Annotated in this window: 51 protein-coding genes (2 of these 51 cut by a window edge); 20 read left to right on the forward strand and 31 right to left on the reverse strand. The window is 33.7% G+C overall.

Annotation, left to right across the window (positions count from 1 at the left end; translation table 11 throughout):
• The 8 genes from ABTV69_RS22095 to ABTV69_RS22130 all read right to left on the reverse strand — a co-directional run.
• Positions 1-140, reverse strand: the 5' portion of a protein-coding gene (locus ABTV69_RS22095) for a retropepsin-like aspartic protease (RefSeq protein ID WP_433832723.1). The gene continues 1,336 nt to the left of window position 1, outside the view; only the first 140 of its 1,476 coding nucleotides appear in the window; it begins with the start codon at positions 138-140; its stop codon lies off the left edge, out of view.
• Positions 137-1,015: a thioredoxin family protein gene (locus ABTV69_RS22100; RefSeq protein ID WP_433832725.1), complete on the reverse strand. Its 879-nt coding sequence runs from the start codon at positions 1,013-1,015 to the stop codon at positions 137-139. Before ABTV69_RS22100 ends, ABTV69_RS22095 begins: the two co-directional genes overlap by 4 nt.
• 74 nt (positions 1,016-1,089) lie before the next feature.
• A complete protein-coding gene (locus ABTV69_RS22105; RefSeq protein ID WP_433832727.1) occupies positions 1,090-2,580 on the reverse strand; it encodes a PKD-like family lipoprotein in 1,491 nt (496 codons plus the stop codon).
• A gap of 29 nt (positions 2,581-2,609) precedes the next feature.
• Complete coding sequence (locus ABTV69_RS22110) at positions 2,610-3,374, reverse strand: DUF4843 domain-containing protein (RefSeq protein ID WP_433832729.1); 765 nt, start codon at positions 3,372-3,374, stop codon at positions 2,610-2,612.
• An 11-nt stretch (positions 3,375-3,385) separates the two neighbouring features.
• A complete protein-coding gene (locus tag ABTV69_RS22115; protein ID WP_433832731.1) occupies positions 3,386-4,834 on the reverse strand; it encodes a RagB/SusD family nutrient uptake outer membrane protein in 1,449 nt (482 codons plus the stop codon).
• 10 nt (positions 4,835-4,844) lie between these two features.
• Positions 4,845-8,165, reverse strand: coding sequence for a SusC/RagA family TonB-linked outer membrane protein (locus ABTV69_RS22120; RefSeq protein ID WP_433832733.1), 3,321 nt, complete (start codon positions 8,163-8,165; stop codon positions 4,845-4,847).
• 173 nt (positions 8,166-8,338) lie between these two features.
• A complete protein-coding gene (locus tag ABTV69_RS22125) occupies positions 8,339-9,487 on the reverse strand; it encodes a FecR family protein (protein ID WP_433832735.1) in 1,149 nt (382 codons plus the stop codon).
• A 156-nt stretch (positions 9,488-9,643) separates the two neighbouring features.
• Positions 9,644-10,237 carry an RNA polymerase sigma factor gene (locus ABTV69_RS22130; RefSeq protein WP_433832737.1) on the reverse strand — a complete coding sequence of 198 codons (594 nt, stop codon included), beginning with the start codon at positions 10,235-10,237 and terminating at the stop codon, positions 9,644-9,646.
• A gap of 434 nt (positions 10,238-10,671) precedes the next feature.
• Between ABTV69_RS22130 and ABTV69_RS22135 the strand changes: the two genes are divergently transcribed.
• Positions 10,672-11,064, forward strand: coding sequence for a DUF4345 domain-containing protein (locus ABTV69_RS22135; RefSeq protein ID WP_433832739.1), 393 nt, complete (start codon positions 10,672-10,674; stop codon positions 11,062-11,064).
• On the opposite strand, the gene ABTV69_RS22140 is transcribed toward ABTV69_RS22135, so the two are convergent.
• Entirely contained in the window at positions 11,065-11,640 is a 576-nt protein-coding gene (locus ABTV69_RS22140) for a Crp/Fnr family transcriptional regulator (RefSeq protein ID WP_433832741.1), read from the reverse strand.
• A 166-nt stretch (positions 11,641-11,806) separates the two neighbouring features.
• On the opposite strand from ABTV69_RS22140, the gene ABTV69_RS22145 reads away from it, so the two are divergent.
• A complete protein-coding gene (locus ABTV69_RS22145; RefSeq protein WP_433832743.1) occupies positions 11,807-13,216 on the forward strand; it encodes a PLP-dependent aminotransferase family protein in 1,410 nt (469 codons plus the stop codon).
• 115 nt (positions 13,217-13,331) lie between these two features.
• On the opposite strand, the gene ABTV69_RS22150 is transcribed toward ABTV69_RS22145, so the two are convergent.
• The gene (locus ABTV69_RS22150; protein ID WP_433832745.1) at positions 13,332-13,595 is read right to left on the reverse strand and encodes a DUF2024 family protein; all 264 of its coding nucleotides are present in this window, start codon (positions 13,593-13,595) and stop codon (positions 13,332-13,334) included.
• A gap of 492 nt (positions 13,596-14,087) precedes the next feature.
• On the opposite strand from ABTV69_RS22150, the gene ABTV69_RS22155 reads away from it, so the two are divergent.
• Both ABTV69_RS22155 and ABTV69_RS22160 read left to right on the forward strand, forming a co-directional pair.
• Positions 14,088-14,819 (forward strand): YggS family pyridoxal phosphate-dependent enzyme, encoded by a 732-nt coding sequence (locus ABTV69_RS22155; RefSeq protein WP_433832747.1) that lies wholly within the window; start codon positions 14,088-14,090, stop codon positions 14,817-14,819.
• A gap of 30 nt (positions 14,820-14,849) precedes the next feature.
• A complete protein-coding gene (locus ABTV69_RS22160) occupies positions 14,850-15,554 on the forward strand; it encodes an AAA family ATPase (protein WP_433832749.1) in 705 nt (234 codons plus the stop codon).
• A 259-nt stretch (positions 15,555-15,813) separates the two neighbouring features.
• Here ABTV69_RS22160 and ABTV69_RS22165 read toward each other — a convergent pair whose 3' ends face one another.
• Positions 15,814-17,259, reverse strand: a complete 1,446-nt coding sequence (locus ABTV69_RS22165) for a glycosyltransferase (protein ID WP_433832751.1) — start codon at positions 17,257-17,259, stop codon at positions 15,814-15,816.
• 502 nt (positions 17,260-17,761) lie between these two features.
• On the opposite strand from ABTV69_RS22165, the gene ABTV69_RS22170 reads away from it, so the two are divergent.
• Both ABTV69_RS22170 and ABTV69_RS22175 read left to right on the forward strand, forming a co-directional pair.
• Complete coding sequence (locus ABTV69_RS22170) at positions 17,762-18,208, forward strand: response regulator (RefSeq protein WP_433832753.1); 447 nt, start codon at positions 17,762-17,764, stop codon at positions 18,206-18,208.
• 11 nt (positions 18,209-18,219) lie between these two features.
• Positions 18,220-22,239, forward strand: a complete 4,020-nt coding sequence (locus ABTV69_RS22175) for a PAS domain S-box protein (protein ID WP_433832755.1) — start codon at positions 18,220-18,222, stop codon at positions 22,237-22,239.
• A gap of 192 nt (positions 22,240-22,431) precedes the next feature.
• On the opposite strand, the gene ABTV69_RS22180 is transcribed toward ABTV69_RS22175, so the two are convergent.
• Both ABTV69_RS22180 and ABTV69_RS22185 read right to left on the reverse strand, forming a co-directional pair.
• Positions 22,432-22,848, reverse strand: a complete 417-nt coding sequence (locus ABTV69_RS22180; protein WP_433832757.1) for a lipocalin family protein — start codon at positions 22,846-22,848, stop codon at positions 22,432-22,434.
• A 126-nt stretch (positions 22,849-22,974) separates the two neighbouring features.
• Complete coding sequence (locus ABTV69_RS22185) at positions 22,975-23,907, reverse strand: hypothetical protein (RefSeq protein ID WP_433832759.1); 933 nt, start codon at positions 23,905-23,907, stop codon at positions 22,975-22,977.
• A 316-nt stretch (positions 23,908-24,223) separates the two neighbouring features.
• On the opposite strand from ABTV69_RS22185, the gene ABTV69_RS22190 reads away from it, so the two are divergent.
• The 7 genes from ABTV69_RS22190 (at position 24,224) to ABTV69_RS22220 (ending at position 30,301) form a co-directional block, all read left to right on the forward strand.
• A complete protein-coding gene (locus ABTV69_RS22190) occupies positions 24,224-24,415 on the forward strand; it encodes a hypothetical protein (RefSeq protein ID WP_433832761.1) in 192 nt (63 codons plus the stop codon).
• A 54-nt stretch (positions 24,416-24,469) separates the two neighbouring features.
• Positions 24,470-26,164 carry a tetratricopeptide repeat-containing sensor histidine kinase gene (locus ABTV69_RS22195; protein ID WP_433832763.1) on the forward strand — a complete coding sequence of 565 codons (1,695 nt, stop codon included), beginning with the start codon at positions 24,470-24,472 and terminating at the stop codon, positions 26,162-26,164.
• Between the two features lie 6 nt (positions 26,165-26,170).
• Positions 26,171-26,839 (forward strand): response regulator, encoded by a 669-nt coding sequence (locus ABTV69_RS22200; RefSeq protein WP_433832765.1) that lies wholly within the window; start codon positions 26,171-26,173, stop codon positions 26,837-26,839.
• A gap of 132 nt (positions 26,840-26,971) precedes the next feature.
• Positions 26,972-28,039, forward strand: a complete 1,068-nt coding sequence (locus tag ABTV69_RS22205; protein WP_433832767.1) for a type I restriction endonuclease — start codon at positions 26,972-26,974, stop codon at positions 28,037-28,039.
• Between the two features lie 65 nt (positions 28,040-28,104).
• The gene (locus ABTV69_RS22210; protein ID WP_433832769.1) at positions 28,105-28,518 is read left to right on the forward strand and encodes a hypothetical protein; all 414 of its coding nucleotides are present in this window, start codon (positions 28,105-28,107) and stop codon (positions 28,516-28,518) included.
• A gap of 10 nt (positions 28,519-28,528) precedes the next feature.
• A complete protein-coding gene (locus ABTV69_RS22215) occupies positions 28,529-28,738 on the forward strand; it encodes a hypothetical protein (RefSeq protein WP_433832771.1) in 210 nt (69 codons plus the stop codon).
• Positions 28,739-28,948: 210 nt separating this feature from the next.
• Positions 28,949-30,301, forward strand: coding sequence for a GH1 family beta-glucosidase (locus tag ABTV69_RS22220; protein WP_433832773.1), 1,353 nt, complete (start codon positions 28,949-28,951; stop codon positions 30,299-30,301).
• A gap of 236 nt (positions 30,302-30,537) precedes the next feature.
• Here the strand turns inward: ABTV69_RS22220 and ABTV69_RS22225 are convergent, their stop codons facing one another.
• Together ABTV69_RS22225 and ABTV69_RS22230 are read right to left on the reverse strand one after the other, a co-directional pair.
• Positions 30,538-30,903, reverse strand: a complete 366-nt coding sequence (locus ABTV69_RS22225; RefSeq protein WP_433832775.1) for a hypothetical protein — start codon at positions 30,901-30,903, stop codon at positions 30,538-30,540.
• Positions 30,904-31,268: 365 nt separating this feature from the next.
• Positions 31,269-31,898: a hypothetical protein gene (locus tag ABTV69_RS22230; RefSeq protein ID WP_433832777.1), complete on the reverse strand. Its 630-nt coding sequence runs from the start codon at positions 31,896-31,898 to the stop codon at positions 31,269-31,271.
• A gap of 564 nt (positions 31,899-32,462) precedes the next feature.
• Here ABTV69_RS22230 and ABTV69_RS22235 point away from each other — a divergent pair.
• Both ABTV69_RS22235 and ABTV69_RS22240 read left to right on the forward strand, forming a co-directional pair.
• Positions 32,463-32,669: a hypothetical protein gene (locus ABTV69_RS22235; protein WP_433832779.1), complete on the forward strand. Its 207-nt coding sequence runs from the start codon at positions 32,463-32,465 to the stop codon at positions 32,667-32,669.
• A 703-nt stretch (positions 32,670-33,372) separates the two neighbouring features.
• Positions 33,373-34,851: a tetratricopeptide repeat-containing sensor histidine kinase gene (locus ABTV69_RS22240; RefSeq protein WP_433832781.1), complete on the forward strand. Its 1,479-nt coding sequence runs from the start codon at positions 33,373-33,375 to the stop codon at positions 34,849-34,851.
• A 276-nt stretch (positions 34,852-35,127) separates the two neighbouring features.
• On the opposite strand, the gene ABTV69_RS22245 is transcribed toward ABTV69_RS22240, so the two are convergent.
• Positions 35,128-35,661 carry a 5' nucleotidase, NT5C type gene (locus ABTV69_RS22245; RefSeq protein ID WP_433832783.1) on the reverse strand — a complete coding sequence of 178 codons (534 nt, stop codon included), beginning with the start codon at positions 35,659-35,661 and terminating at the stop codon, positions 35,128-35,130.
• A gap of 99 nt (positions 35,662-35,760) precedes the next feature.
• Between ABTV69_RS22245 and ABTV69_RS22250 the strand changes: the two genes are divergently transcribed.
• Entirely contained in the window at positions 35,761-36,507 is a 747-nt protein-coding gene (locus ABTV69_RS22250) for a DeoR/GlpR family DNA-binding transcription regulator (protein ID WP_433832785.1), read from the forward strand.
• A gap of 67 nt (positions 36,508-36,574) precedes the next feature.
• On the opposite strand, the gene ABTV69_RS22255 is transcribed toward ABTV69_RS22250, so the two are convergent.
• The 5 genes from ABTV69_RS22255 to ABTV69_RS22275 form a co-directional block, all read right to left on the reverse strand.
• Positions 36,575-38,026 carry a TolC family protein gene (locus tag ABTV69_RS22255; protein WP_433832787.1) on the reverse strand — a complete coding sequence of 484 codons (1,452 nt, stop codon included), beginning with the start codon at positions 38,024-38,026 and terminating at the stop codon, positions 36,575-36,577.
• Positions 38,019-41,186 (reverse strand): efflux RND transporter permease subunit, encoded by a 3,168-nt coding sequence (locus tag ABTV69_RS22260; RefSeq protein WP_433832789.1) that lies wholly within the window; start codon positions 41,184-41,186, stop codon positions 38,019-38,021. The genes ABTV69_RS22255 and ABTV69_RS22260 overlap by 8 nt, the downstream gene beginning before the upstream one ends.
• Positions 41,187-41,279: 93 nt before the next feature.
• A complete protein-coding gene (locus ABTV69_RS22265) occupies positions 41,280-42,362 on the reverse strand; it encodes an efflux RND transporter periplasmic adaptor subunit (protein ID WP_433832791.1) in 1,083 nt (360 codons plus the stop codon).
• A 175-nt stretch (positions 42,363-42,537) separates the two neighbouring features.
• On the reverse strand, positions 42,538-42,918 hold the full coding sequence (locus tag ABTV69_RS22270; protein ID WP_433832793.1) for a hypothetical protein: 381 nt from the start codon (positions 42,916-42,918) through the stop codon (positions 42,538-42,540).
• Between the two features lie 168 nt (positions 42,919-43,086).
• On the reverse strand, positions 43,087-43,494 hold the full coding sequence (locus ABTV69_RS22275) for a GNAT family N-acetyltransferase (RefSeq protein WP_433832795.1): 408 nt from the start codon (positions 43,492-43,494) through the stop codon (positions 43,087-43,089).
• A 175-nt stretch (positions 43,495-43,669) separates the two neighbouring features.
• On the opposite strand from ABTV69_RS22275, the gene ABTV69_RS22280 reads away from it, so the two are divergent.
• On the forward strand, positions 43,670-44,233 hold the full coding sequence (locus ABTV69_RS22280) for an outer membrane beta-barrel protein (protein WP_433832797.1): 564 nt from the start codon (positions 43,670-43,672) through the stop codon (positions 44,231-44,233).
• Between the two features lie 50 nt (positions 44,234-44,283).
• Here the strand turns inward: ABTV69_RS22280 and ABTV69_RS22285 are convergent, their stop codons facing one another.
• The 4 genes from ABTV69_RS22285 to ABTV69_RS22300 all read right to left on the reverse strand — a co-directional run bounded on the left by ABTV69_RS22285 (position 44,284) and on the right by ABTV69_RS22300 (position 49,102).
• Positions 44,284-44,898 (reverse strand): hypothetical protein, encoded by a 615-nt coding sequence (locus ABTV69_RS22285; protein WP_433832799.1) that lies wholly within the window; start codon positions 44,896-44,898, stop codon positions 44,284-44,286.
• A 157-nt stretch (positions 44,899-45,055) separates the two neighbouring features.
• The gene (locus ABTV69_RS22290) at positions 45,056-46,933 is read right to left on the reverse strand and encodes a M1 family metallopeptidase (RefSeq protein ID WP_433832801.1); all 1,878 of its coding nucleotides are present in this window, start codon (positions 46,931-46,933) and stop codon (positions 45,056-45,058) included.
• Positions 46,934-47,133: 200 nt separating this feature from the next.
• Positions 47,134-48,714: an NADP-dependent glyceraldehyde-3-phosphate dehydrogenase gene (locus tag ABTV69_RS22295; RefSeq protein ID WP_433832803.1), complete on the reverse strand. Its 1,581-nt coding sequence runs from the start codon at positions 48,712-48,714 to the stop codon at positions 47,134-47,136.
• 76 nt (positions 48,715-48,790) lie between these two features.
• Complete coding sequence (locus ABTV69_RS22300) at positions 48,791-49,102, reverse strand: rhodanese-like domain-containing protein (protein ID WP_095929060.1); 312 nt, start codon at positions 49,100-49,102, stop codon at positions 48,791-48,793.
• 360 nt (positions 49,103-49,462) lie between these two features.
• Here ABTV69_RS22300 and ABTV69_RS22305 point away from each other — a divergent pair, with 360 nt between their 5' ends.
• Both ABTV69_RS22305 and ABTV69_RS22310 read left to right on the forward strand, forming a co-directional pair.
• Entirely contained in the window at positions 49,463-50,092 is a 630-nt protein-coding gene (locus tag ABTV69_RS22305; protein ID WP_433832805.1) for a Crp/Fnr family transcriptional regulator, read from the forward strand.
• 224 nt (positions 50,093-50,316) lie between these two features.
• Positions 50,317-51,102 (forward strand): sulfite exporter TauE/SafE family protein, encoded by a 786-nt coding sequence (locus ABTV69_RS22310; RefSeq protein WP_433832807.1) that lies wholly within the window; start codon positions 50,317-50,319, stop codon positions 51,100-51,102.
• Between the two features lie 85 nt (positions 51,103-51,187).
• Here ABTV69_RS22310 and ABTV69_RS22315 read toward each other — a convergent pair whose 3' ends face one another.
• The 6 genes from ABTV69_RS22315 to ABTV69_RS22340 all read right to left on the reverse strand — a co-directional run bounded on the left by ABTV69_RS22315 (position 51,188) and on the right by ABTV69_RS22340 (position 56,684).
• A complete protein-coding gene (locus tag ABTV69_RS22315; protein WP_433832809.1) occupies positions 51,188-51,574 on the reverse strand; it encodes a helix-turn-helix transcriptional regulator in 387 nt (128 codons plus the stop codon).
• Between the two features lie 401 nt (positions 51,575-51,975).
• Positions 51,976-52,218, reverse strand: coding sequence for a hypothetical protein (locus ABTV69_RS22320; RefSeq protein WP_433832811.1), 243 nt, complete (start codon positions 52,216-52,218; stop codon positions 51,976-51,978).
• A 371-nt stretch (positions 52,219-52,589) separates the two neighbouring features.
• Positions 52,590-53,069: a hypothetical protein gene (locus tag ABTV69_RS22325; RefSeq protein WP_433832813.1), complete on the reverse strand. Its 480-nt coding sequence runs from the start codon at positions 53,067-53,069 to the stop codon at positions 52,590-52,592.
• Between the two features lie 258 nt (positions 53,070-53,327).
• Positions 53,328-54,404: a cytochrome d ubiquinol oxidase subunit II gene (gene cydB / locus ABTV69_RS22330; protein ID WP_433832815.1), complete on the reverse strand. Its 1,077-nt coding sequence runs from the start codon at positions 54,402-54,404 to the stop codon at positions 53,328-53,330.
• 2 nt (positions 54,405-54,406) lie between these two features.
• The gene (locus ABTV69_RS22335) at positions 54,407-55,753 is read right to left on the reverse strand and encodes a cytochrome ubiquinol oxidase subunit I (RefSeq protein ID WP_433832817.1); all 1,347 of its coding nucleotides are present in this window, start codon (positions 55,751-55,753) and stop codon (positions 54,407-54,409) included.
• Between the two features lie 337 nt (positions 55,754-56,090).
• Entirely contained in the window at positions 56,091-56,684 is a 594-nt protein-coding gene (locus tag ABTV69_RS22340; protein ID WP_433832819.1) for an HD domain-containing protein, read from the reverse strand.
• A 261-nt stretch (positions 56,685-56,945) separates the two neighbouring features.
• On the opposite strand from ABTV69_RS22340, the gene ABTV69_RS22345 reads away from it, so the two are divergent.
• Positions 56,946-57,671, forward strand: partial view of an MBL fold metallo-hydrolase gene (locus ABTV69_RS22345; protein WP_433832821.1) — the 5' portion only. The gene runs 690 nt beyond the window's last position; only the first 726 of its 1,416 coding nucleotides appear in the window; the start codon lies at positions 56,946-56,948; its stop codon lies off the right edge, out of view.

Below are 57,671 nucleotides of genomic sequence, written 5' to 3' on the forward strand. Positions count from 1 at the left end.
GCCAAAAGATTTTTTATGCTATTGTAATCCTTTTGTTGAAAAGCTTGTTCAAATGCTTTGATTGTCTGCGTCGTATTTTTTATCTGCGCGTTTAGCAAAGAGATAAAAAACAGCTGCGACAAGATCATTACTTTTTTCATTTTACTACTTTTTCAGTATTTGGATTTTTGGTCACCACTTTTTCTACATCAAAATCTTTCAATAAAATGCCTTCGTATTTTGTGTATTCTTCTGGTGTGAACAATTCTTTCGAATCATTTAAAAGCTCTTTGAATCCTTTTAAATCATTCTTTTTTTCAAACTCTATTTTCTTTCGCTGTAAAATGGTAAATACATGGCCTGTTACACTTGCTCTTCCGTAATCCTGAGCCAATTTTTTACTTGAAAAAAGAAATGCATCATCGTATTGTTTGCCGACTCTTAAGCCAGTAATAATTACAAAAGAAACCTCATCAGTAACTTCTTTAGATTTCAAATACGTATCGATTACATCAAAAGGCACATTTCTTTTGCCTGCCATATAAGCCTGCACATAAAAATCTGGATAATCTTTTTCGTTAATCTGTGGACTGTACTTTTTAAATTTTCCTTTTTTGGCAGCATCTTTAGCATTTTGCAGCAAAACTGTAAACTGCTCAACGCTCTGAAATCCTGCAGCAATATCGATCACTTTACCTTCGGCATTCATAAATAAAAAGGTTGGAAATCCGGTAACGCCGTATTTCATGCACAACTTTTTACCGATTTCTTCTTTTAGAATATCCGATTTGAAAGTGACAAAATCGGCATCCAAAACAGCTTTTACTTTCGGGTCTGGAAATACTTCTTTGTCCATTTGTGCACACGGCGCACAGCCCGTAAAATACAAATCGACAAAAATTAATTTTTTCTCCGTCTGCGCTTGTTTTTTGGCTTGTTCCCAGCTTTCTTCGGTAGATTGAGTCTGTGCTTTTAAGGCAATAGAAGGACAGGCAAGCAGCAAAATTGCACTTGCGATTTTAATAAAACGTTTCATAAAATGTGGTTTTTAGAAACCGAATGAAGAATAAGGTTTGTTCTTCATTCGGTATTTTAGTTTTTAAGTTTTAATTATCTAACTCGATAAGTAACGTCAACAATTTTGCATAAGCCCGAATAACTGCTTTCCAAAATTAAATCTCCGTTTACAGGGGGCACGGTGTACAATTCTAACTTTCCTGTTGTGCTGTAAGACCCCACAATAAGCTTATTGATGATTTCTTTTTTTCCTCTTTTGCTAAATCCTAGATAGGTAATTTCTTCACTGCCTTTGTCTAACATCAATTTTGCAGATTGTGTTCCGCTATCATATTCGTACACTTTATTGCCAACGGTGTAAAATAAATATCCTGCATCTGGACTTACGGCAAATTTTGTTGCTTTGTCTAAATCTGGAGCATTCAGCATTTCTTTATAATAAGTTTGTACAATACTTGCATTAAAACGAAGCAGATAAAATTTACCTGTTGAAATATTCTTTAATACGGCAAAGCTTTCGTTCAAATTGAAATTTGATGTCGTCATAAAAACCAATTCGCAGTTGGTACTATTCCAATCTAATACTGTTGGAGAGGCTGTAACCGGAGGCATTGCCGAGCAAATTCCTTTCGAAGTACTATAACGCAGAAAACGTTTTTTTTCAACATCAAAAAAGACAGGAGTTCCTGCTGATGAACCTTCTGCGATAAAAGGAGCTGCATAGAAAGTTTTAGTTTCGAGATCCACTTTATTTTGCGGCAACCCATATCTAATTTGAAGTGCTCTATTATAATAATAAATATCACCATCTTTATACAGTAAATTTTCTGATCCAATAGGGCATTTCATAAAATCTACTGCAAAATTTGTTGGAAAACTTCCTCCAACAGTTTCGTATGATATATTCATGGTCTGATTCCATTCAAAAGAATCTGGTTCCAATCTTGCTGTTCCAGACTCCGAAGCTGTTACATAAATTCCATATATGACACTTCCTGGCAAAGGCCCACTAAAAGTTTCTACATCTACAGCTTTTCCTTTTAATTTCAATGTGGATCCAGCTGCATCTAACACATCATTGATAACACGCGGTTGCGGAATACCTGGAATGATAGACACCATATCCAGTCGGGCTTTACCATCTACATCTCCTACAACCAGCCAGCCTTCATAAATGGAAGACACAACATTTAAGGTAATAATAGGCTGCTGCCAGTTTATACCGGTTACTTTATCTTTAATGAAATAATACAACTCATATTTAGCTGGCGGTAATTTTAAAATACCATCCAAGTTTTTAGTTGTAGCAATAGTTGTTCTAGCTTCTCCTACCAATTTTAAAGGATTTACCGCAACCCATTTATATTCATATCGGTCAGCATCTGCTCCATCATCTAAAGTTGGGTTTAATTCTGGTGCAATCTTAAAATAATCACCCGTATAAACTGTATATTCTTTTTCTATTCCTGTTACATTAAATTCATTTATATTCTCATAATTGTAATTTCCTTCATCACTTACACAACCGTATGCTAAAAAGAGAAGTGCTATTACGGCTGTCTGTATTTTTATATTTTTAAACATCGCTTTATATTTTTTAATTAAAGAATGGTTTATGGAAATAGCATTTCTTTTCCGTCTTCCTCATAAATAGTATTGCCATCGGCTTTCTGATCTGCGAGATAACGTTTCATAAAACTTGCATAGTAAAGCGTCTCAGGAATCGAAAGTCCTGGAGAACCTTGCGGCTGATTAAACATTTCCGGTTCAAGATTCATAAGCTCGCACATTAAAAAGAATTTTTTTGCGGTAAATACACCAAATACAGCCTGCCATCCAATTGGTGTTGATAATTTGTCATTAAATGACAATTTAAAACGAACATAGCTTCTAGTTTTCCCAGTCAAAACATTCGTTACCTTCGATTGCATATTAGTAGTAAAAAATTCATTTTCCTCCAGATTTACTACCAATGTCAAATTTCCATTTTTCATATCAGGAGTTCTAAGCACTTTTATAAAAACAGTATCTAATTCTTTTCCTGCGTGCATTATGATATTTTCTGAAAATGTAAAATGAGTACCTAAAACTGCGGTACTAGTTGGATCAACTGTAAGTTTAACAGCATGATCTACATCGCTTACCTTTCCTTGTACACGTATCGCAAGAGGATAAATTTTTTCTGTAATTGTCGCTTTATCCAAACCAAAACTAAATCCGGTGCTGTCTATAAGTGGTCCGTTTTTATATTCTGGAAACATCGCGCGTGAGAAATAAATGTTATCTGTATCTGAATATGTTTCAATTTCTTCTTTATCACATGATGTCAATCCTAACAGCGATAGAAAAGCGATACCTAAAATCAATATTTTTTTCATAATTACTTTTTTTAGTTTTGAAAATTAACTTCATTGTCTGGCAATGGTACCACATATTTAACTGCATTCATGGTAACATTTCCTGAAGTTGCGGAACCATTTGGAATTGCTGTAGAATTCGTTCTTTTATAGTAAAAGAACAATTGCCCTTCGCCAATAAATTCTTTTCTATACTCTTTTGTAATTTCTGTCGCTAAAACTGCAGTAGCAGCCAAATTGGTCAAACCTCTATTGAATCGAAGCGTATTTAAAAATGCAATACCATCAGCTGGAACTGGTGCAGTTTCTGCCGCAATAAGATAGAGTTCAGAAAGTTTAAACATCGGAATCTGAAAACGGAAAAGTTTAGTTTTGTCCGTTACGTCTTCGTATTTAAAAAAGGTCTTCTGCGTTTTTCCTCCCGAAATTGGAATTTTCCAACTTGGCAAGCTTCTATAATCGTTATCATTAGACTCAAAAACGGCATTTATTCTGCTCAACATCGGAGCATAGATATTAAAATCATCTAAACTAGAATCAAAAAGTGCTTTTTGCTCGAGATATAAAGTCTGATCGCTAAGCGCAAAAAAGTTTTCTGAAGAAAAAATACGATCTGGATTAGAAGTATTGGTTGCATCTAAAAATGGAGTCCAAAAAATAACAGGTTGTGCTTTTAAAAAATTGATCACTTCAGTTGCCATAGCAAAAGCTCCCGTTTTGTCTCCAGCATATAGAAGAACTCTAGCTTTTAAGCATTTTACAGCTAATAAATTCATTCTTTGTCCACGGTTTGCAGCATAATACGGATTAGAATCAAATGCTTCAGAAGCTGTATATCTTCCATTCGTCACTATTGGATCGTTTGCCAAAAGCACTATTGCAGCATCCAAATCGGATATGATTTTTGTGATAACCTCTTGAGCTGGCAAAAGCGGTTTATTTACTGTTACCGCAGCATCGTAGTAAGGTATTGACGGATCTGCTGGTGCTACTTTGTAAATCGGCCCGTACAATCTTAGCATATCAAAATGTATCATTGCACGAATGGCAATTGCTTCTCCTTTTAAAATAGCTGCTTTTTCAGCCGAAATAACCTCTGTGTGTTCCTCAATACTTTCTAAAAATTTGTTTGCAGACAAAACTGTTGTAAAAGCACTTTGCCAAATTCCGGCAAAAGTGTTTTTTGGAAGTGTTTCTTCATACGAGTAAGTCGATATTTTATTTTTAACATGTGACCCAGACATATTATACTGCTGTCCTAAAATTTCAACAGCATCCATAGTCAGCTGTCTGCCATAAAGATTGTTTGTCGCAAGCTGAAGATAAAGTCCGTTATGCACATTTTGCACACCCGCTTCTGAACTGTAAGCTTGATCTTCTAAAATTTTATCTTGTGGCACAACATCCAAAAAGTCACTGCAGCTTATTACGGTTAAAGATGCAAGCAAAAGGAATGTAATTTTATATAAATACTTGTTCATAATCTCTTTTTTAAAATGATAAATTAAGATTCAAAGAATATATTCTTGAGAAAGGATAATCGATACCACGTTCTGCTTTAATAGTAGACACTCGGAAGAATTCATTTGCGATAGCATTAAATCCTAATGCCGTCAAACCTGCTCTTTTTAACCAAGCTCTATCTGTAACACGGTAACCTAAACGAATAGATTCTCCCGAGATATAATCGTCTTTTTGGATAAAACGTGATGAAATTGGTGTATTGTTGGTTAAGCCAATCGCTTTAAACTGCGCCATTTGACCTGGCGTTGTCCAACGGTCTGTAAAAGCTCTGACATCTTGATTATCAAAAATATTGTCTCTCGAAATATTTTCTACTTTGTTGTACAAGGCAGAGTTAAATCTTTCTGCACCAAAACTGTAACGTACAAATAATCCAAAACTAAATCCTTTGTAATTTAAGTTTGTAGAAATTACTCCTGTAGCCGTTTCTCTAGAGTTCCCCATTACAACCTCATCTTTTTTATCTAAATCAAAAGTAGTTTGGCCATTTTTCTTTAAGAAAATTTCTCTACCTGTTGCAGGATCAATCCCTAATGAAGGTACAGCCCAAAGATCGTTGCTGCTTGCTCCGTCATAATATCTTGTTAAGCTGGTTGTTTTTTGCGCTTCAGAATTTAAAGAAGCTAATGCATTACCAAAACCGCCTAGTTCATTGTCGCCAGTTGTTCCCATTAAACCGATTCCCCAAACAAAATTTCGGCTCAAATCGTAGATAAAGTTGTAGTTCATTTTTAACTCTAATCCTTGTGTTGTCAAGTAACCAACATTTAAAGGATAGCCATTAAGTCCTGTTGAAGCCGCAAGGTCAATCGCTACAATTTGTGGAGACGTTTTACGCTTATAAGCTCCTAAAGTCATTGTTAATCTGTTTCTAAACATAGCCAAATCTAAACCTAACGACAAATCTTTGGTTCTTTGTGCTTCTAAATTTGGGTTTGCAATTTGAGAAACTCCCAATCCAGCACCAAAAACGTTTGTATTTGCGTTATAAGCATATACATCATAAGAAGCAAAACCTACCAAATTCTGATTTCCGGTTTGACCGATATTGGCACGTATTTTAAAAATATTGACAATATCTTCGTTCATTTTAAACTCATTGTTTAAGTTCCATCCAAAACCAACTCCCCAATAAGGCGAATATTTTTTGTTTGTTCCGAAGTTTGTTGCTCCAGAAATAGTTTGAGTAAAATCGAATAAGAATCTTCGGTCGTAAGCGTAGTTAATCTGATTGGTTAAATCGACGCTTCTTATCAATTCGGTAAAAACAATTGGTTTTCCATTTGGTTCATATCCAAAAGCAAATGCAGGATTTCCGCCAACGCCAAAAGGAAACCCTCTTAAAGTTGTTGTGTACGAGTTGTTTTTTGTTTCTAAAGCCTGAGCTCTTATGGTATAGTTAAAGGAATGTACACTTTTGAAAACATTAGAGTAAGTTGCGCCAATATTAGCATTCCACTTATCTACAATAGCTTCGTAACTGCTATATGATCCTTTTTCTGTTGAAATGTTATTTACATAACGTGTATCATCTGGAGAAATAAAAACCGTATTGTGGTTATCCAATCTAGAAACTGATAAAGCTCCGGTTGCTTTAATATGCGGATTTATATCGTAATTAATAGCAAAGTTATTGGTGAAATTAAAATCTTTTCCTTTATCAAAACTTCCTAAAAAGACATTGTAAAGCGGATTTGCAGGATGATTTACAATAGTTTGCAAGCTAGTTAAAGGCAATGAGCTTCCGTCCATATAACGCGTAATAACTCCATTCTCATTATATTTTGGATAATACGGACTTGCTTTTGCCCAAATTTCAAACGATCCATAAGGAGATTCCTGATTCGTTCCTCCGGAAACAAAAAACTGATTGTTAAGGCTTAACTTATTTTTTCTATATGTTAAAGTAGTATTATAACCCCAAGTATCATGTTCTGAGCCTTTCATGGTTCCTGTCAGCGTTTTATAGTTTCCAGCAATGTTGAATCTGAACTCGTCAGAACCACCGCCAAAATTCAAACTGTGTCCAGAGGTAATTCCCATTTGAATTGGCTCGTTTAACCAATACGTATCTACACCGCTTCGCACTGCTGCCAAACGTCTGTTATATTCTTTATCCCAAGTAAATGGAGTTGTTTCAGCAGATCCATCCTTAACAATAAATGCACCAGAAAGTCTCTCGAATTCTAATTTTTGCGCCGCATTCATTAAATGATACACACTTAAATCGGCTAATTCGTAAGAGGAATTATACACATAATTAAACTGCAATTTTCCTGGTAAAGGTTTATTGGTTTCAATAACCACAACACCATTTGCAGAACGTGAACCGTACAAGGCAGTCGAAGCCGCATCTTTCAATAAAGTAATGCTTGCAATTCTATTAATATCTAAATCGACAACTTGCTGTAAAGTAGTTGGAAATCCGTCCAAAATAAACAAAGGCTGATTGGGGTCGTCTCTAAATTGGCTGTCAACTTGATTGGCAGTTAAACTGGTCTGCCCTCTCACCTCAATTGTTGGCAGAATATTTGGGTTAGAACCTGCAATATTATTATTCACCACAATAAAAGATGGATCTAATGATTTTAAAGCCTGAACAACATTTTGCGTAGAAACCTGTCTTAGTTCTTCACCTTTAAAAATCGTCACCGCACCCGTTATCAATTCTTTTTTACGAACTGTAACTCCAGTATTTACTACTACTCCTTCAAGTTCTTTACGTTCTTCTAGAAGTTTAATATTAATTACTTTTCTATTATTAACGTCTACAACTTGCGCTTTATGCCCGATATAGGTAAATAAAATTTGACCATTTTCTGGCGCACTAATGGTATATTTTCCATCAAAATCGGTTTGAGTAGCAACTCCTGTAACTTTTACTTTAATGTTTACACCAGGAATAGGCTCTCCTTTATCATTTGTAACCGTACCTTTAATTTCAATAATTTTAGATTCTAGTACCACTACTTTTTCAGCTGGCACTTCTTTTATTAAAATTGCATTTCCTTTTGTAAAACTAAAGTTGAAATTTTTGTTTGGAAAACTAGCTTCCAATAAATCATTCACTTTAATTGTGCCCTTTTTTAAATGTACTTTAGGTAATTTTTTAAATAAATCTTCCTGATAAATAAAAGTATAGTTGGTTTGTTTTGTAATGATGTCAAAAACTTCGTCAACAGATACTGTTTTATCAGCTGTAATTACAACTTTCGTGTTTTGTGAAAATAGATTTACGGGAGAAAAACCAAAAATTGTAGTACAAAACAAGAAGATAAAAGTTCTCATAATGTTAATAATTAGCCGCTTTCTAAAATAGAAATAGGCACTGGTTAATTTAAATTTCATAAATTTACATGTTAATTGGTTGGTTGGTTGTTAAAACTGATTAATGGATTAATACACAGAAAGGGATAAAGCGCAGTACGGTGAGAGGTCTAAACTTTAATCCCTTTTCTTTTTTATTTTATTATAATCTTATTGTCTTTTTTCTCATAGGCATTAATAAAATTAATATTCTTGATCGTAGTTAATATATCTTCTAGTTTCTGATTTTTATTTAAAACCCCGTTAAACTTGACATTCCCAAGGGCAGGATCTGCAAATACAATATCTACATCGTACCATCTTGACAATACTCTTGCAATATCTTTTAGAGGCATTCCTTTAAAAACAAACAATCCTTTTCTCCAGGAAATTTCATTGTACACATCAACTTCAGCAACAGAAATTTTTCCGTTGTACTCTGTAATTTTAGATTGCTGATTTGGCGTTAAAATTTGTTTTTTGGCCACATTGCTAACTGCTACAACTCCTTTTACTAGAGTCGTGTAAATTGCAGATTCGTCTCGGTAAGCTTTAATATTAAATTCGGTTCCGATAACCTCAATGTTCTGTTCCTGAGTTTTTACTTTAAATCTCGAACCTTTATGTTTGGTGCTTGGCGAAACTTCAAAATAAGCTTCTCCGTAAACCAATTCTACTTGTCTGGTTTCTCCATCAACAAAAGCGACTGGATATCTCAATTGCGATTCTGAATTCAACCAAACTTTGGTACTATCAGCCAATTGAACAAAAAATTGTCCTCCTCTCGGAATCGTTAAAAGATTATTGGCGATCGCTTCAACTTTTCCGTTTGAATTGTAAACTAATTTTTCTCCGTTACTCGAAGCATTTCCTTTGCTATATGATTTTCCTTTTTCTAATGCAATTACAGAACCGTCTTCTAAAGTAAGTGTGGCTTTGTCACTTCCAATCAATATTTCTTTGTGAGCCACTTGCGGCGTTTCAATCTTAAGCGGATTTGTTTTATTTACGATCAATGAAATCGAAATCAGCAGTAACAGCGACGCTGCCATTGCTGCCAGCTTAAATGACGCTTTGGTATAAAATGGCTGAATTGGTAATACTTTAACCTCTTCAGATTGAATCGCGTTTTGAAGACGAGTTCTCATTTTAGATTCTAATTCATCTTTAGAACCCAAAGCCTCATCCCAATCTGTATCTGTTTGGAAACTCTGGTAATAATTCAATAATTTATTATTCTCCTCGAGATTGGTATCACCGGAAAGATATCTATTTAGTAACAGTAAGAAATCCTCTTTTTTCATTTTTTATTGTATTATTTCGGGAGTATACGAGATAAGTAACCAAAAAGGAATATACCCCCTAGTCGAAATTGTATTTTTTTTGATTTTTTTTGAAAAGCAATTAAAAAAGAAGAAAAACTCACACACCATCAACCTCACCACTGCATTTTATTTTTGCTAAAAGATATTTTTTGTGAGCCACAAAATCATCGCCATACTCATACTTTCACCCATAGAAGATCTTATGGTATGCAGCGCTTTTGTGATATGATTTTCGACTGTTTTTGTAGAAATATTTAGTCGTTCGGCAATTTCTTTATGACTCAGCTGTTCTTCACGGCTTAGTTTATAAACGGCCTGACATTTTTCTGGAAGCGATTCTATTATGATATTCAATTGCTGCACCAATTCATCGTGCATTAACTGCGTTTCTGGAGTAGTCGATAAAAAACGTTTTTCTAAATCATCAAAAAGTTCTACGTGAACTTTGTCTTTGTTTTTTCTCAAATGATTAAAAACCTGATATCTCGCACAAGCATACATATAGCCTTTTAGCGAAATATGAATTTCTATTTTTTCGCGATTGTGCCAAATATTCATGAAAATATCCTGAATAATATCTTCGCACAATTCTTTGTCTTTAATCACATTGTAAGCCGACATAAAAAGCGCCTGCCAAAATTTATTGTACAATTCTGTCAACGCCAATTCATCGCCGTCACGAAGACGATCAATTAAAATTTGATCCTGATTTAAGGTGGAATTCAGCAATGGTGGTTGATTATAGGAATTGAATAATTCGCAACAAACTTAATAAATTCCCTTAATTATCCTAATTTGTTCTTCACAACAGCGACTTACATCTTTAATAAATCTTAATTTTAACAGCACGTTAACTTTAAAGAAATTCTAATTTCGATTCCAAAATCAATCTGTTTTTTGAACATAAACAAGATTCACAATTAAAATAAAATGAATTTTTCAAAATCTCAAATTCAGATTCTTGTTAAGTTAAAATTGTATTTTTATTAAATTTCGAAAAAATATCGTAGCCAATTTCTTTAAATCTAAAATGTTTTTTTTTACACTTATTTATTTAACTAAGAAATTCTTAAATAAAATTCTCTGTTTTCTTACCTTAAGTCAAAGTCATAAGCTTTTCATAGCCATTACATTTGAACATTATAAACTCAAATTTAATTTTTATGAAATCATCAATCTCTCTTAAAATTTTACTTTTCATTGTCGGACTTATTGGCTTTTCTATCGGAATTGCGCTTTTATTTTTTCCGATTGCTTTTGAAGCTTCGGCAAATATTCATCTCAATAAAAATGACTTTAGTTTATTAAGCGAAATCCGCGCTTCGGGAGGAACGCTCCTAGTTTTTGGAATTGTAATTTTTCTAGGAGCATTCAAATCTTCGATGACGAAAACTTCTTTGCAAACCGCAATTTTACTCTATTTTGCTTACGGATTTTCCCGTTTATATGCCATAATTGTGGATGGAATGCCGAGTCAGACGATTTTAAATGCAGCCATTTCAGAAATTGCAATTGGAATTATTTGTACCGTTTTTTATTTTAAACACAAGGAATAACTATTTCTGAACCACTCTTTTTCTAATTCTGCTAAGCGATTCTGGTGTAATGCTCAAATAACTGGCAATATGCACGAGCGGTATTCGGTTTAAAAAATTAGGATTCGATTTCATGAATTTCAGATAACGCTCCTCAGGATTATAATTGTTTAACAAAGCGATATAACGCTCTGCTTTTCTGTAATCTAAAACCATGATTAATGAAGTAATATGTTCGAGAACTGGACTTTTTAACTGCATTTCTAATTCTTTTTCTCGAGTGCCGCTTACCAAGATTGTATCTTCAAGACATTGAACTGTAAACTCAGAAGGTTTTGCGTCTAGATAGCTGGAATAAATTACCAAAGGCATTTCTTCGATAAAAAAACCAGACGTTTTCTCTACGCCATCAATCATTTTAAATTGTCTCAAACAACCTTTCAATACCAGATAACATTTATTACTCATCTGCCCTTCTAAAACGACCAAATCGCCTTTTTTAAAAGTTTCGATTGTAGTGTTTTCTATAATCAAATCAATATCAGCAGGTTTAAATCTGTTGAATTGTTCCAGAAATTTTCTGAGCAGATTGTTCATAATACTATTTCCAAATTTTCAATTTAAAAATAACAAAAACACTTTAAAGTGCTGAATGTGTGTTTGTTTTTTTTCTCTAAATATATTTTCTACCTATTTTTCATTTATAATTATCGTATTTTTGGACCAGCCAATTATTTTCAATTATAAAACAAAAACAGTCCAGATGTTACGACCTTGGCCTTTAGAAATTCAGTTAGACAAAAGATCAGACAAAGCCATTTACCTTCAAATTGCCGATGCTGTAATTGATGCCATAAAAACAGGAAAACTGGTTAGCGGAAACGCGTTGCCTGGAAGCCGACAATTGGCTGAATTATTAAAAGTAAACCGAAACACCGTCGTAGAAGCATTGGATGTTTTAATTGCCGAAGGCTGGCTCGTGACAATTGATCGAAAAGGAACTTTTGTTACAGAATCACTTCCAAAAATCAATCATTCGTCAGAAAATAAAAAAGAGCAAAATACTGTAATTGAAGAATCTAAAAGTTTTTTAGTTTTTGATGACGGACTTCCTGATAGCCGACTTGCTCCAATGAACGATTTGGCAAGAGCATATCGTGAATTGTTCAGTCGTAAATCGCGTTGGCAAATTATGGGCTACAGCAGCGAATTGGGGAATTTAGATTTTCGGAAATCGATTGCTCAAATGCTGAATTTTAAACGCGGTATGAGTATTTCTCACGATCAAATCTGCATTACGCGAGGAAGCCAAATGGCGATGTATCTGGCTTCACATTGTATTTTAAAATCGGGCGATTATGTTTTGGTCGAAAATCCCGGCTACAAACCCGCTTGGGAAGCTTTTGAAAATGCAGGTGCCACTTTACTTCCTGTAAATGTAGATTCGGACGGATTGGATATCGATCAAGTCGAAAAATATCTGCAGCATAAAAATATTAAGGCGATTTACGTTACGCCTCATCATCAATTTCCAACAACGGTTACTTTGTCTTTAAAAAAGCGTTTGAAACTAATTGAACTTTCCAATCAATATCATTTTACGATTATTGAAGACGATTACGATAATGAATTCCATTTTGGGCAAAGACCAATACTTCCTATTTCGAGTTATTCTGGTTTGAAAAACTATATTTACATTGGCACTTTCAGCAAAATTGTTGCTCCAGCGCTACGTATTGGCTATTTAGCTAGCTCGCATGAGAACATTCAGAAGATTGGAAATCATAGAAAAATCATCGATGTTCAAGGCGATAATATTATGGAAGAAGCAATTTTAAATCTTATTAATGAAGGTAAAATAAAACGTCATCTTAAAAAAGCCAATTTGGTTTATAAAAGTAAACGAGATTTTTTCGAAACCTTATTAAATCAACATCTTCAAGATAAAATCACATTTACCAAACCCGAAGGCGGACTTGCTTTTTGGATTGTTCCGAAAGCAGATATTAATGTTTTAGAAATTTTCGAAAAACTAAAATCTCAAGGCATTCAAATCATGAGTCCAGATCGATTTAGTTTTGATGAAACGATAAAAGGTTTCCGTTTAGGCTATGCTTCTCTTTCAGAAAAACAGATGGAAGAAGGTGTAAAAGCACTTTCTAAATTGCTGTAAAATTAGAGGCAGGTTTTACGGATTTGCTATCGCAAGGATACAGAAAAAAACTGATTTTTAATATCTGCGTTAATCAGCGTCCTTGCGATAGCAAATCCGTTTTATCCGCGTTCCTTTAATTGCAATTTTCCATTTCAATAATAGAAAAACCATTTTCCCGAACTTGATTTTCTACTTCAATTGGCGCTTTATCAATATGGCAGAAACGGCATTCTTTAGAAGATAATGCTTGTCCTTCTTGATCTACACTTTTTAAATATTTTTTTCCATATTCATACACTTGCTCGGCATCGTTAACATTTTCGTCTACTAAAATATCAAAGTGCATAATTTTTCCGTCTTTGCGGGTTACGTAGGTATCCCAAACTGCTATTTTCATTTTTTTTAAGTTGCTAAGGTTCTAAGATGCTGAGATTCTAAGGTTTTTTTTTCGCTAAATAACTTAGCGATTTAGAATCTCAGAAACTTAGAGACTAATTTTACTCTGCAAATTTATATTGGTTTTGAAAGTGTCGAATCATCCAGTTTTTTCATTTTTTGAGAGGTACTGGTCCAGTTCCAACTTTTAAATAAAGCCTTGGTAAAATTCAATTGCCTCCATCTTTAGATGGAGGTACACAAAATTGATTAAGGAATGGCTTTAGCCAAAACTACCTATGTGGATTAAAATTTTGTAGAATATAGTTTTTGGCTAAAGCCTATTCTATAACTTCCAAAAAAATCCCTTAGTTGAAACTAGGGGCAATGCAAAAAAGTATCGATGTAATTAATGCTGTTATATTCCACTCAACTAAATTCAATTTATCTGGACTACTTTTAATTATAGAAACTGGATTAAAACAATATTCCAGTTAAAATATAATTTTGCAATATGAAAAACGATATTATTTTTAATTTGATTAAAGTGCATCAACGCATCGAAAAGGCTTGCGAAATTTCAGGAAGAAATCCTGCCGATGTTCAGCTTTTGTTGGCGACCAAAACTGTTCCAGCAGAGCAGATAAAAATTGCAATCGAAGCAGGCGGGACTTTAATGGGCGAAAACAAAATGCAGGAATTGCGAGATAAGGATTATCTTTTGAAAAATCTTCCAGTCGAACGACATTTTATCGGACATCTTCAAACCAACAAAGTAAAAGATGTATTGAAGTATGTGACTTGCATTCAATCTCTGGACAGAATAAATCTGGCTGATGAATTACACAAACAGCTTCAGAACCAAAAGAGAAAATTAGACGTTTTTATCCAAGTCAATACTTCCTACGAAGAAAGCAAATTCGGATTGGCACCAGAAGACGTTTTATCATTCGTTAAAAAAACAAAAGCATACGACACTTTAAATATTAAAGGTTTAATGAGCATTGGCTTGCTCGATGTTGAAAAAGAGAAAATGATTCCGTCTCTACGACTTTTAAGAACCATTCGAGATGAAATATATTCGGAAGAAATTGAAGGTTTACAAGATTTAAAACTTTCTATGGGAATGTCTCAAGATTTGGAACTTGCCATTGCAGAAGGATCTAATATGGTGAGAATTGGTACTTCGATCTTCGGAAACCGTTTTTTAGGAAAAGAAATCTGGAACGAAAACATTGCAGAATAAAACTTAATTTTGCAGCAAATACAACAGCAGATGAACCTGAATGATCTTACCTTAATTGATACTGAAAAAATTGCTTTAGACGATTTATTTTTTAGTGATGAAAATAAAGTTGCTTTACTTCAGATTATCAAAGAACATCAATATATCGAAGAATTAAAGCAATACAATCTTAAAGTAGACAATAAGATTTTACTGCATGGAAGCTCAGGCTGTGGTAAAACAACAACAGCAAAAGCGATTGCCTATACATTAAACAAAAAAATTATCATTGTCAACCTCAGCACTGTTATTGATTCTCGAATTGGCGAAACTTCTAAAAATTTGAAAGCTATTTTTGACAAAGCAATTCGTGAAAGAGCCGTTTTATTTTTGGATGAATTTGATCAAATCGGAAAAAGCCGTGACAGCGACGATAAAGATGTTGGTGAAATGAGACGTTTGGTAAACACCATCATTCAGCTTTTTGATTATTTCCCCACTGATAGTTTATTGATCTGTGCAACCAATCATTATGAGATAATCGATAGTGCTTTACTGCGAAGATTTCAGCTTCGTTTAAAATATGAAATGCCTTCAGAAAAACAGTTAAATATTTATTACGATAAAATTTTAAGCACCTTCCCAGAACATTTTCAAAACATAGAAAGAAAATATTCGATTTCTTATGCCGAAGCTTTAGACTACATTAATACAACAATGAAAAGGCAGATTATTGCTGCTTTAGATTCTAAATAAATATTCCATTAGGAATATCTAGTCGGTAGAAAAAAAATGTTTTGTTTCGCATTGTGTCCTGTAGGGACACCCGATTTTGCGCAATTAACATAACGATTATCCAAACGTTCCTACGGAACGAATGTGTGGCGATGCATTAATAACTACCTACCGACGAGACATTCCTACGGAATGAATTGAGAACAAAAAACCCGCTGACACTAACAGCGGGTTTTTATTTGGCGGAGTTTTATATAATAGAATGAATAGTGTACTAAAGTTATAGTCCTCTTGTCAACCAGCCTTTTTTGTTGGCTGTTGCAATAGCATAAGGCGCAATCCAGAACAAACTGAAAGTGTAAAAAACACTATAAGAATACGCCCAGAAAGATTCTGCAAATGTGTATCTCTTTGCATAAAACACCATTGAAAATGTCGAGAACGTTAAAATCGCGACCAAAGTTGAACTAATGAATAAAATTGGGTGAACTGCAATAAAATAGAACATAAACAATAAGAACGGATATGTCATTGCAATTTTGAAAAACTGATTTAAAAACAGCATTCTTGGTCCAAATTTTCCGTCTTTTCTAAAATCTGTGAAAACAAATTTTGCCATCATAAGATTTTCACGAACATTACTTCTCGCCCATCTAATAAACATTTTGTATAATCCTTTGTATTCTTCTGGAACATTGGTCAATACCACTGCATTTCTTTGAAATTTCACTTCAAAACCTTGTTTCAAAATCATATTAGTCAAAGCACGATCTTCTCCAATATCTGATGGCTGTCCCATAAAAGTTTGGCTGATCCATTCTGGAAGACAGTTAAAAACAGCATCTCTTCTATACGCTGCCAAAGCACCTGGCGTACATAATACAGAACCTAATTGGCTTTCCGCAGAACGTTGAAATTCAAAACTCATTACGAAACTTACGTTAAGCATTTTGGGTAATATTGCTTTTTTGTTGTTCAAAACTTGAACGTTTCCTGCAACTGCCCCACATTTTTTGTTTACAACAAATGGACTAACTAAGTTTCTTAAAGTGTCTTTCTTTACAATAGAATCGCTATCTACCGTTACAAAGATTTCTCCTGTTCCTAATTTAAATCCTCTGTATAAAGCTTGACGTTTTCCTTGATTTTTAGGCTGTTGGAAAATCGTAACTCGATCTCCCAATTTTGCTTTTGCTTCTTGCATCCAGTACCAAGTATCGTCTTTACTTCCATCGTCAATAGCTAAAAGCTGTAATTTTTCTGCTGGATAATCACTTTCTGCAAGGCTTAATAAAGTGTCCCAAACTAGTTTTCCTTCATTGTATGCTGGAACGATAATCGTACAAGTTGGCAATAAATCGTCTGATACTGACGGAATTGCTTTATATCTTAAATACAAATAAGAGCTATATAAGAAAACTCCCGTTTGATAGAAAAATAAAAGGGTTGTGATTACTAAAAATGGTAATCCCCAAGTTGAAGCAATTCTTTCAAAATGAAATTGCTCAAAATCGTCTTGCAGTAAAAATACCATATAGACACCAGCAATTAATAATAAAAACGTTGCTATAAGAATCGCTAATCCGAAAGGACTTGTTGGCCTTTCTACATGTACTTTTTGTGCTTTTTCATTGGTTCTAAAAAAAGAACCGTTTAATGTTTTTTCATTGATTGCTGAACTGCTGTTCGCATAAAATTGTTCTGAGATAATTGTTTCGCTTTCCATGCTTATACTCCTTTTTTTAATTTGCTTAATTTGGCTTTTAGCAAAATCTTATTCCTTTCAAAAAACGGACACATCAAAGATTTTGACATAAACACAATTTACAAGCAGCATGCCAATACGATTCTAGACTGGTATAGAGCTATTTAGAAAAACAGGAACAAAAAAGAGTGTGTAATTATTTTACACTTTCTGGATACGGTATACAGTAAATTTGTAGAATTTTGAATACTAGAAGTGAGATTCTAAAAGGGTTTGAAGTGTTTTTTGCCTTCTAATTGAAAGAGAAATCTGAATCTCAAAAAAGCTTTTTATTACAACAAAAAGCACGTAGAAATAAATAAACGCAATTATTAAAATAAAATTGCATCACCCAAAGAAAAGAATCCGATTTTATTATTTTTTATTATTTCAAAAAACATTCTTCACAAAAAAACTAGAAGTCTTACTTAAAAAAGGTAAATTTATCAAAACAAACTTAACCCTAAATTTGAGGAGAATAAAAATGACCAAAGAGCATTACTATCTTTTATTGGCTGATGACGACGAAGATGACTGCCTTTTCTTTAAAGAAGCTCTCGACGAAATAACTGTCAGCACCGCGCTATCAATGGTTCACGACGGAGTACAATTGATGGAGTATTTAAAAAATAATATCTCAAATCTTCCAGATGTGGTTTTTCTGGATTTAAATATGCCTAGAAAAAATGGACTGGAATGTCTAGCCGAAATAAAAGACGACGAAAACTTAAAAAATCTGCCTATTATTATTTTCTCTACTTCGCTTGATGGCGAAATAGTAGATAAAGTGTATCAAAAAGGCGCTTCTTTTTATATCAGAAAACCGGGCGATTTTTCTAAACTTAAAAGCGTGATAGAGAAAGCATTGACTATTGCACCCGAAAATAATTTCAAACAGCCCGAAAGAGCCAATTTCATTCTGCAACCTTAACTTCTTTGGCAATGAACCGCAAACAAAAGGAACATTATTTTCTTACTCAAGAGGGAGAAATGGGGAATTTAATTCGTTCTGCAGATTGGAGCAAAACACCTTTGGGAGATCCAGAAAATTGGCCACAAAGTTTAAAAACAATGACAGCAATGATGTTGGGCAATCCGTTTGGAATGTACATTGCTTGGGGAGAAAACTATACGCAATTGTATAATGATGCTTTTCGTCCTATTCTTGGCGCTTCCAAGCATCCGCAAGCATTGGGAATCAGTTCTCGAGAAACATTTAGCGAAATCTGGGAAACCATTGGGCCAATGTTTATCGATGTCATGAAAGGCAACGCAGTAAGTTTTCCTGATTTTAAAGTTCCGTTACATCGAAATGGCTATACAGAAGATTGTTTTTTTGATTTTTCATACAGTCCAATACCATTAGAGGACGGATCTATTGGTGGCATTTTGGTCACCGTTATCGAAACTACCGAAAAAAAAATTGTTGCAGATGCTTTGCAAGAAAGTAATGCGCGCTTTGTCAACAATATCATGCAGGCGCCTGTAGCCATGTGCATTTTTAGAGGCGAAAATCATATTGTTGAAATCGCCAACGAACAAATGTTACAACTTTGGGATACAAAAGCCGAAAATATAATTAACAAACCCATTTTTGAAGTACTGCCAGGATTAAAGAAACAAGGTTTTGATGAAATTTTGCATAGTGTTTTTAGAGACGGAAAAAAAATTACGACAGACGAACTTTTTGTCCAATTAAGCCGAAACGGACAAACTGAAAATACCTACATCAATTTTGTTTACGAAGCTTTACGCGAAAAAGATGGCACTATTTCTGGCGTAGCAGCAATTGCAACAGAGGTTACAGCCCAAGTTTTAGCGCGTTCAAAAGTAGAAGAAAGTGAACAAAAAATAAGACAGTTAGTAGAAAACGCACCTTTTCCGATTGCGGTTTATGTTGGAAAAGAAATGCGAATTGAACTAGCAAATGAATCTATCATAAAAATTTGGGGAAAAGGCCCAAATGTAATTGGAAAAACATATCGCGAAATTCTTCCAGAACTAGAAAATCAATCGGTTTTTGAGCAGGTCGAATCGGTTTTTGAAACTGGGCTTTCTTTTCATTCCAGAAATTCCCGTATCGATCTTGTCATCGATGATAAGCTGCAATCTTTTTATTTCAATTACAGTTTTACGCCTTTGTACGATTTAAATGGTAAAATCTACGGTGTAATGAATACCGCTGTAGAAATTACAGATCTGTATTTGGCCAAACAAAAAATTGAAGAAAGCGATAAGCGATTTCGCGATACGGTAAAACAAGCTCCTGTTGGTATCACTATTCTTCGAGGTCCAGAATATGTTGTCGAAATGGCCAATGAAGCTTATCTTAAGCTTGTTGACAGAGATGAAGAAACTTTCGTTGGAAGCCCACTATATGATTCGCTCCCAGAAGTAAAAGAAACCGTTAGCACGTTATTAGACAATGTTTTGAATACTGGAATTCCTTTTCATGGAATTGAAGTTCCCGTTCCTTTAAATCGATATGGGAAAATAGAAATTTGTTATTTTGATTTTCTGTACCATCCATTAAAAGAAGAAGACGGGACCATATCAGGAATCTTAGTAACCGTTAGCGAAGTAAGTGAAAAAGTAGAAGCCAGAACAAAAATAGAGCTTAACGAAGATCGCCTTAAAATTGTTGTCGAAGCCAGCGAATTGGGAACATGGGAACTAAATGTAAAAACCGGCGAACTAACCTATTCTCAAAGATATCTCGAAATTATTCATGGTCGAATTGAAGCAACTTTATTGACGCATCAAGAATTACTGGCACATATTTATCCCGATGATGTGCAGATTAGAAATGAAGGTTTTAAAGAAGCGCTAGAATCTGGCATTTTAAATTATGAAGTTCGCGTAATTTGGAAAGATAAATCGATTCATTGGATAGAAGCAAAAGGAAAAGTTTTCTATGATGAAAATAAGGAGCCTGCCAAACTAATAGGAACTATTCGAGATATTACTGAAGAGAAAAATTACCAGCAGCAAATAGAAGAAAGCGAAAAGAAACTGCGAAATCTTATTATGCAGTCGCCTGTTCCAAAAGCCATTTTAAGAGGAAATGATTTTGTAATCGAAATGGCCAATTTTGTGCTTTTAAATAATATCTGGAAAAAAGAGGAAAGTGAAGTTCAAGGAAAAAAAATATTAGAGATATTTCCAGAACTCAAGAGTCAGAAATATGCACATTTACTAAAACAAGTTTACGAATCTGGAAACGTCTATGCTGAATCTGAATCTTTACTGTTTATTAAAAATGAAAAGTTAGGCAATCAATTTTATGTAGATTTTGAATTTGCACCGCTTCGCGAAAGCGATAATTCGATTTCTGGAATCAGAATGACGCTTATTGATGTTACAGAAAAAGTTGAAGCCAGAAAAAAAATCGAAGAAAGCGAGAAAAGATTCCGTTCACTTACTGAAAGTATTCCCCAATTAATTTGGGAAACTGACGCCGAAGGAAAAGCACTTTTTACCTCAGGAAGATGGCTCGAATATACCGGAGTTGAACCAGGAGTTGAAGGTTCTTGGCAAAAAATGATTCACCCAGACGATTTTGATGAAAATGTCAAAATATGGCAACACGCGCTTGCCACAGGCGAAATGTATCGTTGTGATGTAAGAATGCGTAGAAAAGACGGCTCGTACAGATGGCATACTGTTATTGGCGAACCTGTTTTTGGCCCTAATAATAAGATCATAAAATGGGTTGGCGCTTTTACCGATATTCATACCGAAAAAGCTTTTACGCATGAGCTTGAACAGCAAGTTACAGCAAGAACTAGAGAGTTAATTCAGATTAACGAATCGCTTAGAAAAAGTGAAGAACGTTATCATTTAATGGTCGAAGAAGTACAAGAATATTCAATTCTATACTTAAATCCGAATGGTATTGTAGAAAATTGGAATGTTGGAGCCGAAAAGATTAAAGGCTATAAAGCCGAGGAAATTGTCGGAAAATATTTTGCTGTTTTTTACACCAAAGAAGATCAGGAAGCCAAACTGCCAGAAAAATTGTTAGGACTTGCAAGAGAAAAAGGAAAAGTAATTCATGAAGGCTGGCGCGCGCGCAAGGATGGAAGTCTATTTTGGGCTAGTGTGGTTATTACTGCTGTTCATAACAAAAAAGGCGATACCATTGGTTTTTCTAAAGTAACGCATGACCTAACCGAAAGAAAAAAAGCCGATGATACATTGAAAATGAATGCACTCGAACTAGAGCAAAAAAACAATGAGCTAGAAGAAATGAACAAAGAACTTCAGTCATTTGCCTATATTTCGAGTCATGATTTGCAGGAGCCACTGCGTAAAATACAAACTTTCGCTTCGCAGATTATTGAGAAAGAATCGGAAAATTTATCAGAAAATGGAAAAGATAAATTCAAACGAATGCAGAATGCCGCACAGCGAATGCAAACTTTAATTAATGATTTATTGGCATATTCGAGAACCAACAGTCAAGAACGCGTTTTTATAAAAACAGATCTCAGCCAAATTATTAGAGAAGTAAAAGAAGACTTAACCGAAGAATTAGAACAAAAAAACGCTCTTATTGAAATCGGAAATACTTCTGAAGTGGACATTATTCCGTTTCAGTTCAAACAGTTGCTCTATAATTTGATCAGTAATTCGTTGAAATTCTCAAATCCTGAAATTCCGATTGTAATTAAAATTACAAGCGAGATCGCATTAGGCCAAGATTTGAAAGAAGAAAAACTGATTCCAGCTAAAAAATATGTCCATGTTAGAGTTTCGGATAACGGAATTGGTTTTGAAGCCCAATACAACAAAAAGATATTTGAAGTTTTCCAACGTCTGCACGGAAGAGATCGTTACAACGGCACGGGAATCGGACTCGCCATTGTTAAAAAAATTGTAGAAAACCACAATGGAGTCATTACTGCGTCTGGAATTCAAAACAAAGGCGCTTCTTTTGATATTTATATTCCAGCAAAATGATAATTTTTAAAATCCAAATCCCAAATCCCAAATCCCAAATTCTAAAATCCCAAATTCTAAAATCTAAATTCTAAAATCTAAATTCTAAAATCTAAATTCTGAATTTCAAATCCATAAAAAAACGGAAACTTCTTAATTAAAGTTTCCGTTTTTCATTTCAAAACGAATTGAAATTATCTCAAAACAATTTTATTATCTAGTGTAAACAGTAATTACACCAGTAGTTTTGTCTTTAAGTTTTAATTCTTTGTTTGTTAGATTCATAATATCACTAGTTGTGCTTATGTTTCCAACAGTAAGAGTCAAATCATTGTGAGATCTTACATAAGTACCTGTTGTTTCAGTTAAAGCACAATTACTTCCGTCATAATCGCCATATACTGCAGCATTACTTAATCTTAAGTCCAAATAATCTCTATTACATCCAGGTGCATTTTGAATTGCATCAACTAATACTTCTTGTCCATTCACAATTGTTCCTGTTTGGCTTAGGTTATATTTCCCTTGAATTGGAACAATTGTTTCTCCTTCATTATCGTCGTTACTACAAGAGGTTACGAACATTCCCGCGCTTAAGGCTAATACGAATAATATACTTCTATTTTTCATGTTTGTTTGTTTTTTAATTATTTAATTCAATACTGCTAAATTAAATGTATATACTTACAAAAAATTTCATGATTTAAGGAATATATTACATAAATCGCATTTTTATAAAAATTAAGACTTCTGCAATTAATCACATTTTGGTCTATTTGTCAAATACTGATCAATCATATACTTTGTAATTGGCCTCAAAAATTTATTAGTATTTTCAGGATATGGAGCGTATTGATTGAAACATTCTATAGAATTTCCAACTTTAATGTAGAACACCTTTGCTTTACCATTAGTGTCAAAAAAAGCTGTAGTATCGCATACTGCTATCTTTTTCAAATTAAAATATCGAGCATCATAATACGTCTCACAAAATCCTTCTTCAGATCTTTCTATTTTTTCATAATGATCATTTACCCAAGTCATGCAGTCTTTTTTGAGAAAAGATGTTCCTATAATTGTTCCTGCAAAAACAACCCCTATTGCAATTCCTGTGAATAAAAGTTTCTTTTTAAAATTGTCCAAAAGTTTTTCTTTAAGACTTTTAATTGCCTTTGGAGATTGAGGCGGCAACACTACTACTGTTTGAATCTCGATGTCTTTTCCTCCTTCTTCCTTAGTTTCATTTTCAGAAAAAAATTTTTCTTTTAATTTAGAATTTGAAAAAGGAAGGTTTTTATCATTTTCAATTAAATCTTCCTGTTGGAGTATTCCAAATTTTTCAAAATCTCTATAAGGTCTATGTTGAAAATCTACCAAGATTGCAGCCATCTCAATTCTCGTTCTGTTTTCGGTATTTGTTCCTTCCAAAAAATTAATTATCGCCTTTAATTTCCCAACATTAAAATTTTCAATTGCCTTTTTTAAGGATAAGTTTTCTTTTGCTCCAAAAAACAACTCTAAAATTTTTTTATCAATTTCACTCAACCCTTTTTCTGCTAATCTTAGATAGAAATCTCTTAATTGAGCAGGAGTAAGATCTGATAAAGTACCAGATACATCTTTCTCCATTGCGATTTTATAATGAAGTCGAATAGCGTTTTTATAATCTATAATAGTAAAGTTGTTCATAAGCTTTTACGGAATAATTAGAATCATCGGAAAGATCGGAATTGTTTACCAACACAGCCTCAAAACGGTTGTTACTTTGCCTCAACAAAATTAGTTATCGCTTTGATCTGCAGGTCAAAAGCAAATGTACAAAACTAGTTCATGTACCAAGTGTGGAAAACCGTAAGACGGATTTTATTCCGGGAAGTATAGATGAAAATCTTGCGGTTCTACACACTTCACTTCCCAAACAAAATTTGGTATTGCCATTTAAAAACCAACCCGAATAAAGATTTCGGACCGCAATACCCATGTTCAACTTTTAAATTTTAAAAAAATGAAAACTTTATATTTATTGGGAGCGTGCGCGCTGTTGTCAACTACATTATTTTCTTGTACTGCTGATGAATTCGAAACAGAATCAAAAAAAACTGAGGTAAAAAAAGAAGCTGTTCCGTCAGAAGGACAAGCAGATGCTCCAGACGGTCCTGGTGATGATCCGACTAATATTACTCCACCAAAAAAATAACAAATAAAATTTGTTGTTTTCAATAAATTGCTAAATTCGGGGAAAGTAAGATTTATGTTACGATCCCCGTTTTTTTGTTTCTTTATTTTTCTTCTTTTCATTTCCTGTGAAGAGAAAACCAGCGTATCAATAAAACCCGAAAAAGCAAATAAAGAAGCCAAATTGCTACAAGAAAAAGCTACAGAACAATTTCTGAAGAGCAATTACAATACTGCTTTTTACCTTTTTAATAAATCAAAAATTGCCTTTGAACTTTCCAAAGACAGTGCAAATATTGTTTACAATTTAATTCGGATGGCCAATATCCAGCAAATAAATGGTGATTATTACGGAAGTAAAGAAACATTAACAGAAGCATTGCCTTATGCAAACATTGACAATACTTATAAATCTGCAATTAATAATTTTTTCGGAATTGCCGATAAAGAACTCGCGATTTATGACGATGCCATTTTTTATTATAATGAAGCTATAAAAGACACAAATGATCAGGTTGCCAAACAATCTCCTTTAAATAATATTGCTGTTGTTTATATTAAAAAAAAGAATTACGACGAGGCAATTAAAATTTTAGAGTCTGTTTTAAAAACAAAGGCGTTAGATGCTTATGCAAAAAGTAAAGCGAGAGTTATTGACAATTTAGGATTTGCTTATTATAAAAAAGATTTAAATGAAAAAGGGCTTCAACTCATGCATGAAGGTCTGGAATTAAGAATAAAAGCAGATGATTTATATGGGAGTATTGAAAGCTATTTCCATTTTGCAGAATTCTATTCTAAAACTGATATTCAAAAATCAAATGAATATGCTAAAAAAGCTTATGAAATTGCAACTAAATTCAATAGTATCGACGAACGTCTTAGAGCATTAGCTTTTCTTATTTCTAACGGATCTGAAGCAAAGTATGGCAAAAAGTACATTTCTTTAAATGACAGCATAATCAAAGTTAGAAACAACTTTAAAAACAAGTTTGCCAAAATTAAATATGATTCTAAAAAGGAAAAAGACGAAAACCAGAAACTGAGACTAGAAAAAGCAGAGACTTCTCTTGCGTTGCAAAAAGCGCATTATCAAAAGATCTTTTTTACAATTGGTATTGCCACGCTTTTTCTTTTGTTGCTTTATGTGAGAAAGTTTTATCAGAACCGAAATCGAATTGAAAAACTAAAAACAGCGTATGACACTGAAACCAGAATTGCCAAAGACATTCATGATGAGTTGGCAAATGACGTTTTCAACACCATTACTTTTACACAAACCCAGCCATTAGAAAATGAAAGCACCAAAGAAAATTTAATTCAAAAATTGGATACTATCTATTCGCGAGTGCGAGGAATTTCTCGAGAAAATAATGATATTGACACGGGGCCAAGTTTCCCTAATAATTTAAAAGAAATGCTCTCTACTTATAATAGCGGTCAAACAAACGTTATTATAAATGGTGTTGAAAAAATAAACTGGGATTCGGTTGATGATTTAAAGAAGATTGCCATTCAACGTGTATTGCATGAATTAATGGTCAATATGAAAAAACATAGTGAAGCTCCAGTTGTATCCATAAAATTTGATACTAACTCAAATTCTTTACTTATTGACTACAGTGATAATGGAAAAGGCTGCGAAAAATCAAAAATTATAAAAAATGGTTTGCAAAATATGGAAATCCGTATTCTGGCTGTAAAAGGAACTATTACTTTTGACACTGAACCCGATAAAGGTTTTAAAGTAAAAATAACAATGCCTAAATAAAAGCCTATGTTTAAAAAAGTAATTATAGCCGAGGATTTTGAAGAATTCAATTTAGCCATAAAACAAACTTTGAATGATTTCAATATTACCAATTTTCAACATGCAAAATATTGTGATGATGCCTTTCTTAAAATAAGAAAAGCCATTCAGGATAATGAGCCATACGATTTATTAATTAGTGATCTTTCATTTAAAAAAGACCATCGCGAAGTAAAAATCGGCAGTGGTGACGAGCTAATTCATAAAGTTCGTGAACTGCAACCTGACATTAAAATTATAGCCTACTCTATTGAAGATAAAAATGCTCGCATAAAATCGCTTTTTGAAGATTCTGAAATTAATGCTTTTGTCCTAAAAGGCAGAAACAGTATTGAAGATCTTAAAAAAGCTATAAACATAATTTCAACTTCAGATCAAAAATTTATTTCTCTAGAAGTTGCTTCAGCGCTGCAGGAAAAAGGCAATTACGAAATAGACGATGTCGACATTAAAATTCTTAAATATTTATCTGACGGAACATCTCAGGATGAAATTATAGAAATTTTTAAAAACAGTGATGTAAAACCAAATAGCAAAAGCGCTATGGAGAAAAGATTGGCGAAACTGAAAGATTTTTTCAAAGCTAATAATACCATTCATCTGGTTTCGATTACAAAAGATATGGGGATAATTTAATCTCTATTTACTATTTATTTAAAGCTCCTTCGGGAGCTTTTTTTATTTCTTTCTTTTTTCGAATTACGGATTTCCATAATACACTGATTTTTATTGGTTTTACATTTGAATTATTAATTTAAACTACAACCTATGGAAATGAATATTCAACTAAAATCATTGGCAGATAAAATAAATCAGCTGAAAAGTAAAATTGAAACTGAAGAATCTACTAAGCATGCCTTTGTATTACCCTTTATACATATTTTGGGTTACGATGCCTTTAATCCGCTAGAAGTAGTTCCTGAATTTACAGCCGATCTTGGGCTAAAAAAAGGAGAAAAAGTAGATTATGCTATTTTTCAGAATGGCGAACCAATTATTATTGTAGAATGCAAAAGCTGGAAAGAAAAACTTACGGTTCATAATTCGCAATTGTTCCGCTATTTTCATGTGACAAAAACCCGATTTGCACTTTTAACAAATGGAATCCAATATCAATTTTTTACTGACTTAGATGATCAGAACAAAATGGACGAAAAACCATTTTTAGAATTTGATATCTGCAATTTAAAAGAAAATATGATAAACGAAATTGCGAAGTTTCATAAAGCAAATTTTGATGTTGACAATATTGTAAGTAATGCCAGCTCACTAAAATACATCAAAGAAATTAAGAAGCTTATCAATGCTGAATTGGAAAATCCTTCAAACGATTTTACAAAACTCTTTGCTAGCAAAATATACACCGGAAGACTGACGGAAAAAGTCGTTGATGAATTTAAAGATTTGGTTCAAAAATCAGTTAGTCAATTTATTAATGACAAAATTAATGATCGTTTAAATGCAGCTTTAAGCAAAGAAACTATCAAACAGCAAGATGAAGAAATTATCACGGCTGAAGATGACAGCAAAGTTGTTACAACCGAAGAAGAACTTGACGCTTATCGCATAGTAGTTGCCATTTTACGCCGAAAACTGCCAGTTGCCAGAATCGTACATCGCGATACACAATCTTATTTTGGAATACTGCTGGACGATAATAATCGTAAACCTCTTTGCAGACTTCACCTAAACAGTGGAAAAAAATATATAAGCCTTTTCAACAATAATAAAACGGAAGCTAAAATTGCAATATCCTCAATTGATGACATTTACCAATATGAAAAAGAATTACTAGAAACGGTAGCTCTTTATGAAACAGAATTAAATCCCGTATAAGTACTCACTTTAAAGAATATAATTCTAAGTAGATTTATCGCAACTAACTAAATACCACATTGCCTATGCGAAAAAACTACCTCATCTTATTTGCATTATTTTCATTTTATTCCTGCAAAAAGGCTGCTTCACCGCCTCCTCTGCCACAAGTTAATTCATTTTACAAATCGGTAATTACGGCAGATGACCGAAAAACAATTACAACGGAAGAAGCCAAAACATATCATGTAAGTTCTACCTACAAATACGAATATCGAACAGGACATCCTGGACATTATAAGTACAACTATCATGTAAAAGGAGTCAATATTACAGGCGATTCTGTTTTTGGAAACATGAATACAGAAGGGAAATACGGTGCTGGAATTTTAGTAACAGATAGTATTCCTGAGCTTGAAATTTCTACAGAATGGGTTTCTCACGGAAAATTAAAAGCTGTGGATAAAAAAGGAAACGAATACAACCTAGTTGTCAAATAAAAACAGAACAATGAAATATATCTTACTCTTGCTTTTTATTTTTTGCAGTTCTTTCTATACAACAGAAACCAACGTTTTTATTTGCGGTCCTACCGGTGCAAAAAAATACCATTATAATGCAAACTGTCGTGGCTTAAGTTCTTGTAGTCACGGTGTAGTAAAAACCTCTCTCAAACAAGCTCAAGGTTTAGGATTAACACTTTGTGGATGGGAAGATTAATCTCTTCCCATTTTTACACTTTAACCATTTGATAATAATCACTTTACAATAAATTCACATTAGTTTTCTTAATTTGATATAAAACTAATCGTTATGAAACTTTTTAATCTAAAATTTCTAGTATCATTTAAAGAATGGCTTTTCTTGAGAGCAATGCAATCATCTTTCCTACATTAATCAATAGCTAATTATAAAGGAAAATACGATTGAATGAATAAAGTCGAAAGCTCATTTCTGAATAAAAACCAATTTGGTGAAGGTTTCTTGTGGGGTGTTTCAACCGCAGCTTTCCAAATTGAAGGCGCGCATGATTCGGACGGAAAAGGTTCTTCTATCTGGGATGTTTTTACTTCTCAAAAAGGAAAAATTAAAAACGGTCATCATGCCCTAACTGCCTGCGATTTCTACAACTCTTATCAGGAAGATATCAATCTAATTAAGGAACTTAATATTCCGAATTTTAGATTTTCTATCAGCTGGCCTAGAATTATGCCAACTGGTGTTCATCCTATTAATCAAGCGGGAATCGATTACTACAACAAAATCATAGATTCGCTACTGGCCTCTGGCATCGAACCTTGGATCACGCTTTACCATTGGGATTTGCCACATGATTTGGAAATAAAAGGAGGTTGGACCAACCGAGAATCTGTTTCGTGGTTTAAAGAATATGTTGAAGTATGCGTACAGTATTTTGGCGATCGCGTCAAAAACTGGATGGTCATCAACGAGCCTTCTGTTTTTACTGGAGCTGGTTATTTTTTAGGCATTCACGCTCCTGGCAAAAAAGGAATTACCAATTACTTAAAAGCCATGCATCATGTTACTTTGGCAACTGCAGCTGGAGCTAAGATAATTAGAAACAGAATTCCGCACGCGCACATCGGAACTACTTTTTCGTGCACACATATCGAACCTGCTACGGAAAGCGCAAAAGATGTTGAAGCCGCAAAACGTGTCGATACGTTATTGAATCGAACGTTTATAGAACCCATTTTAGGGTTAGGTTATCCGCAGAAAGATCTTCCGGTTCTTAAAAAACTTAATAATTACATTTTAGAAGACGACTTAAACAATCTCGATTTCGATTTTGATTTTATTGGTTTGCAATGTTATACTCGCGAAGTGGTAAAATCGGCAATGTTGATTCCGTATATTGGTGCAGAATTAGTAAGCGCCGAAAAGCGAAATGTAATTGCTACCGATATGGGCTGGGAAGTTTATCCGCCAGCGATGTATCATATTCTTAAAAAGTTTAATGAATATGACGGAATCAGAAAAATCATTGTAACTGAAAATGGCGCTGCTTTTCCTGATACTGTAAAAAACGGAAAGGTCCATGACATCAAGCGAACGCACTACATTCAGGATCATTTAGAACAGATTTTAAAAGCCAAACAAGACGGTTTAAATGTCGATGGCTATTTTGTCTGGACGTTAACGGATAACTTTGAATGGGCTGAAGGATACAACGCCCGTTTCGGATTGATTCACGTCGATTTTGAAACGCAAAAACGTACCATTAAAAATTCTGGATTGTGGTTTAAAGATTTTTTATCTTAATTTTTTTATTATTTAACCGCAAAGAACGCAAGATTTTTGTCCAATGTGACGCATATAAACGCAAAGTTCGCAAAGCTTTATCTTTAATAGCTTTGCGAACTTGCCATTTAAATTGCTCGCAAAGAATATAAAAAAGACTTTGCGATCTGCGTCTTTGCGAGATTAAAAACATCTTCGCGTGCTTTGCGTATCTCTTTGCGCCTTTGCGGTTAAATAAACTTTGCGGTTAAAAAAATTTAACGAAATCTATATTTATAATTCTGTTTTAAAATTCCAACGTGAATTTTTCCATTGGTTTTTAAATGAGTTGTCATCATAATATATTTTTCTTCGGGATATTTTACTTCAAAATTGAAGGTTGTATCTTTTACTTTAACCTGAAGCAAATGTTTTCCTTCGCCAGATGTTGGCAGTCCGACAGTTTCATAAGTTGGCAATGCTTCTGTTGCTTTCAAGTTAATATCTTGAATTTTCTCTTTATCCAGAAACACTTCTAGTTTTAAATTGTCCAATTTCATATCGGTTGGCTGTTCAAACGAGACTACGTATTTTTTACAGCTTACTGTGCATAAAACGATTAATAATAAGAGAAGCTTTTTCATAATAATGTTTTTGTAACTAATAGTTATAGATTTAAAATCTATTTTAATTTTTATAAATATAGATAATTTTATTGCAATTGGTTGGTCAAAAAAGTAAGTTTTTTAGGCTTCAGATTCTGTTTTTAATCGATTCAAAATTGTTAAAAAAAAGATGTTTTTTTCAGCAAAAAAAAGCATTATTTCCTTGATTTTATTAGGTTTAACGGTTATTTTTTCTTATCTTTATACTGTAAATAACGATAAATATATGCCGAAAAACAAACTATTTAAATTCCAAAATTTCACTTCAAAAAACCATTTATTTTACCGCTTCTTGCTTTTTATTTTTCAAAATGCATTTCTGTTTCATTTCGAAACCATTTTTTCTAATCTCTTTTCTGCACCAAGTATATGCAGGCAGAAGAAACTAGAGCAACTGCTCCAACCGCAATCGTAATTATTTTGCGAGGATATATTTTCTGAGCCAATTTTTTAGAAAATAGATTCCTAAAATTCAATAAAAGATTTCCTTTTTGAGGAACTTCTTTCGACTCTTCATGTTCATTTTTCACCAAAACCTTATCTTCTATGCCATTATTCCCGATTTCGACCGTTTCGTTCTTAACAACATTTTCAATTTGTTTGACCCCTTCAATTCTGCATTTTTCATTGAACTTTTTAAAAGGGCGCGGCTGAAAATCGACTATAACTGCGGCAAGATTTATAGCATCAATATTTGAGGGATCTGTTTCTCCCTTAAAGAAAGTTTCAATAGGCCTAAACTTATCTTTTTGATCCTTGAACTTGTTCTTTTGCGTATGATCAAAATCTAAGCACAATAAATTTCTAAAAACATTTAAATCGTCTTGCGTTGGTTTGTCTTCAAAAATAAGCCAGCACAAATCGCGGAGTTTTCCACGCGAAGGGTTGTATAAAAAATCAAAATATTCGCCCTCTTTTTCAATCTCGTATTTAATTTTAATCGCCTTTTTATATGCTTCTAATGTATTGTTCATCTTGCCTCTTTTAGAACTTCTGTTGATTTTTTATTTTCATTTATAACTAAAACTTTTTCTATGCCGGTATTTTCTACTTGTGCAATTAAGCACGTTCTAGCACTTTCAATTTTTGTTCCAAATTCTATATTATTTCTATATTTTTTTTAATGTTCGAAACCAACTTTTGACTCACTTATTGCATCTATTATAATATAGAGATTCGATTAAAATAAATAATAACCAGCAAAAAAATAGGCCTTAAATATCCTTTATATTGGGAATTCTCGGGAATCTCAGGAATCCGCAGGAATTCTGGGAATCCCTTATCAACAGTGATCTAAAAGCGCCTTTACTTTGCATCAGAAATTAGTTCAAGTTTTGTCTGCAGACTAAAACAAAAATATAAAACTAGTTCTAATTAACATTGTGGAAAACCGTAAGACCGAGTTTATTCGGGAAGTATAAATAACGTCTTACAGGTCTACACGATCAACTTCCCAAAACCAATTTTGGTATCGCATCCCAAGATCCGGATCAACTCCGGACAGCCATACCTATGTCTAATTTCTAAATTAAATTAAAATGAAAAAACTAATACTATTTGTAGCTTTCGCGCTATTGTTCACGATATTTTCTTGTACTCCTGATGAGTATGAGACGCAACCTAAGAAGAAAATTGAAAATGGTGCAACTCCTTCAGCTAATATACCTATTGATCCTAATGACCCAGAAGATCCAGATGGTCCTGGGGATAAACCAGGTAGTACACCGCCTCCGCCGGCACCATAAATTCATAATGTTGCTACTCGGGTGAAATTTTGTGAAGTGTAAAACTAATTCTTTTGTTAATCAAAAAAAATTACTTTTCTTGCTTACATAAAAATTTCACCCATATTACAATAACTAGCTTAATTTTTTTTTTTGTAGCATTGTACAGAAAATTATTATCAAATAATTCTCAGTGATAAAAATTGTCTAATCAAACAAAAATTACAGTGTAAAAACTATTACTATTTTTCGTTTTTGCAATAGCATCAACTTTATTTTCTTGTACTCCTGATGAGTATGAGACACAACCAAAGAAGAAAATTGAAAATGGTGCAACTCCTTCAGCTGATCTACCTATTGATCCTAATGACCCAGAAGATCCAGATGGTCCTGGGGATAAAGTACCACCAACAACAAAACCATAATTTTAAATAAATTATCAATGATATCTAATTAATTATTATTTTCGGGGAAAGTAAATTATATGTTACGGTCCCCGTTTTTTTATTTGATTATTACACTTTTTCTTTTTTCCTGTAATGAAAAAAAGCATATTTATCTTAATAAGGAACCAATACAAAAAGAAGCTTTAAAACTACGTGATACTGCATATGAAAATTTCATAAAACAAAATTTAAATAAGGCGTATTACCAGTTTAATGAATCAAAAGCGCTTTATGAAACTTTAAAAGACAGCGCCAATATCTCTTACATACTTTTACAAATGGCATCTATTCAACAAATGAACGGCGACTACTATGGTAGTAAGGAAACGATGACCGAAGCATTACCATATGCAATAAAGAATAGAAAATACACAGCTGCAATAAATATTAGATTAGGCATTGCAGATAAAGAACTTTCTCTTTATGAAGATGCTATTTTTTACTATAAAAAAGCTTTAAATGATTACCAAGACCCTCTTGACAAACAAGCTCCAATACAAAATATTGCTGTTATTTACATCCAGCAAAAAAAGTATAACGAAGCAATTCATCTTTTAGATTCTCTTCTAATTTCCCTTACAGATAAAGAATTAAAACATAGAACACAACCAAGTGACAAGTCAATACTTTTAGACAATTTGGGTTATGCTTATTTTAAAAATGGAATGGATGAAAAAGGATTTCAATTAATGACTGAAGGCTTACAGATTAGAATTGAAACTAATGATACTTACGGAAGTATTGAAAGCTATCTTCACCTCGCCGATTATTATTCTAAAAAAGACAAACAGAAATCAGATGCAAATGCGCTTTTAGCATACAATGCTGCTACAAAACTGAATAGTATTGACGAAAGATTAGAAGCGTTGCAAATTTTAATTTCAAACGATAACACTTCTAATACTCCTAAATACACGCAAAAATATTTCACTTTAAACGACAGTATTATTAAGATTCGAAATAATTTTAAAAATAAATCGGCCAAAATTAAATACGATGCAAAAAAGGAAAAAGATGAAAATGCAAAACTTCGATTAGAAAAAGCAGAAAATCAATTGTCGCTTCAAAAGGCTAAATATCTCAGAATTGTATTTGTAATTGTTTTTTTCTTTTTGGTGATTTTAATTGCAATTTTAATTCGCTATTACAAAAACAAAAACAAGGCTATAGAATTTAAAAGTTCGTACGATACCGAAACGAGAATTTCTAAAAAAATTCATGATGAATTGGCAAACGATGTTTTTCAGGTAATTGCTTTTGCAGAATCTCAGCCGTTGACTACAGAAAACACAAAAGAGAATCTTCTTCAGAAATTGGATGATATTTATGGTCGCGTTAGAGGAATTTCTAAAGAAAACAATAAGATTGAAACTGGCAAAGATTTCACCAAAAGCATAAAAGAAATGCTTTCTGCCTACAATACTGTCGAAAGAAATATTATTGCCACTAATCTAGAAAGTGTAAACTGGGAAGATGTTGACGATATAAAGAAAATTACTATTGGGCGTGTCTTACAAGAATTAATGGTCAACATGAAAAAACATAGTAAAGCAAACCTTGTTGTAATAAAATTTGACAGTGATCCAAAATCAATTTTAATACGCTATACGGACAACGGAATTGGTTGTGACCAAACCAAGATTTCTAAAAATGGTCTTCAGAATATGGAACACCGCATTCAGACCGTTAAAGGAATCATCGAGTTTGAGACAGAACCTGAAAATGGTTTTAAAGCAAGAATCACAATTCCGATATAAACAAAAGCCTTTCGGAAGATCCTGAAAGGCTTTTTCTTCAAAAAACAAGTAATAAAAAATTATTTCTTGTATGCTATCCTATTTTGTATTCTCATTGTCATCTTAATTAAACCTGAGTTGCTTTAAAAACTTTGATAAATTTAAACGTCCTTCTTGTCTTCCTGAGCGAAGTTGAAGGATCTAAAGTAAATCGCCAAAAATTTAGATTACGAAATTTCTGTATGTAGGCTTCGACTCCGCTCAGCCTGACAAACTGTTTCAAATTAAAATGCTTGATTAAACCGCTTCTTTCAAAACAGCAACAGCTTCTTTCCAATTATTTACTCTCAAATAATTTTCTTTTTTCGCATTATGAAATGCGGTAAACATAATAGGTTTTCCCATACAAAAATCTAGGTTCTTTGGATGATCATCTATTAGATAATCGGTATTGATAATGCTTTTGCTTCCGCAGAAAACAATGTTTTGCCAATTGATAAAAGGAAAATGTTCTGCAAGCCATTCTATTTTTTCATTTAGCGAAAGCGGAAATTCGGTCGCTGCAGAAACAATATAAATCTCAAATTCCTCTTGCAACAGTTTTAAACTTTCTACAGCATCGTCTATTACAGGCAATGTCCTGAAAAAATCTTTAGAATTTAAAACGCTCATCACTTTCTCCCGACTTTGAAATGCTTCTTCTTCTGTTAAACCCTGAATTTCTTCTCTTGAGATTGTTATTCCGAAATCTCTTTCGAAATAAGTAATTAGGTGTGCCTCTACATCAGCAAGCACTCCATCCATGTCGACTGCAATTGATTTCTTTTTCATTGTAATTTTGTTTTGCTGCTAAATTATGTAAAAATTGCAATAAACAGCAAAATATTGCGATTTTTTATTTATTTTTGCAATATAAAACCGCAAACAAAAATGAGAAAGGAAGAACGACAACAGACCATCTTAGAATATTTATCCAAAGAACATCGCGTAACTTCGGTAGAATTAAGTGACTATTTGAGTGTTTCTGAAGATACTATCAGACGTGATTTGAAAGAGCTTTCAGATCAAGGACTTTTAAAAGCAGTTCGAGGTGGCGCGGTTGCTCCTTCGCCAATGCCTTTGCATTACAGAAAGAGAGAAAAACATGATTTGGAAAATAAAAAGATTATTGCAGAAAAAGCAATTTCTTATCTAAAAGACGGGCAAGTCGTTTTTATTGATGGGGGAACAACTTCTTTAGCTTTAGTGGCAAGTTTTCCGCATGATTTGAGATTGACTGTCATTACAAATAGTTTTCCTGTTGCAGTTTTAATTGAAGATTTACCCAATGTCGAATTGATTTTTGCGGGAGGAAAAATGTGCAAAACCTCTTTTACTACTGCCAGTATGGAATCTTTAGACTTTTTTAGAAATTTCAGAGCCGACATCTGCATTTTGGGAACTTGCGGAATCCATCATGAACGCGGCCTTACTGGAATTTTATATGATGATGCGCAGATCAAAAAAAATATGATTCAGAATTCAAATTTTATAATTGCTTTAGGCTCAAGTGAAAAAATTGATACAGGAGAGACTTATTTTGTTTCTCATTTAAAAGACATCGATGTTTTGGTAACTAATATTTCACCAGATGAAGAAATATTAAAACCGTATAAAAAACAAGTTACAGTTCTTTAATCACAATAAAAAAGCCTTTTAGGATTTACTCCCAAAAGGCTTTTTCTCTACAAATTAAGTGGCAATTTTATTTCCATCCACCGCCCAAGTCTCTGTAAACATGAACTGCAGCATTTAATTGTTCTTTTTTAGTATCGATTAATTCTAATTTAGCTTCTAGTGCATCTCTTTGTGTCATTAAAACTTCGAAGTAATCTACTCTAGCCGATTTAAACAAATCGTTTGAAACATCAATAGAAGTATTCAACGCATCAACTTGTTTTGATTTAAGATCGTAACCTTTTTGAAGGTTTTCAATCTTAGACATTTGATTTGACACTTCTAAATACGCATTTAAAACCGTACGATCGTAATTATACAAAGCTTGAATTTGTCTTGCATTGGCACTTGCAAACTCCGCTTTAATCGCATTTCTATTAATCAAAGGCGCAACAAGATCTCCAGCCAATGAGTACAATAGCGATTCTGGCATTGTAAACAGATAAGAAGGTTTAAAAGCATTTACCCCAATAGCAGCCGTAATATCCAAAGAAGGATAAAACTCAGCACGAGCTACTTTTACATCTAGTTTTGCAGCCACCAATTCCAATTCTGCTTGTTTTACATCTGGACGATTCTCTAACAATTGAGACGGAATTCCAGAACTTACCGCTGCTGGTAAAAGACTTAAGAAATTAGTATTGCTTGTTCTTTTTATTTCCTGAGGATATCTCCCAAGCAAAAAGTTGATTTTGTTTTCTGTTTCTTTTATCTGTTGTAAGATATCAAACTCCATACTTTGTGAAGTTAAAACCTCTGCTTCAAATTTCTTAACTCCAAGTTCGGTAGCTCTTGCCGCTTGTTTTTGAACTTTTACAATTTCTAAAGCATTAGTCTGCAATTTGATGGTTTGTTTTACAATATCCAATTGATTGTCTAAAGCCAGTAATTCATAATAAGAATCGGCAACTTCAGCGATAAGGTTTGTAATAACAAAGTTTTTACCTTCAACAGTAGCTAAATATCTGTTTAAAGCTGCTTTTTTAGAATTACGAAGTTTTTTCCAGATATCGACTTCCCAATTCGCGTAAGCAGAAATGGTAAAATCTCCTAACGGATCTGGCGTTTCAACACCTGGTTTAATTTCAGTGGTAGCATCACCCGCACCTTGGCTTGTATATCTACCGACTTTTTCTACTCCAGCTCCCGCACGTAAGCCTGCAGTTGGCAGTAAAAGACCTTTCTTTACACGAATATCATTCTTTGCGATTTCAATTTCTTGTAAAGTAATATTTAGTTCTTGATTATTTTTAAGCGCAATGTCAATCAACTCGATGAGGTTCTGATCTTTAAAATAATCTTTCCAAGCTAGCGTAGCCGTATTGTTGCTTGCTCCCTGCGTTTGAGCTGTTTGGCCAAACGAATCAGGAACGGGCGTACTTGTTGTTACTGCTGCCTCAGGCGCAGGGGTTTTACACCCTGCAACTGCTAAACATACAGCTAATGCAATACTATATTGATATGATTTAACTTTATACATGATTGTTATCAATTTCTTCTGTTAATGGATTTTCTTCTTCATGTTTTACCAATTTGTGTTTCTCAGCAATTTTGGCAAATATGAAATACAAGCCCGGAATCACAAATACACCGCAAATGGTTCCAATAAGCATACCTCCTGCTGCCGCGGTACCGATAGTTCTATTTCCAATTTTACCTGGACCAGTAGCAAATGCAAGTGGCAATAAACCTGCGATGAAAGCAAATGAAGTCATCAAGATCGGACGGAACCTTGCTTTTGCACCTTCCATGGCTGCTTCTAAAACTGATTTCCCAGCCGCATGTCTTTGGATCGCAAACTCCACAATCAATACGGCATTCTTACCTAATAAACCAATAAGCATTACCATGGCAACCTGCGCATAGATATTGTTTTCTAATCCCGTCAATTTCAATAAAAGGAAAGCTCCAAAAATACCTGCTGGCAAAGAAAGAATTACAGACAACGGCAAAATAAAACTTTCATATTGCGCCGCTAATACCAAGTAAACGAATCCTAAACAGATTAAGAATACCCAAATAGCCTGATTACCTTGTGCTACCTCATCGGCAGAAATACCTGCCCAGTCAATGTCATATCCTCTTGGTAATTTTTCAGCTGCAATCTTTTGAATCACTTTAATCGCTGTTCCAGAACTATAACCTGCCGCTGGCGAACCACTGATTTGTGTTGAGGTATACATATTATGACGTGTAATCTCTGAAAGTCCGTACACTTTTTCCAACTTCATAAAAGCAGAAAAAGGCACCATTTCGTCACGATCATTTTTCACATACAATTTCAAGATATCATCTGGCTGTGCACGATACTCTGGTGAAGCCTGAACAATTACTTTGTAGTTGATACCAAATTTGATAAAACTGATTTCGTAATTACTTCCTACCAAAGTTGACAAAGTATTCATGGCATTTTCGATAGAAACTCCTTTTTGCTGTGCCAAGTCGTTATCGACTTTCATCATATATTGAGGAAAACTTGAGCTATAGAAACTAAATACATTTGATAATTCTGGCTGTTTGTTCAATTCCGCCACAAAATCATTATTAACCTGCTCCATTCTCTTGTAATCAACAGAACCTGTTTTATCTAACAAACGAAGCTCAAATCCTCCAGCAGCACCATATCCCGGTACAGCAGGTGGTTGGAAAAACTCGATATTTGCCCCCGCAATATCTTTACATTTTTCCTCCATTTCGTGCATAATCTCAACAACAGATTCTTTTCTGTCACTCCAGTCTTTTAGGTTAACCAAACAAGTTCCTGAGTTAGCACCTGTACCTTCAGACAGAATTTCGTAACCTGCTAATGAAGAAACCGATTTTACTCCGTCAATCTCTTCAGCAATTTTCTGAACTCGCTCCGCAATATTATTTGTTCTTTCTAAAGAAGAACCTGGAGGTGTCTGAATTACCGCATAGAACATTCCCTGATCCTCATTCGGAATAAATCCAGAAGGAACAGAACTACTAATTAACCATGTTCCTGCACAGAAACCAAGAAGAGCTACTATGGTAACTACTCTTCTATCTACAATTTTAGCCAATAAGTTTTGGTATCTACCTTGCGCTAAATTGAATTTTTCGTTGAAAGCATCAATAAATCTATTGGCAGGTGTTTTCTTTTTAGGCTGACCATGATTGTTTTTCAACATCATCGCACAAAGCGCAGGCGTTAAGGTCAAAGCCACAATACCAGAAAGGATAATGGCTGTTGCCATAGTTACCGAGAATTGTCTGTAGAATACTCCAACAGGTCCTGACATAAAGGCAACCGGAATAAATACTGCCGCCATCAAGAACGTAATCGCAATAATTGCCCCCGCGATTTCATGCATGGCTTTCTTAGTTGCTTTGAATGGTGACAAGTGTTCTTCTTCCATCTTGGCGTGGACGGCCTCAATAACCACAATCGCATCATCGACGACAACTCCAATTGCTAATACCAATGCAAATAATGTAATTAAGTTCAACGAAATGTCGAAGAATGTCATGAACACAAACGTTCCCACCAACGATACAGGTACGGCAATTGCTGGAATAACTGTAGAACGCCAGTCTCCTAAGAAAAGGAATACTACCAAACCTACCAAAATAAATGCTTCAACCAAAGTGTGGATTACTTTCTCGATAGAAGCGTCAAGGAATTTAGAAACGTCATACGAAATTTCATAATCCATTCCTTTTGGAAATCTTTGTTTGATTTTTTCCAATTTCGCTTTTACTTCCTCAATAACCTGATTCGCGTTACTTCCAAAAGATTGTTTCAATACAATAGCCGCAGATGGTCTTCCATTCAAATTAGAATAGATATCATACATCGAGCTTCCAAACTCCACTTTAGCAACATCTTTCAATCTCAAAAGCTCACCGTTTGGATTTGCTTTTACTACAATATTCTCATATTGCTCTTTTGTCGTAAAACGTCCAGAGTATTTCAATACATATTCAAATGCTTGAGAACGCTTACCAGAACTCTCTCCTGTTTTACCTGGAGAAGCTTCCAAACTCTGACTCGATAATGCTTCCATAATCTCATCAGCAGAAATTTTATAGGCTAACATACGGTCTGGTTTCAACCAAATACGCATGGCATATTCACGTGTTCCTAAGATATCTCCAGAACCAATACCGTTTACCCTTTTTAACTCAGAAAGTACGTTGATATCGGCATAGTTGTATAAGAACTTCATGTCGGTATTTTTGTCTGTACTGTAAAGATTCACGTACATCAACATACTCGGTACTTCTCGTGTGATTTTAATACCTTCACGAATTACCAAAGGAGGAAGTTTATTTGTAACCGAAGCCACACGGTTTTGAACGTTAATTGCAGCTTGATTAGGATCTGTACCTAAATTAAAAACCACTTTAATAGTCGCTTCACCATCGTTACCAGCATCAGAAGCCATATACTTCATTCCTGGAACCCCGTTTAAGGCTCTTTCTAAAGGGATAACAACTGCCTTAACCATCAGCTCACCGTTAGATCCAGGATAATCTGCGGTAACGTTCACCATCGGCGGTGAAATTGTAGGGAATTGTGTAATTGGTAAGTTTAAAACCGACAATATCCCTAAAAAGACAATGATCAACGATATTACTATCGAAAGAACAGGTCTTTGTATAAATTTATTAAACATTTGTATATTTTTTAATGATTAATTGAAGTTAGAAAGCGTTTCAGGTTTCAGGTTTCAAGTGCAGTTCTCAACGTGAAACTTGAAACTAAAAAACTATTCTGCTTTTAAACGCAAGTGATTCATAACCTCTTTAGGAGATTCGTAGTCGAATTTAATCTTGTCGTTTTCTTTTACTTTCTGAACACCTTCAAGCAAGATTTTATCATTTTCTGTAAGACCCGTTTTAATTACATATAAATCTGGAATTTCGCCAGTAATCGTGATTTCTCTAGAGCTTACTTTATTGTCTTTACCAACTACAAAAACGTATTTTTTATCCTGAATTTCGTAAGTCGCTTTCTGCGGAATTACAATAGCATTTTTAAGCGGAACATTCATTTGAACTTGTCCTGTCTCACCATTTCTAAGTAATTTTCCAGAATTTGGGAATCGTGCTCTGAAAGCGATATTTCCTGTTTCATTGTTGAATTCACTTTCTATAACTTCAACATTTCCTTTTTCCTTAAAGATATCTCCGTTAGCTAAAACCAATGCTACTTTATTATCTGCACGATCTTTAATATTGGTTTCGTACTGAATATATTCTGGCTCAGAAACATTGAAGTAAGCAAACATTTGACTGTTGTCTGAAAGACTAGTCAACAATTCGCCTTCGTCAATTAAACTTCCTAGTTTTAAAGGAATACGGTCGATTGTTCCATCAAACGGAGCTCTAATTTCTGTAAATGATAAATGAAGTTTTGCTAATGATACCTCAGCTTTTGCTGATTGAAGTTTAGCTTGAGCAACACTCAATTCGTTTCTCGAAACGATATTTTTGTCTGCTAATAATTTCGAATTTTGCAATTCGATTTCTGCTGATTTTTGTTCAGACTGTGCTTTTAGCAACTCAGCCTCATACATATTCGGCATAATTTTGAACAACAGCTGTCCTTTTTTTACAAACTGTCCTTCATCAACATATATATTTTGCAAAAACCCTTTTTCTTGGGCGCGAAGTTCGATATTTCGAACTGATCTTATTTGTGAAACGTATTCTTTAGTAAATGAAGTATCGATTTTAACCGGATTTGTAACGGTAAATTTTTCAACTTCTTCTTTTTCTTCTTTTTTTGATGTACAGCTCGTCAAGCACACCAAGGCCATTAAGCCTGTGAACACAATGATTTTTTTCATGATTTAGTTTGGAAATTAAGCGATTGAATGCTTTGGAATGAAAATTCCTTTGGATGTTAAATGCATCAGCCAGCCTTAGTCCAGACCTTTACTTTATATAAGCAGAAGTAGAAAAAATATACAACAGCAAGATACGCAGAGATCGTAACTCAGGTAACCGATGTATATTGTAAAATCAAATTCTTAATACTCTTTGAGTAATGTAAATAGGATTTGAATGCCCTAGAACAGGCGCAGAAATTTTTAAACGATTAGCATCATTTGCTGCAGACTGATCTGACAGTGCCAGATAGAGAGCGTCTACCAAACTATACGAAGCAGTAAAATATTTGTTCGTAAGTAAATTAACATCATCACCTCCCGTTAAATCTTCTTCTAGATCAACATCTGTAGCTTCTTCAATTGTTGAAGAACCACGATCTTGATTTGTGAATTTAACTCTGTGTTTTTGCAGATGATGGTGATTATGAGGACCAAAAGTATTTGCATTCAAATATTGGCCTCCGCCAAACAGAAGCATATTCATGAATACTAAAAATACAATTAACTTTCTCATTTCGGTGCGAAAGTAATAAAAGAATTAAAACAAAAAAAGAAATTTTAACAAGGTTTAACAATTGCATAAAACGAAAACGTTTTCATTCACCTATTATTTATCAAAAATCTTAAACACAAAGTTTTAAATACAACCATTTACTTAAAAATCAACAACTTATATTAAATCTTAAAAAAGCATAATTTCCATAATTGTAAATTCCTGACCCGCCTTTTCAAACGTTTTTAGTGTATCTTCCATACCAAATTTCTCGTAAAATGCTTTTTTATTGGTTCTGGCGTTGCACCATACTTTTTCTAAATCTTTTTCTTTTGCAAACTCGAAAATATATTTTAAAAGCTCGGAAGCAATTCCTTTTCCCTGATATTTTTCTAAAGTAGCCAATTTTCTAAACTGCATTTCTTTGCCTTCAATAAAACAAGATACTATAGCAACCAATTTATCTTCGTCAAAAACGCCAAAATGAAATCCGAAATTATCTTCTTCAAGCTGTACAAATTCAAAAGGCTGATCGGGCCACATTACTTCATGTCTTATTTGCCAAGTGTCAGATGCGTTTATTCTTTTAATCTTCATTATAATCTTTTAAGTCAGTTCAAAAATAATTCATTTTCATCGGAATGAAAAAAGCAAATGAGGAATATTGAAACAATTAGTTTTCAAAACTTTATCAAAAAATAAATCAGACAAATCATTCAATTTTAATCTAATATGTTTATTTTTATAGTACCAAAATCAAACAAATCCCGTTATGAAAAAATTCTTTTTAGCAGCATTTTTATGTATTTGTGCCAATGGATTTGCACAATTGATACAAATCGGACCACAGATTTCGACAAATATTACTTCTGTCAATGCCAAGAATTTTAGTTCCGATCATACTAACACCGGAATTGGAGCTGCCGCATTTGCCCGATTAAATCTTGCCCTATTCTATGCGCAAGGTGAATTTGGGTATGGTCAAACCAATTTCAGCGTGTACCAAGATGGTGTTGGAGAAACTGAATTTAAACTAGCAGGAACAGACGCTTCATTAATTGCAGGATTTAAAATTATTCCGCTTGGAAAAGCTGGAAACGTAAGGCTTTTTGTTGGCTACAACTGGAAAAATTATTCCGATATAAGTTCCGGCAACAATTTAAACTCAATCGCATTCGAAAAAAACAATCATAGCATTCTTGGTGGTGTCGGAGTGGATATCTGGAGACTGACTTTTGATCTTCGCTATCTCGCTGGCCTTAGCGATATAGATGCTTCTAATAGCGAAATTAAAACGGGCGTTACCAATCTTTCACTCGGATTTAAATTTCTATAAAACACAAAAAAGGGAATCACAGATTCCCTTTTTTTGTGTATAACTTATAATTAGATCTTAACGTAATAATTTTCTTCATTATCACTTTTTATCTTTTCTACTCCTTCTTCCGTTTTAACTGCTACATTAATAACATGCAAGATGTTTGACTTTTCATTAAGGCTACAATTCCAAACTGTGCCATCAGAAAGAATGATTTCTGAGAAAAGCGATACATAGCTGTTAGCATCATTGTACACTAAATTTTCTGTTTTCAGGAGTTTCTTTTCTTGTGTCTTTTTGTCAACTTCATAAAACAAAATCTCATTTTCTTTAATTTCGACTAATTCATCAACATTAGATTGCACATTAGAGTTTTCCGAAACCGAAGACCAAACAGGCTGACTTCCTACTCTTTTCCAAGTTCCCATTGCCTGCTTTAAAATTTCTTTTCTCAGAAGTTCTCGTAAGGTGTCTACCTTTTTTTCAGCTTCTTTGCCGATTTCATTTTCAGGTTTAATTTTTGCCGCTAAAGAAAATAAATCGATAGCCTTTACAAAATCGGCTTTATTGTAGTAATTAACAGCCAGATCGTACTTGTTTTTCTGAAACACAATTTTTTGATCGTTTTGCCCAAAAAACCGAATAGTAGTTAGCAAAACAGTAATAATAAGTATCTTCTTCATTAATTTGGGGGTTTTAATACTTTACAAACGTAGTATATTTCCCAGATTCCTTTCTACACTTTTACTATTTTTCAACATTTTTAATCATTCAAAATAAAAAACGCCACTTTATTAATACAAAGTGACGTAATTATTTATTTTATTGAAATTTACTCAATTATTTAACATGTAGAATATTATCTTCTGGTGTTGCATCCATAAAAATTCCACCATCAAGTTCAATTTTTTCTATTTTTTTTGCACTTTTCAGAATTATTTTAGCAGTTTTTTGATTTTTCTCCCAAATCGCTGGTGTCTGATGCACTACTGCTTTTGATTGATCGGCATACGTTATGACAACATCAAACGGAATCGCAAAACCCCCAACATTTTCTACTGTTATCGTTTTCTTATCTGCAGAAAGTCCTTTTACTGCAATATCTAAATAGTTATTGGTGAAAAACCAATTATTGAAAAACCAATTTAAATTCTTTCCTGTTGCAGTATTAAATGAATTAAAATAATCCCACGGAATTGGATGTTTTCCGTTCCATGTATCCATATAAAAATGAAGTGCTTTTTTGAATGCTTCCTCTCCCAACATATCTTTCAAAGCCAAATAAGAAAGAGAAGCTTTTCCGTATGAGTTATTTCCATAACCTGGTCCAGAAACCTGCGTGGACATTGTTATAATTGGCTGATCTTGTTCTGCAGAGCGATCATAAATATAATGTTTCACTCTAAATTCCTGATAAAATTTGTCGGCTGCTTCTTTATTACGTTCAGCAATTGCAATTAGATATTCGAAAGTTGTTGCCCAACCTTCGTCCATAAATGCATAACGAGTTTCGTTAATTCCCATATAAAACGGAAAATAAGTATGAGCCACTTCATGATCTTGAACCAATTGTGCAAAAACTGGATCTCCCATTTCTGAGTCGTTACACATCATTGGATATTCCATATCTGCGAAACCTTGAAAAGCCGTCATTTTTGAAAATGGATACGGAACTCCAGGCCAATTATTTGAAAACCAATCTAAAGCAAATTGATTGTTTTTTACAGAATTCACAAAATCTAATCCTTTTACGTCATAAGCAGCCTGAACACTTGCACGACGGTTTGTCTTTTTATCAACCACAACACTGCTAGCATCCCACAAATAATGATCGCTTAAACCGAAACATACATCTGTAATATTCTTTGCTTCAAATTTCCAAACATTCCAATCGTATTGTTTCGTTACAACACCATCTTTCATTTCTTGTTCATTAGCAATATGCAGAATTTCATCTGTTGTGTAAGATTTCTTAATACGCGCTGCAAATTCTGGCTGCAAAACTTCATCTGGATTTAATAAATCTCCAGTTGCATATACCACATAATTTTTAGGTGCTTTTACAGAGAAAACGTAGTCATTAAAATCATTATAAAATTCCTGACGATCTGTATGAGGCAATTTATCCCATCCATTATAATCATCATAAACAGAAACTCTTGGATAACTATAAGCCACAAAAAAAGTTGTTTCGTCGATCTGCCCTTCTCTACCGCTTTCTTTAGATAAAGGATAATTCCATTGAATGTTTAAAACTGTTTTTGAATGAGGCAAAATCGGTTTTTTCAATTTTACACTTTCAACAGTACCCCAATTTTTAGCGTCTTCATTATAAACTTCATTTTCTATTTTTAATGAAGTAATTGTTAATCCATCGCTTAAAAAATCATTGCTAACATTACTTCCACGAGACGAAGTAGGTTTGTGAAGGTTATTGACAAAACGAATAGCGATACTTTTTAAAGTATCCTTACTATTGTTTTCGTAAATGATGGTTTCGGTTCCGCTAACTAGCCTCGTTTTCGGGTCAACTGCGATTTCCATATTGTATTTTCCACGGTTCTGCCAGTAGTTTGTTCCTGGTTTTCCGTCTTTAGAACGAGTTCCGTTCTCATAAGCTTTTTTTATGTTTCTAGGCATATAAAGCTCTTGTGCGAAGTTATTTTGAGCAAAAAGAACAAATGCTATTAATGCAAACTGCAAAAATTTCTTTTTCATAAGTGAATCTTGGGTCTTTAAATTATTTAATAATAAGACTGCTTTTTTTAAACAATGTTACAAATTTAATTATTAATTGTTAATTGTTGGTGGATTACTTTGTCACTCTGAACCTTTGTCACTTTGTCCCTTAAAAAGAAAAACCATCTGTCACCAAAAAGCAACAGACGGCATCTACAATTAATATATAACCTTAATGACTACAAAATATAATCTGTATTGATAAAATTAGATTCCTTGCTATTAAGCAATTCCTGCAGAATCTCATTATTATAATCGATATCTTTTGAAGCTACAAACGTACGGATTGAGAAAGAACGCAAGGCATCTGGAATACTCAAAGTACCCACAGCAGAATCTTTTCTTCCTGTGAATGGGAAAGCATCTGGACCTCTTTGGCAAGAACTGTTGAGGTTTACTCTACAAACTAAGTTAACCAAAGCATCAATTAGCGGCGCTAATGTTTTAATGTCTTTACCAAACAAACTCACTTGCTGTCCATAATTAGATTCTGCCATATCTTTCAATGGTTCTTTAATATCTTTGAACGAAAGAACTGGAACAACTGGTCCGAACTGCTCTTCGTGGTATACTCGCATTTGTTTATTTACCGGATATAAAACTGCTGGAAAAATATAATTATCAGTATGTTTTCCTCCTTTTACATTAATGATCTTTGCTCCTTTTCCAGTTGCGTCATCAATTAAACCTTGAATATAACTTGGTTTTTCTGTTTCTGGAAGCGGTGTTAAAGAAACTCCCTTTTCCCACGGATTTCCAAAAAGCAAACTGTCTACTTTTTCAGCAAAACGTCTGTTGAATTCCTCTGCTATCGATTCGTGAACATACAATACTTTTAACGCTGTACAACGCTGGCCATTGAAAGATAAACTTCCTGTAATGCATTCTTGAATTGCCAAATCTAAGTCGGCATCTGGAAGAATAATCGCTGGATTTTTAGCTTCCAAACCTAAGATCAAACGCAATCTGTTTTTGTTCGGGTGTTGATCTTGTAAAGCAATCGCCGATTTACTATTTCCGATTAAGGCTAGAACATCAATCTTTCCAGATTTCATAATTGGAGACGCTACTTCGCGTCCTCTACCGTAAACAATATTGATTACACCTTTTGGAAAACTGCTTCTGAAAGCTTCTAACAATGGCGAAATACATAATACACCATGTTTAGCAGGTTTGAAGATTACTGTATTTCCCATAATTAATGCAGGAATCAGCAATGAAAAAGTCTCATTAAGAGGATAGTTGTAAGGTCCAAGACACAAAACAACCCCTAGAGGTCCACGGCGAATCATAGCGTTTACACCTTGCACTTTTTCGAAGTGCGAACTGCGTCCATTTAATTCTTTATAACTAGCAATAGTGTCGTAAATATATTCTACCGTTCTATCAAATTCCTTTTGTGAATCTCCCAATGATTTTCCGATTTCCCACATCAAGTATTTTACTACCTCTTCGCGGGTTTCTTTCATTTGCTTCACAAATTTTTCCATGCTTTTAATACGATCGGCAACCTTCATAGTTGGCCATAAGCCTTGTCCCATATCGTATGCATTGGTAGCAGCTTCAACAACTTCTGCTGCTTCTTTTTCTCCCATAAAGGGAATAGATCCTAATAAGGTCGGCGAATACTTTTCAGTTGAAGAAATAGTAGAAAACACAGGTGTGGTTTGCCCTGTCCATTGTTTCAATTCTCCATTTACAAGATAAGTATCTTGATTTATCAGACTAGTAATCTGATATTCTTCTGGTATAAAACTCATAATTAATTTGGTTTGTTAATAGTCTGGTAATTCTATTTCAAAAGAAAAAAGAGGCTTTTTTATGCCTCTTCTTCTTTTATGGTTGTACTGTTTCTCCTTCCCAATCTAGGATCCCTCCAAGCAGATTGTAGGCATTTTCGATACCCAATTCGTTCATGATTTGGCATGCTTTTGCACTTCTAGCTCCAGAACGACAGTATACATAATAATTTTTATTTTTGTCTAATTCTTCGATTTCATAGATAAATGCCTGCCCTTTATTGATATCAATATTAAGAGCATTCTCAATGTAGCCGTCATTAAATTCGTCTTCAGTTCTTACATCAAGTATAACTGCATTTTCGTCAGCTTCTAACTGAGCAACCCAATCTTCTTGTGATAAATTCATAATAAAATGTGTTTTTGTAAAATTACGACGTTTCTATATATAAAAAACGTACCAAATGCGATTTCGATTATTATTCTCAGAAAACGTTTTAGAGAAAGTATTATAATCAGTGAATTACAAATTTAGTTACTATTTTTAAAAATTCAGCCTACAAAATCGATAGAAAATAGGATTTTTTCATTTACATAAAATTAAACTCAAATCTAGTTTTCTGATAATTATTCCCATTTCAAACTATTATCTTTGCAATCAAATACATTTTTTAATTCGATTTTGATAAATATATCAGCCACGAATAACACCAATTTTCACAAATTAATTGGTGTGAATTCATTTAATTCGTGGCAAAAAAAACAGACCATGCAACATTCATTAAAAACCATATTCCCTAATTTTTCTAACGAACTTATCGCTACAATTGAAGAAAACGGAAGTCTTCAAAATTTTGAAGCTGGAACGATTTTAATGCGTACCGGACAGTATATTAAAAATACCGTTTTGATTATTAAAGGAAAAATCAAAATCTATCGCGAAGGAGAAGATGGCGGCGAGTTTCTAATGTATTATTTGCAACCTGGGCAAGCTTGTGCCATCTCTATGATCTGCACCGCTAAAAGCGAAAAAAGCCAGATTATGGCAAAAGTAGTGGAAGATGTTACCGTGATGATGATTCCGCTACAGTTGATGGACAAATGGATGATGGAGCACCGATCTTGGTACGAATTTGTAATTGAAACCTACCGAAGCCGTTTTGAAGAAGTTCTCGAAGTGGTTGATAATATCGCTTTCCGTTCTATGGACGAAAGATTGGAATTCTACTTAAAAAGACATTCTGATGCCTGTGGCTGTTCTGAAGTTAATTTATCACATCAAGAAATTGCTACAGAATTAAACACATCTAGAGAAGTTGTTTCAAGATTATTAAAAAAAATGGAGCAACGAGGTTTGGTAAAACTTAACCGAAACCAAATTGAACTCATAAATTTTTAACCATTAAGATATTAAGAAAATTAAGTAGTAACGCATAAACACACTTAACTCTAAAAAGAGATAAATTAAGCAAAACAGAAGCTTAACTCACCTTATTAAAGGAAAGAAAATTAAGCGCAACAACTTAATTTTCTTAATATCTTAATGGTAAAAATAAACCTTTTGTGATAAATGTTACTGTAGGATTCTAATTTCCGAAGCAACTTTGCATCAAAATAAATGCAATGGAATATTTTGGCTTTTTTGCTTCAATCATTATTGGAATCACGCTTGGTTTAATTGGCGGAGGCGGTTCTATTCTGACTATTCCTATTTTGGTTTATTTGTTTAAAGTAAATCCCGATCAGGCAACTTCTTATTCTTTATTTATTGTCGGACTAACCGCTTTATTTGGAAGTTTCAGCCATTATAAAATGGGGAATTTGAAACTTAAATCGGCTATGTATTTTGCTGTTCCTTCAGTGGTTTCAATTCTAATAATTCGTGAAGTTATATTTCCAAAAATTGCGGCAACTTTATTCTCTGTAGCATCTTATACCGTTTCAAAAGATTTTTTGATCATGATTATCTTTTCTGTCCTCATGATCACGGCTGCCATTTCGATGATTAAAAAAAATCAAGCAGAAATAAAATCAACAGAAACAAATTATTCGCAACTCAGTTTAATTGGCTTTTTGGTGGGAATAGTAACAGGTTTTCTAGGTGCTGGGGGCGGATTCTTGATTATTCCTGCCTTGCTTTTTTTCGCCAATCTGCCAATGAAACAGGCAGTTGGAACTTCACTTTTAATCATCACTATTAATTCATCAATAGGCTTTGCTGGCGATCTGTATATTGGAACACCAATTAATTATACTTTTTTATTAAGCGTTTCGGCAATGGCCTTAATAGGAATGTTTGTTGGAAGCCAGCTTTCTAAGAAAATAGACGGCGCAAAATTAAAACCACTCTTCGGATGGTTTGTCTTAGTAATGGGTTTTTACATCATTACCAAAGAAGTTTTCTTTTAAATATTTCAGAATTTAATTTTAGTTTCACTTGTAGAGTAATCTTTGTCAAAGTTTTTATACTTTGACAAAGATGAAACTAAAACCTTCAGATTTCTCCAAATTTATTTTTATAACGGCTGAGCTCAATTTCTGTTTTACTCAAAAGTTTTTCCAATAATTGAATTTTATCTTCATATAGTTCTTTTAAAATAGAAGTGCTATCTGTGTTTATCATAATACTTCCATTATTATTTCCTGTTATTTTATTGTAACTGGTAAAATACTTATCGTAATCAAAACTAATAATATCCTCTACACTCACATCTAGAATTCTTCCAATTTCAACCAGCTTTTCATAACTTAAAGAAGTTTTTCCTTTCTCAATTTTGCTATAACCCGCTTGAGTTACGCCTAATCGTTCTGCCATATACTCTTGAGTGTAATTTTTTAACTCTCTTATGTTTCTAATTTTATTTTTAATTGTTGCGGCCATAATTTTTGTTTCTGATTTTTGATCATGTATAGTCAAAACAGCCAACTGCTAAACCTTTTAACAGCATAACTATACTTTATTTTTGGGAATTTTAAAGCTACTTCATAATTGGGAATTTATGAAATAACGTTACGTTAATTTTTTCTTTGCACAATGATAAAATAACCGTACATCAAAGCTACCATTATGAAAAATGCAATCACAACGGGAAATATCGAATATAAACATCTCTGAATTTTTAAGCAGTCCTTTTTAAACTTCTTTCAAATTGAAGATCTAAATAACAATCGATTTGCTTACCAACCAATACACGGTATTTGGGTGCAATTTTAGTTCTTATTTCATTTTTGTAAATATCTTTTACAAAAACAAAATAAATGAATTCGGCCTTATTTCCGAATCTAACAGCTATTAGGAGTGAATAATACAAAATTGCAGGTCTCAACGTAATACAAATCCATCAAAATGGAAGAGAGCATACAGTAATACGTCGCAGCAGTTACGGCAATAAAAGCACCGTTTTCAAGAAAATATTTTTTCTTTTTTTTTAGCAGTCCAAGTTCTTTAATTTCATCAAACTGATACTGCCAATTTTTAGATTTGTAACGAAATCTAACCTTGTCGGAAAAAATTGTTAGTGGCATAATAATTTAGTAGGTAAAAAAGATTTAAGCTTTTAGTAAAAATCAATTTCCAAAAATTCTTGGGGGAAAAAATTCTTAGATACGCAATATTAAGCATTAAGAGCTTTTTTTTTCTACAATTAACATTATAGAATATAACTATCGGTTGTAATTAAATCTTTCGTAAAAGTTATCTTATAGATTATCAATAAAAATTATTTGCAAAATAACACTTTCTTGAATTGCCTCCAGCTTTAGCTGGAGGTAAACAAATAATGCCCATAAAAAAGGCTTTAACCAAAATCTTTAAAAGTTTGGCTAAAGCCCAATTCTCATTATAAACAAAAAACCTCCAGCTAAAGCTGGAGGCAATTCATTTTTCATTTATGATTCTATTTCTTCACCAATCTAATTTTAGTGGATTGTACTATTATTTTTTGATTTATACTTTCTTTCCTTTCAAATTCAATCTTTAAATTTTGCATTCCTAACAATTCCAAAATGTTTTTTGCCATTTGTCTAAAAATTTGCCATTCTTCACTTGTTTCAAGCAACGAATCATTCCAAAAATCGAGCAACCTTACCCCGCTTCTGCTATCAAAATAATACTCCAATTCACTAAGCTTTTCAATTTGAAAATCAGTTAGTAAATTAAACCTTTTGTATAATTCAACCGCCAACGTAAAATACAACTCAAAATCTTCTACCATTTCATCACAAACTAATCCATATCCTATAATTTCAGATTGTCTTTCAGCGTCACTTGAAAGAGTTATAAGCGTTTTAATCAATTCTGCAAATTTCCAATATGCAAGATTTATTTCATCTGTCAAGTCAAAATTTCCGTAATCTACTAAAGGATCAAATTCCATAATTTAAAGTTTTTGAATTGCCTCCAGCTTTAGCTGGAGGTTAACTAATGCATACAAAAAAGGCTTTAGCCAAAAATCGCAAAGTTTGGCTAAAGCCCTATTCTAATTCAAACAAAAAACCTCCAGCTAAAGCTGGAGGCAATTCATTATATTGAGATTAAAATTCGTGTGATTTAATAGTTGCAAAATTCAGAATTCATATATATCAAAATAAAAATTCGTGATCCCGATAGCTATCGGGAGTGGCAAACAAAAAAATCAATGCTCTCCATACCCAATATCATCCATTTTCCCACTGAAAACACGATATTGAATAATAAAATAAATAATCACCAGAAACAAAGCCACAAAAAACCAACTCAAACCTGCGTTTAATCCGTATTCATGAGCGGCAGTATTGTAAATCGTTAATGACGGATTCACATTATTTGTTGAAGGCAAAACATTCGGAAAAATCGAAACGGCTGTAGAAGCAAATCCGCCTAATAAAAATAGGGTTGAAAAAACAAATCCGTGACCGTCTTTTTTGAAGGAACGAACTTTGAACAATCCAGCAATTCCAACAAAAGTCATTAAAGGAAAAAACCACAAAATTGGATTTTCTACGAAATTATGAAACGGTTTTGGCTCGATAAAATGCCAGATCCCTAAGGAAATAAAAACCAAAACCAGCAAAACAAAATTCAATTTGAAAACAACATTTTTCAGTTTCGGATTTAACGCCGAATTCGTTTTATAAATAATCCAGTTTGCACCGTGAATGGTCAACGCCACAACGCTCACAATTCCTAAGAAAAGCGTAAACCAATCGATAATTCCCAATTCATTTGCTTGCGGACTAAAAGTTGGATTCCACAAAGGCAAAAAGAAATAATGTGCTTCTTGAGTTGAAACTCCGTTTTGAACCATTCCTAAGTTTACTCCACGAACAATATTTCCTAAAGCAATTCCGAAAAACAGCGCCAAAAGCAAACTCGCAATTCCAAAAGCTTTATCCCAAATCGCTTCCCACATGTGATTATGCACTTGTCCGCGCATTTCTAATCCGATGGCACGGAAAATCAAAAGCCATAAAATCATAATCAAAGGCAGATAAAATCCGCTGAAAGAAGAAGCGTATAAAGTTGGAAAAGCGAAAAACAAAACGCCTCCCGCTGCAATTAGCCAAACTTCATTGGCATCCCAAAACGGACCAATGGCGTTGGTAATTGCCTTTTTATCTTTTTCTGTATCGGCAAAAAATAAATGAATAATTCCTGCACCAAAATCATAGCCGTCTAAAACCAGATAAACAGCCAGAATTCCCATTAAAACTACGTACCAAAAAAATTCCATATTTATATTTTTTCTGTTGAAAGTTCCACATGATGCGGTCCTTTATTGATAATTTTTCCAACCAAAAGCAAAAACAACATTCCCAGTAAAAGGTACAAACCAATAAAACCAAGTAATGTAAATAAGGTATTTCCAGAAGAAACCGTTGGCGAAGCGCCAGATGCAGTTCGCATTAAATTATAAACCAGCCAGGGCTGTCTTCCTAATTCGGCAGTGTACCAGCCTGTTGTATTGGCAATGTACGGAAATGGCATCATAAACATCAGTGACCATAAAAGCCATTTGGTTTCAAACAATTTCCCTCTTATTAATTGAAAAAGCGAAAGCACCATTAATCCAATAAAAACAGTTCCAAGTCCGACCATAATATGGTACGCATAATACAATCCAGAAATATTAGTTGGATGCAGATCTTCTTCAAACTGATCTAAACCTTTAATTTCCTGATCCCAATTTCCATAAGTCAAGAAACTTAAAATATTAGGAACGGCGATTTTATTATCTAGTTTTTTGTCTTTTACATCGGGCTGACCAATCAAAACAATTTCAGAACCCTTTTTTTCTGTGTGAAAAATTCCCTCCATAGCCGCAAAAGTTACGGGTTGATATTTCACTACATTTTTAGCCAGTAAATCTCCTGTTGGAACGGCAACAATGACACTCGAAATCAATCCGAAGATTACTCCGGTTTTTAAGAACAATTTCCCGAAAGAAACATTCTTTTTGCTTAAAATATAAAAAGCTCCAATTCCGGCAACAACAAAAGAACTTGTTACCAAAGAAGCAGCTTGATTATGCAAATAAGACGGCCAAAGCCAAGGATTTAAGAATAAAGCTTGAAAATTATTCAATACAAATTTTCCGTTTTCTAAGATTTCATAACCAACAGGGTTTTGCATCCAAGAATGTGTGGCAATGATTAAAAATCCGCTGGCCCAGGAACCGATCATGATTAATAATCCGGTTACAAAATGCCATTTATGTCCGAGGAGTTTTTCTCCAAATAAAAATAATCCGAGAAAAGAAGATTCGAGAAAGAAAGAGAACATTCCTTCCATTGCAAGGGTTTGACCAATGATTCCGCCTGTTAATTCGGAGAACTTAGCCCAGTTGGTTCCAAACTGAAACTCCATCGGGATTCCCGTTACAACGCCCATTGCAAAATTGAGGGCGAAAATCTTCATCCAGAAATGGGTGGCGTGATTGTATTGTTCGTCTTTAGTTTTTAGATATTTCCACTTGAAGTAAACAATGATGAGCGAAAGACCCATTGTAAGTTGTGGAAAAAGGTAATGAAAAGTAATCGTGAAGGCAAATTGCATTCGATCATAAAAGAGCATTTCTTCCATAAGTGGTATTTGTTTTATGAAGTTCAACAAATTTAACCATTAGAACCCGAATTATCCCCTTTAAAAAAAAGTTTATCGCTTGATATTTGTTAAACTTTTCAACAATTTAAAGGGTAGAAATGACACTTGTTCTCGCAACTTTGTCAAAGTTTGAAACTTTGACAAAGTTCTCATCATATTTGGAACATAGCCCAAGGTTTCAACCTTGGGTACACAACGGATTTAATTCTGCACGTTCCCAAGGTTGAAACCTTGGGCTATGTTTTAATATAGGAGTTAAAATCTTTGTGGATCCCGCGTGTGATTTCTCCTTCGTCGAAATGACAATATTGAGAATTTATTCTCGTTTTAAAATCCCTTTTTCTACACTTTCGTTAATCAAACCTTCAGCATAATTCCAGATTGATTTTGAGCCTTCTTTTATGACACTTTTCTTTTCGTAAACTTTATCATATTTCACTCCAAATTCTTTCCAGGTTCCGCCGTTGTTAGAAGTATTCTGCAATAAAGGTTCTAAACGATCCATAGATTTTGCGAATTTGGCTTCATTGGTTTCTCCGGCTTCAAATTCTTCCCAAATGCTAATAAATTCTTCTTTTTGTTTTTCAGGAAGTAACCCGAAAATTCTGTTGGCTGCTAAACGCTCTTCATCTGTATTCGAGTGATTTTTCACCGTATCATAAATAAAAACATCTCCTGCATCAATTTCTACAATATCGTGAATCAAAACCATTTTTACCACTTTCAAAACATCAATTGGTTCGTTGGAATGTTCTGCGAGAACAATTGCCATTAACGCCAAATGCCAGCTGTGTTCTGCGTCGTTTTCGCATCTGTCGCTGTTGAATAATTTTGTTTTGCGTTGGATGTATTTTACTTTATCAATTTCTTTTATAAAAGCAATTTGATCTAATAAATCTTGTGTGTTCATTATGTTAATCTTAGGAAAAACGCAAAATTACAAAGATTTTTTTCTACCATATAAGGAATATAAGTAATTATAAGCTGAAGTTTATTATATTGCTTAAAATAAAAGTAAATATAAGTAGCTCTCAATCTAAAATGAACTTATATCACTTATATGGTTTAAACTACATTTTTTTACACAAAAACCTAATTTCTGTAACATTAGTCACCTATTTTTTTAAAAAACAAAGTTACCTTTGTATCCCATCATTTTACAATACCTATCATGAAAATAGAACAAATTTACACCGGATGCCTAGCGCAAGGTGCATATTATATCACTTCAAATGGTGAAGCGGCCATTATTGATCCGCTTAGAGAAATTCAGCCTTATCTAGATCGTTTAGAGCGCGATGGAGTGAAGCTGAAATATATTTTTGAAACGCATTTCCACGCCGATTTCGTTTCGGGACACGTTGATTTAAGCAAAGAAACAGGAGCACCAATTGTTTACGGACCAAACGCAGCTTGCGAATTTGATTGCATTTCTGCGAAAGACGGACAGGAATTCAAAATCGGAAACGTAACGATTAAAGTTTTGCATACTCCAGGTCATACCATGGAAAGCGCTACTTTTTTATTAATTGACGAAAACGGAAAAGATCATGCGATTTTCTCTGGAGATACTTTATTCATTGGCGATGTTGGCCGTCCTGATTTAGCTCAAAAAGCGGCTGGGATGACACAAGATCAATTGGCTGGAATTTTATTTCATTCATTAAGAGATAAAATCATGACGCTTGCTGATGATGTAATCGTTTATCCTGCGCACGGTGCTGGAAGCGCATGTGGAAAAAACATGAGCAAAGAAACCGTTTCGACGATCGGAAATCAAAAAGCGACAAACTATGCTTTGCGTGCTAATATGACCGAAGAAGAGTTCATCAAAGAAGTTACTGATGGATTATTGCCTCCCCCAGCCTATTTCAGCATGAACGTTGCGATGAACAAA

The sequence above is a fragment of the Flavobacterium anhuiense genome (assembly GCF_050990855.1).
Classification (GTDB): domain Bacteria; phylum Bacteroidota; class Bacteroidia; order Flavobacteriales; family Flavobacteriaceae; genus Flavobacterium; species Flavobacterium anhuiense_C.

Coding starts and splice junctions, on each gene's coding strand:
- ABTV69_RS22230 (WP_433832777.1), bottom strand. CDS start 31,898: ATGAACAATACATTAGAAGCATATAAAAAGGCGATTAAAATTAAATAC.
- ABTV69_RS22170 (WP_433832753.1), top strand. CDS start 17,762: ATGACCAAAGAGCATTACTATCTTTTATTGGCTGATGACGACGAAGAT.
- ABTV69_RS22210 (WP_433832769.1), top strand. CDS start 28,105: ATGCGAAAAAACTACCTCATCTTATTTGCATTATTTTCATTTTATTCC.
- ABTV69_RS22240 (WP_433832781.1), top strand. CDS start 33,373: ATGGCATCTATTCAACAAATGAACGGCGACTACTATGGTAGTAAGGAA.
- ABTV69_RS22235 (WP_433832779.1), top strand. CDS start 32,463: ATGAAAAAACTAATACTATTTGTAGCTTTCGCGCTATTGTTCACGATA.
- ABTV69_RS22295 (WP_433832803.1), bottom strand. CDS start 48,714: ATGAGTTTTATACCAGAAGAATATCAGATTACTAGTCTGATAAATCAA.
- cydB (WP_433832815.1), bottom strand. CDS start 54,404: ATGGAATTTTTTTGGTACGTAGTTTTAATGGGAATTCTGGCTGTTTAT.
- ABTV69_RS22110 (WP_433832729.1), bottom strand. CDS start 3,374: ATGAAAAAAATATTGATTTTAGGTATCGCTTTTCTATCGCTGTTAGGA.
- ABTV69_RS22225 (WP_433832775.1), bottom strand. CDS start 30,903: ATGAAAAAGCTTCTCTTATTATTAATCGTTTTATGCACAGTAAGCTGT.
- ABTV69_RS22175 (WP_433832755.1), top strand. CDS start 18,220: ATGAACCGCAAACAAAAGGAACATTATTTTCTTACTCAAGAGGGAGAA.
- ABTV69_RS22310 (WP_433832807.1), top strand. CDS start 50,317: ATGGAATATTTTGGCTTTTTTGCTTCAATCATTATTGGAATCACGCTT.
- ABTV69_RS22285 (WP_433832799.1), bottom strand. CDS start 44,898: ATGAAGAAGATACTTATTATTACTGTTTTGCTAACTACTATTCGGTTT.
- ABTV69_RS22165 (WP_433832751.1), bottom strand. CDS start 17,259: ATGGAAAGCGAAACAATTATCTCAGAACAATTTTATGCGAACAGCAGT.
- ABTV69_RS22200 (WP_433832765.1), top strand. CDS start 26,171: ATGTTTAAAAAAGTAATTATAGCCGAGGATTTTGAAGAATTCAATTTA.
- ABTV69_RS22315 (WP_433832809.1), bottom strand. CDS start 51,574: ATGGCCGCAACAATTAAAAATAAAATTAGAAACATAAGAGAGTTAAAA.
- ABTV69_RS22275 (WP_433832795.1), bottom strand. CDS start 43,494: ATGAAGATTAAAAGAATAAACGCATCTGACACTTGGCAAATAAGACAT.
- ABTV69_RS22125 (WP_433832735.1), bottom strand. CDS start 9,487: ATGAAAAAAGAGGATTTCTTACTGTTACTAAATAGATATCTTTCCGGT.
- ABTV69_RS22220 (WP_433832773.1), top strand. CDS start 28,949: ATGAATAAAGTCGAAAGCTCATTTCTGAATAAAAACCAATTTGGTGAA.
- ABTV69_RS22290 (WP_433832801.1), bottom strand. CDS start 46,933: ATGAAAAAGAAATTTTTGCAGTTTGCATTAATAGCATTTGTTCTTTTT.
- ABTV69_RS22335 (WP_433832817.1), bottom strand. CDS start 55,753: ATGGAAGAAATGCTCTTTTATGATCGAATGCAATTTGCCTTCACGATT.
- ABTV69_RS22155 (WP_433832747.1), top strand. CDS start 14,088: ATGAAAAACGATATTATTTTTAATTTGATTAAAGTGCATCAACGCATC.
- ABTV69_RS22280 (WP_433832797.1), top strand. CDS start 43,670: ATGAAAAAATTCTTTTTAGCAGCATTTTTATGTATTTGTGCCAATGGA.
- ABTV69_RS22245 (WP_433832783.1), bottom strand. CDS start 35,661: ATGAAAAAGAAATCAATTGCAGTCGACATGGATGGAGTGCTTGCTGAT.
- ABTV69_RS22100 (WP_433832725.1), bottom strand. CDS start 1,015: ATGAAACGTTTTATTAAAATCGCAAGTGCAATTTTGCTGCTTGCCTGT.
- ABTV69_RS22150 (WP_433832745.1), bottom strand. CDS start 13,595: ATGAAAATAGCAGTTTGGGATACCTACGTAACCCGCAAAGACGGAAAA.
- ABTV69_RS22205 (WP_433832767.1), top strand. CDS start 26,972: ATGGAAATGAATATTCAACTAAAATCATTGGCAGATAAAATAAATCAG.
- ABTV69_RS22305 (WP_433832805.1), top strand. CDS start 49,463: ATGCAACATTCATTAAAAACCATATTCCCTAATTTTTCTAACGAACTT.
- ABTV69_RS22140 (WP_433832741.1), bottom strand. CDS start 11,640: ATGAACAATCTGCTCAGAAAATTTCTGGAACAATTCAACAGATTTAAA.
- ABTV69_RS22300 (WP_095929060.1), bottom strand. CDS start 49,102: ATGAATTTATCACAAGAAGATTGGGTTGCTCAGTTAGAAGCTGACGAA.
- ABTV69_RS22160 (WP_433832749.1), top strand. CDS start 14,850: ATGAACCTGAATGATCTTACCTTAATTGATACTGAAAAAATTGCTTTA.
- ABTV69_RS22135 (WP_433832739.1), top strand. CDS start 10,672: ATGAAATCATCAATCTCTCTTAAAATTTTACTTTTCATTGTCGGACTT.
- ABTV69_RS22105 (WP_433832727.1), bottom strand. CDS start 2,580: ATGTTTAAAAATATAAAAATACAGACAGCCGTAATAGCACTTCTCTTT.
- ABTV69_RS22325 (WP_433832813.1), bottom strand. CDS start 53,069: ATGGAATTTGATCCTTTAGTAGATTACGGAAATTTTGACTTGACAGAT.
- ABTV69_RS22265 (WP_433832791.1), bottom strand. CDS start 42,362: ATGAAAAAAATCATTGTGTTCACAGGCTTAATGGCCTTGGTGTGCTTG.
- ABTV69_RS22215 (WP_433832771.1), top strand. CDS start 28,529: ATGAAATATATCTTACTCTTGCTTTTTATTTTTTGCAGTTCTTTCTAT.
- ABTV69_RS22270 (WP_433832793.1), bottom strand. CDS start 42,918: ATGAGAAAGTTAATTGTATTTTTAGTATTCATGAATATGCTTCTGTTT.
- ABTV69_RS22190 (WP_433832761.1), top strand. CDS start 24,224: ATGAAAACTTTATATTTATTGGGAGCGTGCGCGCTGTTGTCAACTACA.
- ABTV69_RS22145 (WP_433832743.1), top strand. CDS start 11,807: ATGTTACGACCTTGGCCTTTAGAAATTCAGTTAGACAAAAGATCAGAC.
- ABTV69_RS22340 (WP_433832819.1), bottom strand. CDS start 56,684: ATGAACACACAAGATTTATTAGATCAAATTGCTTTTATAAAAGAAATT.
- ABTV69_RS22115 (WP_433832731.1), bottom strand. CDS start 4,834: ATGAACAAGTATTTATATAAAATTACATTCCTTTTGCTTGCATCTTTA.
- ABTV69_RS22180 (WP_433832757.1), bottom strand. CDS start 22,848: ATGAAAAATAGAAGTATATTATTCGTATTAGCCTTAAGCGCGGGAATG.
- ABTV69_RS22260 (WP_433832789.1), bottom strand. CDS start 41,186: ATGTTTAATAAATTTATACAAAGACCTGTTCTTTCGATAGTAATATCG.
- ABTV69_RS22195 (WP_433832763.1), top strand. CDS start 24,470: ATGTTACGATCCCCGTTTTTTTGTTTCTTTATTTTTCTTCTTTTCATT.
- ABTV69_RS22185 (WP_433832759.1), bottom strand. CDS start 23,907: ATGAACAACTTTACTATTATAGATTATAAAAACGCTATTCGACTTCAT.
- ABTV69_RS22250 (WP_433832785.1), top strand. CDS start 35,761: ATGAGAAAGGAAGAACGACAACAGACCATCTTAGAATATTTATCCAAA.
- ABTV69_RS22120 (WP_433832733.1), bottom strand. CDS start 8,165: ATGAGAACTTTTATCTTCTTGTTTTGTACTACAATTTTTGGTTTTTCT.
- ABTV69_RS22320 (WP_433832811.1), bottom strand. CDS start 52,218: ATGCCACTAACAATTTTTTCCGACAAGGTTAGATTTCGTTACAAATCT.
- ABTV69_RS22255 (WP_433832787.1), bottom strand. CDS start 38,026: ATGTATAAAGTTAAATCATATCAATATAGTATTGCATTAGCTGTATGT.